Here is a 56593-nt window from a genome sequence, read left to right as displayed (position 1 = left end):
CGAACATGATCTGCAGATGATGCGGCGCGCCGACTGGCTCGTCGACGTGGGTCCGGCGGCCGGCGAGGCCGGCGGTCACGTGGTCTATAGCGGGCCGCCCGCCGGCCTCGCGAATTTTCAGGCGTCGCAAACAGGCGCGTATCTGTTTGCACCGCCCGAGCCCGCCGCACGCGTGCCGCGCGAACCCGCCGGCTGGCTGCGGCTCGTCGGCATCACGCGCAATAACCTGCATGAACTTGACGCGGCGTTTCCGCTCGGCTGCCTGACTGCCGTCACGGGCGTGTCGGGCTCGGGCAAGTCGAGCCTCGTGAGCCAGGCGTTGCCTGAACTGGTGGCAAGCCACCTTGGACGCGCGCTCGACAACCCGGACGACGACGAGCAGGACCCATTGCTTGCCGGTCCGAGCACGCCGACCGGCGGACGCATTACGGAAGGCATGGACGCGCTGCGCCGCCTCGTGCGCGTCGATCAGAAACCCATCGGCCGCACGCCGCGCTCCAACCTCGCCACCTATACAGGCCTGTTCGACCACGTGCGCAAGCTGTTCGCCGACACGCCGCTCGCCCGCAAGCGGCGCTACGGCGCAAGCCGCTTCTCGTTCAACGTGGCGCAAGGCCGTTGCCCAACGTGCGAGGGCGAAGGCTTCGTCAGCGTCGAACTGCTGTTTCTGCCGAGTGTCTATGCGCCTTGCTCGACGTGCCAGGGCACGCGTTACAACCCGCAGACGCTCGAAGTCACCTGGCGCGACAAGAACATCGCCGAGGTGCTTGGCATGACCGTGGGCGCCGCCTGCGATTTCTTCGCCGACGAGCCCAGCGTGATGCGCGCGCTGAACGTGCTGCGCGACATCGGCCTCGGCTATTTGCGGCTTGGTCAGCCGGCCACGGAATTGTCCGGTGGCGAAGCGCAACGCATCAAGCTCGCTACCGAACTGCAACGCGCGCAGCACGGCGACACGCTGTATATCCTCGACGAGCCGACCACGGGCCTGCATCCCGCCGACGTCGACCGGCTCATGTTGCAACTGCAGGGGCTCGTCGACGCCGGCAATACGGTGGTGCTGGTCGAACACGACATGCGGGTGGCGGCGCAGAGCGACTGGGTGATCGACGTCGGCCCGCACGCCGGCGAAGCTGGCGGGAAGATCGTGGCGAGCGGCACGCCCGAAGAAGTCGCGCGCGCGAAGGAAAGCCGCACCGCCGAGTATCTGCGGCAATACCTCTAGCCTGAAACGATCGAGCGTCCGGGCTGGCGAGTGTCGCTATCGCTTTGGCGACGAGCCGATTGCAGGAACTGATCTTCGCCACGAAAACCCGACGCGGGCTTCACGCCGATCTGACCCAAGCCGAAACTCAGCCCGGCCGACGCGAACCCTTGCAAGCGAGGGCTCCCTCGCGAGCCTCGCCGCTCGCCCGATTGATGACCAGCAGAATCCCCACGCCAGAGATCACTGTGCCGACGACCATCAGCCATGACAGCGGCTCCCGAAACATCGCCCATGCCCAGACCATCGTGACGGGCGGACTGAGGAATAGAACGCTTGTCACGCGAGCAGACGAAGACCGTTGCAGACACGCCCAGTACAGACCGCATCCGCCGAGCGTCGCGAGGATGGCGGTCCACGCGACGCTTGCCGCAAACCCGACCGAGGGAATCGGTGCGACTGGCCCCTGAGACGCTTGCAGCACCAGGAAGATGGGCGAGGAGACGAAGCTCTGCAGCCAGAGCATGCCGAGAGGACTCAGCTTGCCTTGGCTCGCCGAACATTGCTGCCAGACGGTAGCCGCCGCGAGCGATAGCATTCCGGCGACCGGCAGTGCATACGCCCACGCCGGTGCGGCCCCGAGCGAGACGGCATCGCGGCAGACAGTCAACGTGCCGGCGAGACCAAGCCCCAGCCCGGCCCATACGATCGACGGGCTGCGCTGATTGAACAGGCACGCCGACATCAGCACTACGCCGATGGGCAGCAAGTCCGCGATGAGCGCCGCGAGACCGGCCGGCACGCCGTGCTGAATGCCGCCCGCGACGCCCGCAAGGTAGCCCGCCATCGCCAACGTTCCTATGCAGGCTTGCCGGACCAGAACCGGCCGGCCCGCGTGCAGCATCTCTCGCGCGACGAACGGAAACAGGCCGATAGAGAGCACGACGAAGCGCCATAGCATGACCAGATAAACCGGCGCATAGTCCGCCGAGAACCGCATTCCCACGAAGCCCGAACTCCACGTGAGCACCATCGCCGCCTCGAGCACGGGTAGCGGCATGTGGTTCGACGCTGATGCGCGTCTGTCGGTGAAGGTTGTCGTCATGCATCTACCGTAGCGCGCTCCTGTCGATTCGAAAATCAAAATATACTGATCGGATCGTTCAATAACGCTAAACCATGGGAGGCCCGCGATGACCACTGTGCTAGACATCGAACTGCTGCGCACCTTCCACGCGGTTGCGCGGCTGGGCCGCTTCCGGGCGGCGGCCGAGCACGTCAACAAAAGTCCCGCGGCGGTGAGCCTGCAGATTCAGCGCCTCGAGGCCGTCGCGGGCGGCAGGCTGCTCGAACGGAACAACCAGGCGGTCACGCTGACCGTGCTCGGCAAGCGGCTGCTGTCGAGCACGGATGAGTTGCTGTCCGCGCACGACCGGCTAGTCGACGAGATCAAGGGAAAGCGCCTGGCGGGCCGCGTCGTGCTTGGCGTACCCGACGAATATGCTGCTCACGTGATTCACGACATCTTGCCGGGCTTCGCGACCAGTTGGCCCGACGTCGTGCTTGAAGTGAAGACTGCGCCGAGCCTGAAGCTGCGCGATCAGGTTGCGCGCGGCAAGCTCGACCTGGCGATCGTCGTTCAGCCGGCGCATCGGAGCAGGGCGGCAAATGTATTGACGCTCACGACGCCGGTTTGGGTCGGCAGCCCTATGTTCTCGCTTGACGACTCGCGTCCCGTTCCATTGGCTCTTTATGCCGAGCCCTGTCCGTATCGGCAGGCAATGATGGACGCACTGGAAGCTGCGGGGCGCAAGTGGCGAGTCGTGCTCGACAGCGGATCGACCCAGGTCATCAAGGCTTGTGTCGAATCGGGCCTGGCGGTCACGCTTCTCGATCGGGCCAAGGTCACCGCAAACATGCGTGTGATGGATGGTCTTCCACCTATCGGTGACCACGAAGTGGTGTTGATGCGTGCTAACACGGGCCGCGCGACGGAAGCGATCGACGTGCTTGCAACGGCGCTGCGGCAACAGTTTCGGCTTTGAGTGCAGGGCGGACCGCATTGGGGACGGACCGCGCATGATAGGCCGCCTGGCCGACCTGCTGCGCCCAGCGCAATGCTCCGACTTTTCCTGTCCGTGAGTGTCTGAATCATCTTCTTGACGGATTGTATGACAGGAATATAATCCGTCAACAGTACGACGGGCGTCTTTCCAACGACGAGCGGGCAGCAAAAAGCCAACGCCGACCTCACGGAGACAGCATATGCAGATGGATGCCAGCATCGGAGCACGTCTGGACAGACTTCCCTTGTCCGGGGTTCATTGGCGTCTGCTCGGCCTGATAGCGGCCGGCATGTACTTCGATTCCTTCGATATCTACATCGCCGGTACCGTGCTTGCTGCAATGGTCCACAGCGGAGAATCCACGCTTGGGCTCAATGCGACCTTCGTGTCGGTCACCTTCATCGGCATGATGGCGGGCGCCTGGCTCTCCGGCCTGCTCGGCGACCGCTTCGGGCGCCGCTTCTGCTATCAGTTCAACCTGGGCATCTATGGCTTCGCGTCAATCGCGGCGGCGCTCGCACCGTCAATGTATTGGCTGATCTTTTTCCGGCTCGTAATGGGGCTCGGCATGGGCGCCGAAATCGTCGTGGGATACGGCACGCTCAGCGAATTCATTCCCGCCGACTGGCGCGGTCGCTTCGGCACCATTCTCAATCTGATCATCAACACGTCGCTGTTTTTGTCGACGTTCCTTGGCTGGCTGATCGTGCCGCGCTACGGCTGGCGCTGGATGTTCGCCATCGCGGGATGCGGCGCGCTGATTGTCTGGTTCCTGCGTAAATCGATGCCCGAATCACCCCGTTGGCTCGCCTCACGTGGGCGCGGGGAAGAGGCGCGCAAAATCGTCGAACAATTCGAGGCGGCGTGCGGTACTTCGTCGGGGCACGCGCGGACCTTCACGAGTTCGCAGGCGGATGAAGCCTGGTCTCGCGATTCCGTCTCCTCGGGCCGACTCGCGGATCTCTTCTCGCGCCGCTTGCTGACGCGTACGATCACCGCGATTACAGTGCTCGTCGCACTTTTCACCGTCAATTATGCATTTGTCAGCTGGATACCGACATTCCTCGTCAAGCAAGGGCATAGCGTGTCGAACTCGCTCGGCATGACTGCGCTGATGTTCGCGGGCGGCCCCGTCGGTTCGCTGATCGCCTTCGCGCTAGCCGAGCGCGTTGGCAGGAAATGGGGCATTGTCGTATTTTCGCTGATCTGCGCGGCCTTCGCGCTCGCCTATCCGTTCGCGCAATCGACAGTAGCCATTACCGCGCTGGGTTTTGCAATCACGGCCGGCATCTATGTGTTGTCGTCGTTCAGCGTGGCCACCTATGTGCCGGAGCTCTTTCCGACCCAGTTGCGGTTGCGCGGCTCGGGTCTTGCCAACACGATGGGCCGCGGCGTCAGCATCGTCGTACCGTATGTCGTGGCAAGCGCATTCACGCGCTTTGGCATTGCGGGCGTGTTGACGCTGATAGTGGGCACGCTGTTGCTCCAGGCGCTGATCGTGGGCGTGCTCGGCGCCGAGACGAAGCACCGCTCGCTCGAAGCGATTGCCGCAGATGCTCACACCGGCGAAGTCGGCGCGCAGCGACCTCAGTCGACGGTGGCAACGGAGTAGGCCCTGTCGCCAATTCGTACGAATCAACACAAAAAAGGAGACTTCGGCATGTCATCGCCTACTGAGAGTTATCGGATCTACGCAGTCAAGTACGCGCACTTCGAGCGCCGTTCGGGCGAGAACTTCATTGGCGGCGATTCGCATGACGTGCCCATGCCGCTCGACTACTTCGTCTGGGCGGTGGTTGGCGAATCGCGGACCTTCATCGTCGACACCGGTTTCGATCAGGCGATGGCGGACAAGCGCGGCCGCACGATCACGAACACGGTCGAGCGTGGCCTGAACCGGATCGGCATACGAGCCGATGACGTGGAAGACGTCATCATCACGCATATGCATTACGACCACGCGGGCAATCACTCGCTGTTCCCGCGCGCGCGTTACCACATTCAGGACCGGGAAATGGCGTATTGCACGGGCCGTTGCATGTGTCATCACGCGCTTAGCCATCCGTTCGAGGCCGAGGACGTCAAGTCGATGGTGGGCCGCCTGTTCGATGGCCGCGTGCAGTTTCATGACGGCGCGTCGGAGATCGTGCCGGGACTCAGCGTGCACTGGGTCGGCGGACACACCAACGGCCTGCAGATCGTGCGCGTGCATACGCAGCGAGGCTGGGTGGTACTCGCGTCGGACGCCTCCCATTTCTACGCGAACATGCAGGATCACAGGCCCTTTCCTGTCGTCTACAACGTCGGCGACATGATCGAAGGCTACGAAGCGGCGCATCGGCTCGCGAGTTCGCCGAATCACGTCATTCCCGGCCACGACCCGGCGGTGCTGAGCCGCTATCCGTCCCATGATCGCGAGACGGACGGCTGGATCGTGCGTCTGGATGCACACGCGCGCTAGGTGAGGCAACGATGAGTTTGAAAGGCAAGGGCGCTCTCGTTACCGGTTCGTCGGGCGGATTGGGACTCGCCATCGCGCACGCGCTCGCGGCTGCGGGCGCCGACGTCGTATTGCACGGCCTCGAAGCGCCGCAGCAGATGATCAGTGTGACCGAAGAATTACAGCATTCATTCGGAGGCAACGTTCTCTACGTGCAGGCCGATCTTTCCACGCCGGCAGGTGTCGACGCATTGGTCGGCGCGGCAAGTGAGTGCGTCAAGTCGCTGGACGTGCTGATCAACAACGCGGTGGTCCGGCATTTCGAGCCCATTGAAAGCCTCCCGCTCGAACACTGGAATAACGCACTGGCGGTGAATCTGACGGCCGCACTGCGTGCAATACAGCTCGTGCTGCCCGGTATGCGCGAGCGCGGCTGGGGGCGCATTTTCAACATGACCTCGGTGTACGGCGCACGCGCAGTGGCCAATCGCGTCGACTACGTGACGACGAAGACCGCGTTGCTCGGGCTCACGCGATCAGTCGCCATCGAAACGCTGGGCGAGGGAATCACGTGCAACGCGATCTGTCCTGGATCGGTACTCACTCCAAACATTGACGGTCGCATCAACGCATTGATGACCGAGCGCGGGCTCGATCGCGGCGACGCTGTCCGTGAATTCCTGAGGGGCAAGCAGCCGACGGGCGAACTCGTGGAGGCTGCACACGTCGGCGATATGGTGGTATTTCTTTGCGGGCCGTCGGCCAGCCAGATTACCGGTGCAATGATGCCGATAGAAGGAGGCTGGCTTGCAAGCTGATTCCATCGATCCGGGCGCCGTGCGCAACGGCGAGCTGACGCGCAGTCTCGCGCGTTTCGTGGCGCAAACGCAATGGCGGGATCTGCCGGATACCGTGCGCAATGAGGCGAAACGCTCGCTCGTCAATTACTTTGCAGTGGCGCTGGCGGGCGCGCATGATCCGACGCTCGAGAAGGCCGTGTCCGTCTACAGCCGCTTTCGCGCGAACGACGGGGCGACGGTCGTCGGACGCAGCGAGCGTGCCGACATGCTGAGCGCCGCCGCCCTCAATGCGATGAGCGCAAACGTCTACGACTTCGACGACACGCACATTCCAAGCATCATCCATCCGACTGCGCCCGTCGCCGCGGCACTCTTCGCACTTGCCGAGCAGCACGCGCAGACGGGCGAAGCGCTGTTGCTTGCATTCGCGCTCGGCGTCGAAGTGGAGTGCCGCATTGGCAATGCGGTGTCGCCGGAACACTATCAGTGCGGCTGGCACATCACTTCGACTTGCGGCGTGTTTGGCGCGGCGGCCGCGGTTGCGAAAGCTCTTGCGCTTTCCGAGCGTGAGATCGTGTGGGCGCTCGGCAATGCGTCTGCGCAAGCCGGCGGCCTCGTCGAGACACTCGGAACCATGTCCAAGAGCATCAGCGTCGGCAACGCGGCCCGCAACGGACTGCTGTCGGCGTTGCTCGCCCTGCACGGCTTTTCCGGCCCCGATGCGCCGCTGGAAGGCAAGCATGGCTTCGTGCAGGTCGCCACGCCGAATCCGCACTGGCACGCGCTCACGCACGATTTGGGGCGTGAGTGGGCGCTGCTGAAGAACACGTATAAGCCGTATCCGTGCGGCGTCGTATTGAATCCGGTAATCGACGCGTGCCTCCATTTACGCGGCGACGCGCGCTGGTCGCTCGACGACGTCGAAATGATCGAGATAACGGGACATCCGCTGCTGCGCGAGCGCACCGACCGGCCGGGCGTTCGCACGGGCCGCGAGTCCCAGGTCAGTGCGCAGCATGCGGTGGCCGTTGTGCTTTCGCGCGGCAAAGCAGGGCTCGAGGAATTCAGTGATGCCGCCGTCGCCGATCCGTCGCTGCGCGCGTTGGCGAACCGGCTGCGTTTTGTCGATCAGCCGGCGTGGCCTGTCGAGTCGGCGCAAGTAACGATTGTTCTGCGATCCGGCGACCGTCTGTCGCATCGCGTGCAGGCGGCGCGCGGCAGTCTCGACGCACCGCTCGCAAACGGCGAACTTGCGGACAAGCTGCATCGGCTCTCGGCTTATGGCCGCTCTGGCATCGACCCGCAGCCGCTCGTCGAACGCCTGTGGAAGTTCGAGAGCGAGCCCGACGCCGCCGCCGTCGTGCGTCTCACATCGGCTAGCAGCCAGAATTGAAGCGCAGCTTTTACTCTTACGAGGATTGTCATGTCGAGTAGTCATGCAGCAAGTCAGCAAGGTAGTCAGCCTGTTGGTTTCGTCGGTGTCGGCACGATGGGCCGGCCGATGGCGCGGCGGTTGGTCGCAGCGGGGCACAACGTGGTTGTCTACGACCGCGATGACGCGGCGCTCGCGCAGCTCGAGGCGGTTGGTGCGCGGGCGACCGGGTCCGTTCGCGAGGTGGCCGATAGCGCACGCATCGTTTTCACGAGTTTGCCGACGCCCGCCATTTTCCGGCAGGTGGCGGTCGGAGCGGGCGGCCTGATAGAGGGCGAAGCAATCAGGATCATGGTCGATCTGTCGACCGTCGGTTCGCGTATGGAAAAGGAAGTTGCCGACGCTCTGCTAGCGAGGGGAATCGAAACGGTCGATGCGCCGGTGAGCGGCGGGGCCGCGGGCGCGACGAAGGGCACGCTCGCAATCATGGCGGCCGGCAATCCTGCCGCGCTGGAAGAAGTGCGCGGCCTCTTCGAAGTGCTCGGCAAAGTGTTCGTGGTCGGCGACAAGGCGGGCCAGGGGCAATTGCTGAAGCTGCTGAACAACATGTTGTCGTCCACCGCGTTTGCAATCACGTCGGAGGCGTTCGTCGCGGGTGTACGCGGCGGGCTCGACCCGGAAGTCATGATGTCCGTGATCAATGCGGGCAGCGGCAAGAACGGCGCCACGCTCGACAAGTTCCCGAAGCACGTTCTGCCGCGCACGTTCGATTTCGGCTTTCCGGTTGCAAGCGTCTGCAAGGACATCGGCCTTGCCGTCGACGAATGCCAGGCGCTAGGCGTGCCGATGTGGATCGGCAGCGTCGCGCGCCAGGTGTGGAACTACGCGGCCATGCAGGACGGTACTGCGCGCGACATGACGGAACTCGTCAAGTACGTCGAGCGCTGGTCGTCGGTCGACGGCCTGCCGGCCTGAGCCGCGTCCGCGATTGAATCTCGCTTGATGCCGCTGCATTGGAAACCTGAACCTCAAGACTACGGAGATCCGAATGATTGTTGAAATGCGTATCTATCATTGCGCGCCGACGCGCCTGCCGGCCTTGCTCGATCGCTTCACGTCGACAACGCTTGGCTTTTTCGAAAAACACGGGATCGAGCAGATCGGCTTCTGGACGACGCTGATTGGCCCGGACAACCACGCGCTCACCTACATGCTGAAGTGGGAAAGCCTCGCCGAGCGCGAGCAGAAGTGGAACGCGTTTCAGGCCGACGCCGAATGGATCGCCAAGCGCAACGCGACAGAAGCCGAAAAGCCGATTGTCGCGCGCATTGAAAATCACTTCCTGACGCCCACCGCGTTCTCGGCGCTGCGCTAGGAGCCGAACGGTCATGACAGAACGAAAGCGTATTGGCTTCATTGGGCTTGGCATGATGGGCGCGCCGATGGTGCAGTGTCTGGTCAACGCAGGCTTTGAGCTGTTCATCGACGACGCGGACGCAGAGCGCGCGCAAACGCTTGCAGCGCAGACCGGAGCCCAGCGTCTGCACAAGGACACGGCCGCGTCGCTGGACGCATTGATCACGATGCTGCCGAATTCGGCCATCGTCGAAAGTGTGCTGCTGGGCGGCGGCGGGCACGGGTGGGCGAGCGCGCTCGCGAAGGAAGCGGTGGTGATCGACATGAGTTCGTCGGAACCTGAACGCTCGCGCAAGCTCGGCGCGGTGCTCGAAGAGCGCGGCCTTGCGTATCTGGATGCGCCGGTTTCAGGCGGCGTGAAGAAAGCGAAGGACGGCACGCTGGCCATTCTGGTTGGCGGCCGCGCGGAAGTGCTTGCGCGCTGTGAGGCCATTCTCGAAGCAATGGGCAAGAGCATTCTGCACATTGGCGGCGCGGGCGCCGGCCATGCGGCGAAGGCGCTGAACAACTACGTGTCGGCTGCCGCGCTTGCCGCAACGGTCGAGGCGCTGCACGTCGCTCAACGCTTCGGCATAGAGCCCGCCGTGATGACGGACGTGCTCAATGCGTCGACGGGCCGCAGCAATACGTCGGAAAACAAGGTCAGGCAGTTCATGCTGAGCGGCACGTTCGCGTCCGGCTTCGCGCTGCAGTTGATGAACAAGGACCTGAAGATCGCACGGGCACTCGCGCAGTCGGTCGGCTATCCGATGACGCTCGGCGCGCAATGCGCGGCAATGTGGGATGAAGCCGCGCAACGTTCAACACCCGCGACCGACCATACAGAAATGTACCGCCTCCTCGAAGGCGATGCTCTCTGATCTTTTCGTACTGGAGCCTGGAATGTCACATGCAGGTCAGTTTTATATCGACGGGCAGTGGGTCGAGCCCGCGTCTGCCCGATGGTTCGACATTGTCGATCCGTCCACCGAAGTGCCGTTCGAACGGCTCGCGCTTGGCAATGCGCAAGATGTCGACCGCGCTGTGGCAGCCGCGCGTCGCGCCTTTCCTGGCTGGTCGGCAACGGGCGTCGCAGAACGCGTTGCATTGCTGCGGCGCGTGCTGAGCATCTATGAGCGCCGCTACGACGAATTCGCGGAGACAATGCGCCGCGAGATGGGGGCGCCCATTACGTTCGCGCGCAACGGGCAAGCCGCGCGCGGGCCGGCACACCTGAACGCGTTAATCGAGGTGCTCGAGCGTTTCCGGTTCGAGGAGCAGCGGGGCAACACACGCATCGTGCTCGAAGCTATCGGCGTATGCGGACTGATCACGCCGTGGAACTGGCCCGTTAACCAGATTGTCGTGAAGATCGCGCCCGCGCTCGCCGCCGGTTGCACGATGGTGCTCAAGCCTAGCGAATATTCGCCGCTGAGCGCGCTGCTCTTCGCCGAGGTGCTCGACGAAGCGCAAGTGCCCGCGGGCGTATTCAATCTCGTGAACGGCGACGGTCCGGGCGTGGGCGAAGCGATTGCCAGCCATCCCGATGTGGACATGGTGTCATTCACCGGATCGACGCGCGCGGGCGTGCTGGTCGCGCAGGCGGCTGCGCCGGGCGTCAAGCGCGTCGCGCAGGAACTGGGCGGCAAATCCGCGAACATTCTCCTCGACGACGTCGATCTCGACGAAGCCGTGAAGCGCGGCGTCGCCGCGTGCTTCACGAATTCGGGCCAGTCGTGTTCCATTCCGACGCGTATGCTCGTGCCGCGTCATCTGATGAACGACGCAATGCAGATTGCAAAGCGCGCGGCGCAGTCTTATCGCGTCGGGCCGACCGACGATCCGTCCACGCAACTCGGGCCGCTCGTGAACCGCAATCAGTTTGAACGCGTACAGACGCTGATCCAGCAAGGCATCGATGAAGGCGCGCGCCTTGTAACGGGCGGCACCGGATTGCCGGCGGGTATCGAAAAGGGCTACTACGCCAGGCCGACTGTCTTTGCGGACGTCACGCCCGACATGACGATTGCCCGCGAGGAAATCTTCGGCCCGGTGCTCTCGATGATTCCATACGACAGCGAAGACGAAGCGATCGCTATTGCGAACGGCACCGAGTATGGCCTTGCCGCTTACGTTCAATCGGCAGATCTGTCTCGCGCGCGCAAGGTAGGTCGTGCGCTGCGCGCGGGCGGCGTACATCTGAACTATCCGCCCGCTGACTTCAACGCGCCGTTCGGCGGCTACAAGCGGTCGGGAAACGGGCGCGAGTGGGGCGAAGCAGGCTTGCGGGAGTATCTCGAAGTGAAGGCGCTGGTCGGTTACGGCGCTGAGTGACGGTTGCCGGGCCGGGAGCCTATGAGCGGCGAACGGTGAGCAGACGGCAGGTAGGCCAAAAAAATTTTACGTGTTTGAATTGTCGGACAATCATCGTGTCATGCAAACTGTGTGCGCGAGAATTGGTGGACGGGTAAGGCAACTGAGAGGAGTAAGGATGGACAGCACAAACCAACGTTTCGAAAAGGGCTTCGAGAACCGCAAGGAAGTGCTCGGGGCAGCGCATGTCGAGAAGTCGTGGGCCAATGCAGACGACTTCAATCGACCGATGCAGAAGTACGTCACCGAGTGTTGCTGGGGCGACATCTGGGGCGACACGACACTGCCGTTCAAGACGCGCAGTCTGCTCAACCTGGGGATGCTCACGGCGATGAGCCAGCATCACGAATTGTCGGTGCACGTAAAGGGCGCGCTGCGCAACGGCGCGACGAAAGAAGAAATTCGCGCGGTGCTGATGCAGGCGGCCATCTACTGCGGCGTGCCGCTCGCTCTCGCCGCTTTTCGCGTGGCGAGCGAGGCCATCAATGCATACGAAGCGGAGACTTCGGCAGCCTGATGTTACGCGGGCGCGCGTCACCGCGCGCGCCTGGCAACGCAATAACATTCAAAGGAGACAGCGATGAAGACTCTCACCGCGACTGATCTGGTTCAGTCCGAACAGGAGCAGTCGATAGAAACGAAAAGACGCAATGCGATCAAAGGCGCATTCTTTTCCGAGTACATCGATATGTTCGACATTTACCTGCCGGTCGTCGTGTTGTCGCCGGTGCTCGCGTTCTTCCAGCCACCGCATCTGTCAGGCGGCATGGAAACGATTCTTGCGTCGCTGGTGTTCATCACGACACTGCTCGGGCGGCCAATCGGCGCGCTGCTGTTCGGGATGGTCGCGGACCGCATTGGCCGCCGCAAGGCATCGATCTGGTCGGTGTCGGGCTTCGGCATCGTCACGCTGCTGATCGCGCTGCTTCCGGGCTACGAGAGCATTGGCATCGCGTCGTACTGGGCGCTGGTGCTGCTGCGCTTTGTGGACGGCATTTTTCTCGGCGGTGGCTATACCGGCGCGATGCCGCTTGCCATCGAATACTCCAGGAAGTCGCAGCGCGGCTTCGTCGGCGGCTTCATCATTGCGGGTTTTCCCGCTGCGTATGTGTCGATCAACCTCGTCGCGATGCTGATGTTCGCGCTGTTTCCGCTTAACGGCATGAACTCGCCGTATGCGCAGTGGGGCTGGCGCATTCCATTCGTGCTGGGCGCGGTGCTCGCGGGTGTTCTCGCGATGTACTACGTGCGCAAGGTCGCCGAATCGGAAATCTGGAAAAGTGAAACGGCAGGCAAGGCGGACCAGCCCGAGAAGCTGCCGCTCACCGACTTGCTGCACGGCAAGAGCGGACGCAACCTGCTGCAGGTGCTGCTGATGATGACGGGCTTCTGGCTCACGCAAAACATCATCACGATCTTCCTGCCTACCGGTCTTCTCGTGAAGACGCTTCATCTGACGGGCTTTCAGATGACGTCGACCCTAATGATCACGTACTTCGTGCTGTTCTTCAGCTACATCGGCTCGGGGATGATCGCGCAGGTGATCGGGCGGCGGCGTTTCTTTGCAATTGTCGGCCCGCTCATCGCGACGCTCGGCGCGGCGCTGCTGTATGTGCTGGCGAACGTCGAGGGACTGTCTCTGACGACGATCATCGTGCTCGTTTGCCTGCTCGCGGTACTCGTGACCTCGCCCTGGGGCGTGATCGTCACCTACATCAACGAACGCTTCGTCACCGATGTGCGCGCGACAGGCTTTGGCGTCGGCTTCAGCCTGTCGGTGATCATCCCGTCGTTCTACGCGTTCTATATGGACTGGCTAAGCGCGTTCATGCCGTTGCGGCTGACCTCGGTGGTGCTGCTGTGCATCGGCGGACTGATCGGCGCGGTCGGTGCCCTGATGGGACCGGAGACGAAAGACGTGGACTTCTGAAACATAGCGACCTGTAAGGAACAGCGGAAATGAACAAGGAAAGGATCGGGTTCATCGGCCTTGGCAACATGGGCGGGCGCATGACGTGCCGTCTCGTCGACGCGGGCTTCGCGGTGCTCGGCTACGACACCGTGCCTGAGCGGGTGAGCCACGCGGGCGCGCAGCCTGCCGGGACGCTGGCCGACGTCATGAAATTTGCCGACGTCGTATTGATGTCGCTGCCCGACAGCAAGGTTGTGGAAGCCGTGGTCGAAGGCGAGGGCGGCGTGCTGGCGAATTGTCGCGCTGGACAGATCGTGGTTGATCTCAGCACGGCCGCTGCAAGCTCGACAATACGGCTCGCGCAGCGCTTCGCACAGAGCGGCGTTCAGTATGTCGACGCCGGAATTTCCGGCGGTGCGGCTGCGGCCGAGAAAGGCACGCTGACGCTGATGGTGGGTGGCGAGTCGGAGGCGGTCCAGGCGCTGGATTGGGTGTTCGCGCCCATCGCGTCGAAGGTTGCACACATGGGCGGCAGCGGCGCGGGCCACACCACCAAGCTGCTGAACAACTTTCTTAACGCGGTCAGCCTTGCGGCCAGCGCGGAAGTCATGGTCGCGGGCAAGAAGGCCGGGCTCGATCTGCATTTGCTGCTCGACGTGCTCAACAGCAGCAGCGGCGTGAACTTCGCGACGCTGAATCGCTTTCCCAGGATCGTGGACGGCGACTATCTGGAAGGCGGCCTGACCGGCAAGCTGATGACCAAGGACGTGGTGCTTTACGTCGATCGCGCGCGCGAGTTGGGTGTCGTATCGCTGAACGCGTCGGGGCCGCTCGCGAGTTTCGGCCTCGGCACGGCGCTCGGCTATGGCGATGTCATCAGCAACCGGGTGGTCGATGCGATTGGAGACGTATCGGGCGGCGTGCGGCTCTTCGACGGCGCGCGCAAAAGTTCATAACAGGGGAAGCATTCATGAAGGTATTTCACGGCAGGGCAGAAGGAAAGATGTCGGAGCAGCGCGGCGAGACCTTTTCGGGCACGGTCTGGGCCGACCCGGTCATGCCGGCGACTGACGGCGTGACAATCAACACCGTCTTTTTCGCACCGCGTGGCCGCACGTATTGGCATGCGCACGAGCACGGACAGGTGTTGCAGGTGACGGCGGGCAAGGGTTGGGTCTGCAAGGAAGGCGAGGCGCCGCAGGAAATCCGCCAGGGCGACATCGTCTTTATCGGGCCCAACGAGCGGCACTGGCACGGGGCAAGCGACGGCAGCTACATGGTCCATATCGCCACGTCCATCGGCAAGTCGATGTGGCAGGAGGAAGTGGCGGAAGCCGATTATCCGCAGGGACTCGGCGCGCGTTGACGCGCCAGGCTGTGCGCCACGCGGCCTGCGCCGCGTTTGCGCGGCTGCATGAAGCGGCGACATCATGGGGGAGTGAGTGAATGGATGAACGAGCGCAGCCGGCGCATGCGTCGCGCGAGCCGCAGCAGATCAGGAACGACTTCGTGCGCGTGCACGGCGTCTGGAACGCGGCGTGGGACAGTATGCTTCGTCTGGACGCGGGTTTTGTCGACGCGTATTTACAGTTCTCGGCGGTACCTCAACGCAGGAATCATCTCGACGATAAAGTGCGTGCATTCATTGCGCTCGCCGCCGATGCATGCGCCACGCAGCTTTATGCGCCGGGCGTCGCACATCACCTTGAGCGCGCGCTTGCATGCGGCGCGACAGCCGAGGAACTGATGGAAGTGCTCGAGCTGATCAGCACGATAGGCATTCATACCAGCAACGTCGGCGTGCCTGTGCTGCTGGAAGTACTGGAAGAGGAGGGGCTGCGCTCAGGCCCCGTGCCGCTCGACGAAAGGCGCAGCGCGCTGAAAGAAGCGTTCGAGAAGAACCGCGGTTACTGGCATGCCACGTGGGAAGGCCTGCTCGAACTCGACCCTGATCTTTTCGAGGCGTATGTCGAATTTTCTTCGGTGCCGTGGCGTACCGGTGTGCTGAGTCCGAAAATCAAGGAGTTCATGTATTGCGCGTTCGACGCGTCGTCGACGCATCTGTATGTGCCGGGGCTCAAGCTGCATATGCGAAACGCTCTGCGCTACGGCGCGACGGCGGAAGAACTGATGGAACTGCTCGAGATTGTCAGTACCACGGGAATTCACGGCGCAGAGCTCGGCGCCCCGCTGCTGGAAGCGGCGCTCGCAAAACGGCGCACTGCCACGTAGATCCGACTCGCCGAAGCGGCCGGACAGTACTTCAGGCGTGCGGCTTGCGCAGTGAGTCGAGGCAACCGCCGTGTTCCGCATATATCAGCCGGCGCCAGTCCACACCAATCGCCTGATTAGACCAACGGTGAAGTATGATGGCGGTTGGATTTTTGTCGGACGGGAAGACAATAATGTCGACTGATATTGGGTTGATCCGGCCTGAGACGCTGCGTCATCGGGTTGAAAACGTACTGCGCGAGGCCATCATGAGTGGACGCTTCGCGCCGGGCGCGCGTCTGATTGAACGCGAGCTGTGCGAGACGCTGGGCGTCAGCCGCACTTCCGTGCGCGAGGCTCTGCGCAAGCTGGAGGCGGAAAAGCTGGTGCGCAATGTGCCGCATAAGGGACCCGTGGTCGCGGTCATGTCGCGGGCCGAAGCCGCCGAACTTTACGCGTTGCGCGCTTTGCTCGAAGGGTTTGCGGCGCACGAGTTCGCGCGGCTTGCCAGCGACGAAGCCATCGCCGAGTTTGGCAGTGCCGCCAAGACATTGCGTGCGCACGCGACGGCACATGACCAGGAAGGCGTTCTGAAGGCCAAGGCGGCTCTTTACGACGTGTTGCTCGACCATTGCGGCAATCACCTTGTCAAGGAGATCCTGAACAGCCTCTATTCGCGGGTGAACCTGTTGCGCGCGACGTCCCTGATGCATCCTGACCGGCTGCCCAGCAGCCTGCGCGAAATCGACAAGCTGTACAAAGCGTTGAAGGCGCGCGACGCGGAGGCGGCCCAGCAGCTTGCGCGCCAGCACGTGCTGAACGCGGAGAAAGCGGCGTTGCGCATGCTTGAAGAGCAGGACGAGGACGACGCGCCTGCTTCGTCTGCAACTCTCGAGGGTAGTTGAGCGTTTGCAGCAAGGGGATGTCGGGCGAGCGGCCCCAGATAGTGCGTGACGCGAGGCCGCGACATCGCTAGCATAAGACCGAGTGTGCGGTGACATCCGGCGTGGACGTGCTGCACTGCCGCATGCCGTCGCCACGAGTCGCGCGGTGCGCGCGCTCACTGAGTACATCGCCCATGCTCGATCCACAGTCCCCCTCTGCGCCTCGCCCCGGCGGAAAAAGGCCGGATCGGGACGACAGTTTCGACGCCAGCCTGCCGGAGGTGCACCGGAGCGTCCAGGTGCCGGACAAAGGCAGATGGCTGTGGCGCTTTTTCGCGTTCGCGGGTCCGGGCTACATGATCTCCGTCGGTTATATGGACCCGGGCAACTGGGCGACCGACCTTGCCGGCGGTTCGCGGTTCGGCTACACGCTGCTCGCGGTCATCCTGCTGTCCAATCTGATGGCGATTCTGCTTCAGGCGCTTTCCGTGCGCCTTGGCATTGCCACCGGTCAGGACCTGGCGCAGGCTTGTCGCGCGCATTATTCGAAACCCGTGAACTACGCGCTGTGGATCGCCTGCGAACTGGCTATCATCGCGTGCGACCTCGCGGAGGTGATCGGCACCGCCATCGCACTGCAATTGCTGTTCGACATTCCGCTGATTGCCGGCGCGCTGATCACCGCACTCGACGCATTCCTGCTGCTGCTTCTGATGAACAAGGGCTTCCGGTTCCTCGAAGCGTTCGTGATCAGTCTGCTGGTTGTGATTGCCGCCTGCTTCGCGATGCAGATTGCCATGGCCGCTCCGTCAGTCGCCGCGGTGCTGCGAGGTTTCGTGCCGGCGCCGGAAATCGTCACGCGCCGCGAGGTTCTGTACCTGGCGATCGGCATTATCGGTGCGACCGTCATGCCGCATAACCTGTATCTGCATTCGTCGATCGTGCAGACGCGGGCCTATGCGCGCAATGATGCAGGGCGCCGCGACGCGATACGCTGGGCTACCATCGACAGCACCATCGCGCTGATGCTCGCGCTCATGATCAACGCGGCGATTCTCATTGTTGCCGCTGCAACCTTCCATGAGGCCGGCTATACCAACGTCACCGAAATCGGCGACGCCTTCCGCCTGCTCTCGCCATTGCTAGGAGTGGGGATCGCGTCCACGCTCTTTGCGCTCGCGCTGCTCGCGTCCGGCCTCAATTCGACGGTCACGGCGACGCTCGCCGGACAGATCGTCATGGAGGGCTTCGTGAGGCTGCGCCTGCCGGCGTGGGGCAGACGCCTGATCACGCGCGGCATTGCGATCGTGCCGGTGGTGGTGGTTACCGCAATCTACGGCGACACAGGCACGGCGCAACTCTTGCTGCTGAGTCAGGTGATCCTGTCGATGCAGCTTCCGTTTGCGGTGATTCCCCTCGTGCGCTTCGCATCAGACAAAAGGACGATGGGCGCCTTCGTCATTCCGCTGTGGACCAGGGTGCTCGCGTGGACGGTGGCCAGCGTCATCGTCGGCCTGAACCTGAAGCTTCTGCTGGACACCCTGGCCGGCTAGCGGTTCTTCTTCCGGGCGATGGCCGCGGCGCGTTCTGCACGTGTTTAGCACGCGTTTTTACACGCGTTCTGTCATGCGGCATGCCTTTTACCTGCACCCGCAGGTGCCGTGGCTTTGCGTTTCACGAATGCGCTGCGGCAGCAAAACTTGAAATCGATGGCGCCCCCCGCTATACCTCAGGATACTGGCTGAATGAAAGCTTCGAGTCGGCATTCGTAAAGTTTGCTGAAAACAGGCGAACTCGCGCGGGCAGGCTGAGGACGCGTCGGCAAAGTGCACGGTAGTCCCTTATTCCAAGACCAAGAAGGAAGCGCCATGTACCATCAGGTTTATGATCCGCTAGGCAACGCGTTTTTCTCCACCCTTGCCGCCGCCGTCCCGATCCTCACGCTGCTTTATTTCATCGCGCTGCACCGGCATCGCGATGCGCAAGGCAACGTTCACCTCGGTATTTCCGCACCGTACGCGGCGTTTTTTGGGGTCATCGCCGCGTTCATCATTGCCTGCCTTGTATTCCGGATGCCGTTTGCGTCCGCCGTTTCCGCATTCGCGCTCGGCTCGCTGTCGGGGTTTCTCGGCATTATCTGGATCGTGCTGGCGGCAATGTTTCTCTACACGATGAGCGTCGTGAGCGGCAAGTTCGAGATCGTCAAGGAGTCCATCGTTCACATCTCGTTCGACCGGCGCCTGCAGTGCGTGCTGATCGCGTTTTCGTTCGGGGCGGTGATCGAGGGAACCTCGGGGTTCGGAACGCCGGTTGCCATTGCCGGCGCGGTGATGGTCGGTCTTGGTTTCAGGCCGTTCCAGGCCGCCGTGCTCAATCTGCTGGCGAACACGGCGCCGGTCGCGTGGGGTGCGATCGGCACGCCTATCGTGACGCTCGCCACTGTTAGCGGACTCGATCAGGTGACGTTATCCGCGATGGCCGGCCGGCAACTGCCGTTCGTCTCGGTGCTGGTGCCTTTCTGGCTTGTCGCGACCTTCGTCAAGATGGAAGGCGGCACGTGGAAACAGGTCTTCGAGGTGTGGCCGGCCATGTTGTGCGCGGGTTTATCGTTCGCGCTGATGCAGTTCTTCGCGTCCGGAAGCAGTGCGCTGCATCTGATGACCGATGTCGTGTCAGGCGTGTTTTCGGTCATCTGCACGGCGCTTTTCCTGCGTTTCGTCTGGCATCCGAAGACCCGCTTCCTGTTGCGTTCCGAGCGGGAAGCGCTGGAACGGGCGGGCCATGCCGAGCCGAGCAGCACGTCGGATGCGCACGGCTGGAAGTACCGCTACTCGCGCGCCGAAACGATTCATGCGTGGATGCCCTGGGTCATTCTGATCGCGTGCTGCGCATTGTGGGGCGTGCCCGAATTCAAAAAGCTGCTCAACGGTCTCTTTTCAACGGTGCCGTTTTCGACCACCTTGCTCGGTTCGCCGTTTACCGGCACGTTGTCGCTGCCTGTCTGGGACATGCCCGCGCTCAATAACCTCGTTCAGCGCATGCCGCCGGTTGCACCGGTCAACGCGAAAGCCGAGGCGGCCAAATTCACGATCAACTGGCTGTCCACCGCCGGAACGGGCGTGTTCGTCGCGGCGCTGCTTTCGGGCTTCGTGCTCAGACTGAGCGCGACTCAATGGAAAGACGCATTTGTGCAGACGATGCGACGCATGAAGATTCCGGTGCTGGTCATCGCGCAGGTGTTGGGTCTCGGTTTTCTCACGCGCTACTCGGGCACAGACGCCGTATTGGGTCTCGCATTCACGCACGCTGGCTTTCTCTATCCGTTCTTCGCCGCGTATCTCGGCTGGCTCGGCGTCTTTCTGACCGGCTCGGACACGGCGTCGAACGCGCTGTTCGGCAGTCTGCAAAGAATCACCGCGCAGCAACTCGATCTGAATCCGGTGCTGATCGTGGCGACCAATTCCACCGGCGGCGTAATGGGCAAGATGATCGATGCGCAGTCCATCATGGTGGCGTGTGCCGCCTGCTATGACGACCCGAAAGAGCGGTCGTTTGCGCTGGGTCCGATCTTCCGGACCGTGTTCTTTCATTCGATTGCGGGCGCCGCGGTGATAGGGGTGATTGCGATGCTGCAAGCGTATCTGGTCCCGTGGATGATCCCCGTCGCGCCATGACGGGAACCGCTACGGGAGCGAGCTGGCGATAAGCACTCGCGAGGTCGAAGGTGCCCGCCGCAGATCACGGGACGGACGACGCGCAGGTCTTGCGGTTGCACGTGCGGTCGCGCGTCGTGTCACGCGAACCGGGTCAGAAGCCGGCGCGAACCAGACGCGCAGGGCGGCAGAAAATACCTAGCAGATTGGATCGGCGGGCGAGCCGACAGGCTATGCGGCTCGCTCCGCCGATGCGACGGCGCAATGCCCGCATGAGCGTGCCTTGCCGAGCCGCAAGCGGCCGGCGCTTACCGTTGCTTCGGCGCCGCATTCGCACTGGCAGATCCACATGCCGTCGCCCGCGTAGTGCTTCGTGGTGAGCTGCCCGAAAACCACGCCGCTCTTCAGCGCGGGCGAACCTGGCCGCGAACGCCAGATGCGCCGCTGTTCACGGCACCCGCAATCGCGTATTGCGCCGGCCTCCACCGCCTTCAGTGCGGCCGCAATCTGGCGGCCGCAACCGCACTGCCACAGCCAGCCATCCGCGCCCCGATATTGCAGCGCGACGAGATCGCCGAACACGCGGCCGGTAACGTCGCGACTCGGCGGAAAAGGCCACTGAGGCTGGGGAGGGCGTGGGGCGCGTTTTTTCACGAGTGGGAGATGGGGGCGCCATACGGCTTTGTCAAGCGTTGTGGCGGCTGTCGAAACGGCGGCGCGCGGCTGGCGGGACGCCGCGACGTGAGTTGCGGCAGGGCAGAAGGCTGCCCGCCACGCGGCCACCCGCGACGACCCGTCAAAACACGAGCCACCGTAGTTTGTTCAGCGCCGCGGCGCTTTGTGCGCTTCCTCACACTTTGTTTCAATTTGTTGCATCTGCTGAAAAGCCTTGCGGGGCAAGGGTTCTCGGCTTCCGTGCGAATGCAGGGCCCGACCGCCGCGCGGCGGGAGGGTGAAGATTCCAAAGTCGGGACCGTTAAAGGATTCATCAACGGAGGAACCCAGCATGAAGATCGAATCCACTAGCTACCCGCTCGCCGAGCCCCGCAACGGCGCGCAGCGCGCGACCGGCGACAGTGACGCAAAAGGCGCCGTGGAGTCCGTCGAGCAGGCGAGCGGCGCGCACGCGCAGAACTCCACTGTGAACCTTTCCACGGTCTCGGCGCTACGCACGCCGGGCGACTCGGACATCGACACCGCGAAGGTGGAGTCGATCAAGGCCGCACTGCGTGACGGCACCTATACGATCGACTCAGGCAAGATCGCCGACGGCATCCTGAGCACCGCGCGTGAGCTTTTGCAAGCGACCACTCGCGCTCCGGCTGACGGCAGCAATACGCTCGACAAGACCGGCAGCCGATAAGCGTCGCAGCGGTCGGCAGCAGGGCGAATCGACCAGCCGCTGTGATGCTATGGGGGCAGGCGCGGCAGGTGTGGCCGATGGGGCCGATGCAGCAGGCCTGCTAGGCCCGCTCAATGACTCGTCGCCATGCTGCTGGCTTCATCGAGCAACGCCGGGTCCGGTTCCAACGCCGTGTCGGTCGCGCCTCGACCGATTTCCGCAAGCAGCGCCTCGTCGCGTGCAATGACTGTCGGCAGATGCGTGCGTAGGAATTCCACCCACGTCCGCGTCTTTGCATCGACGAATTTGCGCGACGGGTACAGCGCATAAACCGTCATTTTCTGCAGCGTGAACGCGGGCAGCACGCGCACCAGTGTGCCATCGCGCAAGCCGGCAATCGCCGCGTACAGCGGCACCATGCCGATGCCCATGCCTTCCCGGATCGCCGCAATCAACGACTCCGCTATGTTGACCTGCACGGGTCCGTCGACCGCCATGGTCTCGCTGCCGTTGGGGCCGTCGAGCACCCACTCGCGAGGCGGAAAGGCAGGCGTATGCAGGATCAGACACTCATGATGCGCGAGGTCGGCCGGCGTTTGCGGCGTGCCATGCGCGCGCACGTAGGCCGGCGACGCGCAGAGAATGCTGAAAGTGGTTCCCAACGGAAGAGACACGAGGTCTGAATCGGGCAAAGTCGCGGCGCCGACAATCGAGACGTCCGCGCTGCCTTCGAACAGATCGGGCATACGCTGCGACAGCGTCAGTTCGACGGTCACTTCCGGATATTGCGCGCGATAGCGAGAGATAGCCGGCAGCACGTAATGCTGGCCGATGCTGGCAAAGCTATGCATGCGCAGCGCGCCGCTTGGCCGTTCGTGTGCGCAACTGGCTTCTTCTTCCGCCGTGTCGACGTCTGCGAGTATTTGCCGGCATCGCTTCAGATAGCGCTCGCCAGCGGTGGTGAGGGCAAGGCGCCGGGTCGAGCGGTTCAAGAGGCGCGTGCGCAAATGAGCTTCGAGTTCCGACAGTGCGCGGGACATCGCGCCGGTTGTCGAATTGAGCGACTGCGCTGCGGCGGTGAAGCTGCCGGCTTCTACTACGCGCAGAAACACTCGCATATTCTGTAACGTATCCATCAATCCTTCTTTCTTGTTTTTACTGCTCAGACCGTATTGTCCGCCTGCCGCGAATACGCATTGTTGTCCGTTCTGGAAGGGACGTTCCCGGTTTGTCGTCTTAATAGCGGCTTCGCCTGCACCTACAATCGGCGCCCTGCCTGCTGTTCACGCAGGTTTTGCCGGGCGACCGTGACCAATTCGAGCAGATCGATTCCGAATGAAAGGCGAGCATGCGCTCAGACAGACGGCGAATTCCCGCCAACACTGCATTGCGATGCTGCACAAGCTCGGGCCGGCGGTGCGCGACTGGGCCGGCAGCGACGGTCTGACATGGCTACATCTGCTGAAAACCGTCATGGCGGGCCTGTTGGCGCTCGGCATGGCGATGTTACTGGATCTGCCGCAACCGCGCATCGCGATGACCACGGTCTTTGTGCTGATGCAGCCGTTCAGCGGCATGGTGCTCGCGAAAAGTTTCTACCGGATTCTCGGCACTGCGGCGGGCACCATCGCAGCGCTGGCACTCGGCGGGCTGTTCGTTCAACAGCCGGAGCTGTACATGCTCGGCATGACGGCCTGGGTGAGCGCCTGCGTCGCGGCGGCTGTCCGGTATCGGCATTTCAGATGGTACGGCTTCGTTCTCGCCGGATATACCGCTGCGCTCATCGGCATCCCTAATGTCACGGCTCCGCTCGGTCTTCTGCTCGCGGCGCTCACGCGCGCGGCGGAAATTGCCGTGGGCATCGTTTCTTCGAGCGCGGTCAGTGCGCTCATCATGCCGCAGCGCTCCAGCCTTGCGTTGCAGCGAGCGCTGCGCAAACGCTATGACGATTTCACGGTGTTCGCTGCCGACGTGCTCAATCGCCGCGTCGTGCGGGGGCGGTTCGAGCGCCGCTTCGCGGGGCTGATCGACGAGATAGTCGGCTTCGAGGCTACGCGCATTTTCGCTGCCTTCGAAGATCCGGCGATGCGTTCGCGCAGCGCGCACCTAAGCCGCCTCAATGGCGAATTCATGGATAGCTGCACGCGGCTGCACGCGTTGCATCAACTGCTAAAGCGCCTGCGCGCGAATCATCTCATCGCGATCATTGCAGCAATCGAGCCGTACTTCCACGAACTTGCCTCACTCATTACGTCACAGCCTGGCACTGAAATCGATGCGGCAAACGTGGCGGCGCGTTTGCAGGAGTTTCGGGCCGGCTTGCCGAGGCGCATGAGGCAAAAGCGCCGGCAACTGGAAACCGCCCCAGCCGAATCGCTGGCGGACTTCGACACAGCGGCGGAATTGCTCTACCGTTTCGTCGACGAATGGAGCCGATATTCGCTGACGGATGCTTCGCTAACGCTTCGCGCCGCGCCGGTTCGCGCGCGCGGGACGCGGCCCTACATGAGCCGCACGAATCGCCTCGTCGTCGCGTTCACATTCGTCCGTTGTGCTGCGGTGATGGCGGTCGCCGGCTGGTTCTGGATCGTGACTAACTGGCCGAGCGGCGGTTTCGCGGTGATCGGTGCGGCACTGGCTTGCGCGTTGACATCGGCAGCGCCAGGCGGCTCCAGAATGGCTCTCCACATGGCGGTCGGCGCGGTGATGGCCACCATGACCGGTTATCTGTACACCTGCTATGTGTATCCCAACATCGACGGTTTTCCATTGCTTTGCGTGACGCTCGCACCGGTGCTCGCACTCGGCGCATTCATTGCGACGCGCAAGGGCGCAGCGGGCTATGGGATCGGCTTCACGGTGTTCTTCTGCTTGCTGGCCGGGCCCGATAACGTGGTGACCTATGCGCCGGACCTGCTCATCAACAACGGCATTGCGCTCACTGCATCCATGCTGCTAGCCGCGCTTTCGTTAGCGGTCGTATTTCCCGCCGACATGCCCTGGCTCGTCCGTCGCATCATGCGCGATCTACGCGGCCAGGTCAGCGTTGCCTGCAGGGGCGAACTGTCCGGTCTCAATCAGCGGTTCCAGTCGGGTGCACATGACCTGACCTCTCAATTGCGAATGTTATTGACGCGACGCTCGCGCTGTCGCCGGGACGCTTTGCGGTGGATGCTCGCAACGCTAGAAGTGGGGCACGCCGTGATCGATCTGCGCAACGAAAGCGCGCACGCCGATTATGCGAACCAATTGCATCCCGTTTGGCGCAGCGGGATCGAGCGCGTGCTTGCCGATCTGGCGGAGCTCTTCGAGCGTCCAGACAAAGAGACGCTCGAGCGGGCTCTGCGGTCGGTGCGCTCGGCCACCTTGATGGCCGGAACCATCCTGCAAACGGTCCATGCGGAGCGCGACAAACGCCACGATCTGCAGCGCATTCTCAGTTGCCTGCACTTCATCCGGACCGCGTTGCTCGACAACGACGCGCCGTTCAAAGCTTGCTGAGCGTCGCGCACAAAGATCGGTTTAGAGTCCGATCTTTCCGTGGTCAGGAAAGATCAATTCTGTATATCGGTGTTTATCCGGGTGCGTTGCGGTCATATAGTTTCATCACTGCCTGGCCGACAGGAAATTCCAGATCGCCGGCACGTAACCGTAAGCTATGGAGAACGAAATGAAAGTGTTGAAACTTGCCCTGATTGCCTGCTCCTTGTCTGCTGCACTCGCTCACGCGCAAACGGCTCCGGCCGCCGCGGAGCAACACGCGGCAGCGGCGAATGCGCAACAGGCGAGCCAGCCCCAGCCGCAGGGTCGAGCGCAGCGCGCGAGCGCGAACCCGGCAGTCAAGGCAGAAGAGTGCGTGGGCCCGGTGAGCTATTGCAACCTCTTCTTCGGAAGCTGAACGGCGCCACACAGCACACCGCACGCGCGCAGATGCAAAGGGTGTCTGCCGCGAGCCACCGGCGCATGCGCTGCGGCACAGCTGCTTATTGAGCGCCGCGGCAAACGCGTCGGATTGGCTAGCGCAACGCAGAACGCAGACGTGCGCACCATCAGAATGGATTGGGGACAACGGGGAGACCTGGCTTTATGTATCAAGACCGGATTCGCTGCGCCGCGCTGCGGGCGAAAGTGACATCAGCCGACGACGCGGCGCATCTCATCAAGGACGGCATGTGTGTCGGCGCCAGCGGCTTCACGCGCGCAGGCGACGCCAAGGCTGTTCCTGTTGCGCTTGCCGAACGGGCGCGGCGTGAGGCCGGGCCTTTGCGCATTACGCTGATGACCGGAGCGTCGCTCGGTCACGACGTCGACCGCCTGCTCACGCAGGCGCACGTACTCGCGCGCCGTTTGCCGTTTCAGGTGGACAAGACCTTGCGCGACGCGATCAACGGCGGCGAAGTCATGTACGTCGACCAGCATCTGTCCGAAACCGTCGAGATGCTGCGCGCGAATCAACTCGGCAAACTGGACGTGGCGATTATTGAAGCGGTCGCCATTACGGAGTCTGGCGGTATTGTGCCGACTACCTCGGTCGGCAATTCGGCCAGCTTCGCCATGCTTGCCGACAAAGTGATTGTCGAAATCAATCTGGCGCAGACACCCGCGCTCGAAGGGCTGCACGACATCTGGATCCCGGCGCGCAGGCCGAACCGCGGGCCGCTGCCGATCATGCATCCGCAAGATCGGGTCGGCAGTCCGGCGATCGAGATTCCACACGAAAAAATTGCGGCCATTGTCGTGACCGACGTGGCGGACAGTCCTTCCACCGTGCAGCCGACGGACCCGGAGACGCAACTCATCGCCGGCCATCTGATCGAGTTCTTCCGGCATGAGATGACGCGCGGACGTATGCCTCGGCAGATGCCGCCGTTGCAGGCCGGCATCGGCACGATTGCGAATGCGGTGTTGAGCGGTTTCGTCGATTCGCCGTTCGGCGCGTTGCAGATGTACTCAGAAGTGCTTCAGGATTCAACCTTCGACCTGATGGATGCCGGCAAGATGACGTTTGCCTCGGGCGCGTCGATTACGTTGTCGGCGGCGCGCCAGGCGCAGGTGTTCGGCGACCTGGAGCGCTACCGCAATCGCCTCGTATTGCGGCCGCAGGAGGTCAGCAATCATCCGGAAGTGATCCGCCGTCTCGGTCTGATCGCGTTGAACACGGCGCTCGAATTCGATATCTACGGCAACGTCAATTCGACCCATGTGGGCGGCACGCACATGATGAACGGCATTGGAGGCTCTGGCGATTTTGCGCGCAATGCTTCGTGCGCGATATTCGCAACCAAATCGATGGCGAAAGGCGGTCGCATTTCGAGCGTTGTCCCGATGGTGCCTCATTGCGATCACAACGAGCACGACGTCGACGTGGTCGTGACAGAGCAGGGACTCGCCGATCTGCGCGGCCTCGCGCCGCGCGAACGCGCGAGGCTCATTATCGGGAACTGCGCTCATCCGTCATACCGCGATGCGCTGCGCGACTACTATCGGGAAGCGTTGAAGGCAGGCGGGCAGACGCCGCACCGGCTGGAACTGGCGTTTGCCTGGCACACGCGGCTGCGCGACACGGGCGCCATGTTGCCGACGGTGCCGTCGCAGGTATAGACGATCGCGGAGCGTGTCGCCAGAGGTGGTGTCGGCCGACGGCGCGGGGCGCGATAGGGGCTGCAATTTGGGGCTGCAATTTGGGGCTGCAATTTGGGGCCGCGATAGTGGCCAACACACGTCCATCCGCTGCAGATGCTCCGCAAGCGTCAGGCCGCACTAGCGGGTCGTCAGGTGCGTGCGCAACCATCTCGCCACGCCCAGGCTACCCAACAGTACGCCGGCGCCGACAGAAGGGACCGCGCGAACGACGCTTGCCTCGGGCCATTCTGAAATCAGCGGTTTTCCGTCCCGGGCTCTCAGCCTCGCTACCCACTGTCGGGTGCTAAGCGGCAGCGCAGGCGCGACTTCCTCGAACACCTTGTGCAACTGATCGCTCGCATGCGGAAAGGAGCCTAGCGCTATCGCCTCGCTTCGGGAGGGTGAGCCAATCACCAGTCTGGTCACGATGGCCGCTGCGTGCGTCAATCCCTCCAGAGAATCCAGTATCTCGATGCCGGCCTCGGTGAGAACCGCCAGTACGTCATCCACATAGGCATTGATCACATCCTGTTGCAGTTTCAGGCCCCATGCCAGTGCTTGCGGATTGTCGTCAGTCAGCAGTTGCGGATAGACAAGGCCGTCGGCCGCCCGTCTGTAACCGGTCGTCGTGCCGTGGTCCGCCGCGCAAATGGCCTCGAAAATCGGCCCTCGGATGAAGGGCCGTATAGGCGCGGCAACGGACTCGCTCAGGTAATCGTCGAGGCTGCCGCAGTTTTCCGGTCGATGATATAGCCCGAAGTAAAGACCCGACAGACGCCGGTCGAAATTTGCTTCGATGCTGCATGCGACCTTCGCCAGCGACCGTTGCAGATTGCCGCGCCATCCAATGTCGACTACACCGATGTTTCCCTCAGCGAAGAATCCTTTCTGCTTCAGGTACTCGAGTAGTAGTTGTCGCGCCGAAGCGGCCGTTGTGTTGATGAGATCGCTCACTTCACCGTCTGTTTGGATCTGCTGAATCAGCTGCTGCATTTCCGGGGAGTTCATCGGGCTGTGCGGGGAGCCAATACCCAGACGCTTCTGCAAGCGTACGATGGCCGGATGGTCGACGCCGAGGTCGAATTTGCCGAATACATCAGACAGCGAAATGCCGGCTTCCAGGCCGAAATGGCCAAGGTCGCTCCCGGCTATGTCCAGGAGCGCGGGCAAGTGAAGCGACTGCCGTGATACGTGAAGATAGTCCAGATCGATCTGCAAGCCATACGAATTGGCGATCTTCTTCGCAATGGACAGAAGAATCTGACCGTCGCGCGCGAGAAAGAATAACTTGTCGATCTTTCTGCGTCGGGCCTCTTTGAGGATCCACACGACGAATGCAAGCAGGAGCGGACCCATGAAACCCGCCGATATTTCGGCGAGCGACTGGTCATGAGCGCTGATGGCCCTGGTGCGCAGCCGCGCCGTGCGTGCGCTGCCCGACAGCGCCGATCTAAGCAGCGGCGGCTCGATCGCACCTTTGCCAAGCTCGCGCTCCAGTCGGCTGGGCGAACCGTTGAAGAACGGTGCTGCGCGACCGCCCGCGCGCCAGACTTGAAATACATCGGGAAATACGCCGTCGCCAACGTGTAGGTGGCGTACGGTGCAACCTTTCGCGATTGAAAAGAGAGAGCCAGTCCTCTTCGCGCAACCCCATTCGCATGAACTGAACAATTTAGCGCGGTTTACCCGCACGCCGCACCGATTCAGCATCGTTTCCAGGTCCGCCTGAGAAAAGTAGGTATCCGAGATAATTGCCGTTCTGCCCAAAACCGAGAAGCGATTGAAAGTCTCTACCATACCGGCTATGGGGCGCAACAAGCGCTTCTCGAGACCGACTTCCATTGCCTGCGCCGCTGTGAGAAATTCTTCAGGCAAGTCGGTCGACGCTGCAATTTCCGCGTAAATATCATTGAGCGTTACTTCACGCTCGACTCGCGTCTTGCGTGCCCTGGTTTCGGCCGATTGCCGGATGCTGAACCATTCACCGGGCGCGACGCGCGGGCCGAATTCGCGTTGTAGCCGATATCCGGTCAGCAGGAACATGTCGGACGGCCTCTGAACGGGCCTCGTGATCAAGGTATCGAATACATCGAAGGAGACGAGGCCATTTCCGCTCCATATTTCTTTCGCGCGTATCTCCCGCAGGCGGGGCGTGGTTGCAGAAACCTGCCGCATGCCGATTGACACGAATCGCTGGTTGATGATCCGTTCGAGCACTAGGTTGGTAGCATTCATCAGTGTCTTCCGCGTATCGAAAGGGGAGGGTTCTCGACGAGGCCGCTGTCACGTGGCCTTTTTTGCGCTTCCCGACTCTATGGGAATGGTGCAACGCGCTCGTGCGGCAAGGTCGGCAATCCTTCCCGTTGCTTATTTGAACGATCTGGCGCCGCGCTCTTGCCACGCCGTGAGCCCGACTCGCAGCCGTCGAATTTTCCGCATCGGGCAAACGTTCTTGTCACGGCGGCCAACGAGACCTCCATCTCTTTGCTAACGGGCGGTACGACGAGCGAGCGGATTGCAGATATAACGAACCGCGTAGTCTGCGATAGGTGAGTAGGGAACCAGACACAGGCTGGAGAGCACCAACGTTCCCACCTTCTTCTTGAGACTCCAGAACGGGTTTGCCACGATCGCATGCAGATACCGGTGCGAATCCCTCAACATCCAATGCCATCGGGTCATGAGCGGCGCGTGATAGACACTCGAATAGAAATAGGCCCTTTCATACGCGAAGTCATGAAAGTCGGCCGGCAACTGCATTCCCAGGCGACGCAGTGCGAGTTCCCGCAGCGTCAGCCAACGGGACGGAAATGCTTTGGGCGCCTTGCCGGTCTGATCGGAGTTGGCGAACGATGGGTTTGCCACTGCTTCGTCGGACACCCGGTATCCGCCGAGCGAGACGGGGATACTCGATACCGGTCCGACTAGAGCCGCCCCATAAATGGCATAGAAATCCGCGCCGTAGCGGTCCTTCATCGTTTCGGGCACAGGGAAGATCTTCCTGAGCGCACTGACGCTATACGCGTTTCCCGAAGCCGGCGGTGACGGGTAGAGCCAGCCGTTCAGCAGCAGCTTGCGACAGTCGCCGTCAATTCGGGAGTGTGGGACATACACACCCATACACTTGCTCATGTGATCGATGACGTCGAGGCGGAATTGCACCTTCGCCAGGTTCTCGCTCTCGAAGCGCTGCATCACCCTGGTCACGGCGCCCTGGTAGAGCAGGTCGTCGGCGTCGAGAAACAGCACGTAGTCGGTTTTGGCGAGATGAAGTCCCAGGTTGTAGGCGGACACCTGCCCGCCGTTGTCCTTGAAAACGGACTTGATGCGACTGCCATATCTTTCGATGATTGCGCGCGACCCGTCTGTCGAGCCGTCGTCGATCACTATCACCTGAGTACGCATGTAGTCCTGGGCGAGCGCCGAATCGATCGCCTGCGCGAGGAACTGTTCGTAATTGTGGTTGCAGATTACAACCGTCATGTCCTTCATGGTCGTTCACGCGTACGAATAGAAAGCGCTATGGACTGCGAAGTCTTTCATATGAAGCGGCGGCGAATCAGCGTGCTGGCAATGTTCTTCGGGGCGAGCAGGGTGGCAATGCTCCATCCGGCGATCAGGCAGCGGAACGCGGGACGCTCGAAGCTCGCGCGAAAGGGAATGGAGAAGGCGTCACGCAGCGCCCGGACGCGGCTGTCGCCGGGCAGCGGATGCTGCGCCGGTGTGAGCCGCAACGAGGCAACCCGCAATTGCAGCAGGTGCGGCGCACAGAACAGGGTGCTAAGCGGCGGCGCTGGCCGTCCGGTCATTGCGCAAGCCTTGCACGCGGCGCTGTGACGCTTCAGTGCACGCGCAATCTCGCGGCCGAAGTTGCTGGTGCTCGCACTCATCGCGCTGTCATTGGCGCCATGCATGCGATAAAGCACCAAAGGCGCGGTGATCGTTTCGACATCGCCCATGTAGGGGGCCATGGCAATGCAGGTTGAGTCCGTGAACGAATCGTAAGTCCCATCAAGCGGAAAGATCTTTTCCAGAAAGCTGCGCGCGTAGGCGTTTCCCGAGCCCGGTGGCGTGGGATATTCGGAGGTTTCATAAGCCCAGTGACGGATCGCCTCACAGGACAATCCGGGAGGGATCTTCGGAATGACGTTTCTGATCTTCGGAACGACGTTTTGTATCGGACGTCCCTGCGCGTCGACGCGCTCCATCAACACCTGAACCTTGCTGAGACCGGTTCGCCATACCGAGGCAATGGAGCGCAGCGCGCCGGGTACGAGAACGTCGTCGGCATCGAGAAAAATGACGATGTCGCCTGCGCTTCGCGCGAAGCCCACGTTGTTTGCTTCGCGCTGGCCACCGTTCTCCTTGAATACGGCCGTGATCCTGTCGCCAAACGAGTGGATGACTTCCGCCGAGTCGTCGGTCGAACCATCGTCGACCACGATCACTTCCACGTTGCGCCAATCCTGGGTCAGTGCACTCTCAATCGCCTGACGAATAAAACGCCCGTAGTTGTAATTGGCAATGACGATGGAGAAGAACAGCTCTTCGTTTGAGACAGGTCCGCTGTGTCGCATGTTCATCGACTACCTCCGGCTTTCTCATCAACCAGGTGCTCTCGAACCAGCCGGCATGCGCCGCGCCGCAAAGCAACGACTGGTATTGCCGTGGTGGTCCACGGCTTGTGGGTGCGCTATTGGCTGGTAGTTCACCTGATCGAATGTAGGGGAGGCGTTTAAGCGATCAGTACTTGCGGCCTAAAATCGGGCGATTAAGGCGCAAAATGTTGAACACCGTACTTCAGCATGCAGTTCTTGCGATATATGCGTGATGACGCCGCGAATGGTACTAGGAATAGACCATCTCGTAGTCATACAAAATCGCCTTATAAATCCCCGCGGTTGATTAGACTGACGCTCACGCCCCGCCGGGGCGGCAAAGCCTTGTCCCATTCATAAGATGTGATTGGCGTGGCGCTGGCGCCCGATATTCGCTTTATGCGAATTGCGAAAGGGGATAGTTTTTAAATGGCAGTACGCTCGTGTAATGTCGTTTTCATCGTACGAGAAACGTGGCAGGCACGCGCTGCTTATCTGTCAGTGCCATTTGAAATCTCCTAATATGTATTCGCCCAAGGCAAACCACGAGATATGTTCAGGTGATTAAGGTCGCAGACTGTTCGAGATCGGCGGCAATACGGCAATATTCGAATGTCTGAGGAAAATTCGCAGTTTGCAAATAGCAGTTCTGTCCAGCGACGAAGTGGCGGGCCATCATCGGGAGCTAGTTCATGAAGGTCGCTTTTTACAAAGGAACGCGCCCGGGGCTCTCCGGGATCTTCAACCGGTTAATGCGGTGGAGGACCAATAGTCCTTACTCGCATTGCGAACTCGTCCTCGCTCCGATTGACGACGCGTATCTGTGTGCATCGTCGTCGTTAGAAGATGGGGGCGTGCGCTTCGTCGTCACGAAGCTGGACCCGGCGCGATGGGATATCGTTGGGTCCGGCATCGGTACGGTGGCGGAGCGAGCCGCGGTGGAGTGGTTCAACGATCACCTGGGGGAGCCGTACAATTTCGCGGCCATGTTCAGCCTGCTGTGGAGCCGGCGCCATCGCGAAGGCCATTGGCACTGCTCGGAGTCGATCGGCGCGGCGCTGGGCATTCGCGAGCCGTGGCGCTTCGATCCCGCTACGCTGTACGCGGCGCTTTCTTCGGACCCGATGCTATCGCCGCCCGACGACAGGTCGCCGCTTGTGCCGGCAGGCCAGCGAAGCGGTTGATGATGTCCAGTTCAACGGAATTGCCGTTTTGCATGCCGGTGTTGCTCATGTGCCCGCGCATCGCGGATCGCGAAGTTGTCCCTCGAAAGGGGGCCTTTTTGCTGTCAGGGGAAGGGCAGGGCAGCGGATTCTGCCGGGTCAGCGGCGGTTAAAGCGTCTCACGACGCAATAGAAGATCCACGGATGCAACTTGAGCATGGTCATGACGATGGAAAGCTTCAGATGCCGATCGGCAAACAGGCCGAGCAGGTGCTTCACGCGCAGCTTCGCCGATACGCTTTGCAAAATGGGGCTCGCGAGGTGGTAGGTCGGCGCGGTGGTCGCGGTCTGAAACGCGATTGCGCGGAAGGCCCAGCTGTATTTGAGGCGGAAGAAGAGGCGCTTGTAGTCGCTAATCGGCAAAGAGGCAGTAGCCTTTTCGACGCGGTCCATGATGGCAAACAGGTCGACCACCTGCGGGTTGAAGCGTCTGGATATTCCCGATTCACGAATAATGTATGAGTAGAGCTTGTCCGGAATGAGACGGACCACTTTTGAGTTCGCGAATGTTTGCACCGATACGCAGACGTCCTCGAAAATGAGACCGCACGGATGCTCTGCCGCGACGAATATCGAGCGGCGCACAATCTTGTTCCAGCAAAAAGCCGGCAGCTTCAGTTCGAGGACCTTCTGAACGGCTTCGACACCGGTGATGATGCCGTCGCCGGAGTCGATTGCCGCGACTGTGGTGCCCTCCGGAGTGATGCGCTCGGCGGCGAAATTAACCACATCGGCGTTGTGCCGGTCGGCTTCGCGCAACACGGTGCGAACGAGATCGCGGTGCACGCAGTCGTCGCTGTCCACACAAAGCACGTAGTCGCCGCGCGCTTCCAATGCGGCGATTTTTCGCGTTTCAGCAAGGCCCTTGTTATCAGCGTTCCTGACCAGCTTCCACGGAATGCGATCCTGTTGCGCGAGAATCCGGGCGGCGATTTCACCGGAGCGATCGGGGCTGCAGTCGTCCACGGCGATAATTTCGAAATCAGTGCAGGATTGCGACAGCAGCGAATGAAGACAGTCCTCGATATAGTCCTCGACCTTATAGATAGGCAGCAGAACGCTGATTCTGGGTGCGGACATAGAGCATGCTCCAGGAAGACAACACCGTTGCCTCGCGAAAAGTTAACTGATCGCGAAGGGATGGCCGGGAACGGGAACAAGCAGACAATTGCAGAACGTTTCACTGCTGCCGCGCCGCACTGACCGAACGAAGAGGACCGGCGCGCGGACAGCAAACGCAGATCTTCAAGGAGATTTGTATATGCGCCGCAGCACCAATGTCAGGCAAACGGGCAGGAACTGAGGAGGTATTGGCGCATTCCACCACTCTCGTGATAGACAGCGCGCATTTGTAGAAGCGGATCTTCTTCGAACAACGGTGTTGTCGTGACGATGCGAATGCCCGTTCTTCTGGCTGGGAACGCCGGTTCTTTTGACGGTTAGCCAGTGATCAGATGTGGACTCCGCCTGCCACTTCGATGCGCTGTGCGTTGACCCATCCGAACTCGTCCGACAGAAGTGCCGCGATGACCGGTCCCACATCGGACGGCAGACCGACGCGCCCAAGCGCTGTGTGGTCCGCGACGGCTTTATTGACCTGGGGGTTGTCACGCACGACGCCGCCGCTGAAATCGGTGGCTATCGCGCCCGGCGCGACGACGTTCACTGTGATGCGGCGCGGCCCCAGTTCGAGCGCCATGTAACGCGTCAGCGCTTCGACCGCCGCTTTCATCGGGCCGTAAATGGCGCGCCCGGCAAACGCGAAGCGCGCGAGGCCGGAGGAGATGTTGACGATGCGTCCGCCGTCGTTGATCAGCGGCAAAAGCTTTTGCGTGAGCAGGAATGGTGCCTTGAAATGCACTGCGAACTGCGCGTCGAGTTCGGCTTCTGTGCCCGCCTCGAAGGTCGACGCTGAAGACGTGCCGGCATTGTTCACCAGATAATCGAAGCGCTGCGCACCCCAGCTATCGAGCGCTTCGCGCACTCGCGCGACGAAGGCGTCGAACGTAGCCGCGTTTTCCACGCTCAACTGCAGCGCGACCGCTTTCGCGCCCGTCTCGGCGACGAGTGAAAGCACCTTGTCTGCTTCGGCCTGGTTGGCGTTGTACGTGAAAATCGGGTTCACGCCGCGAGCGGCAAGTCGCAATACCGTATCGCGGCCAATGCCTCGGCTCCCGCCAGTGACGATCGCGATTTTCGCACTGGAAAAGTTGGTGTTGGTCGTTGTCATTGACACTCCTGTTGGTTGCGTTGGTTTAATTTTCCGCTCGCATGTTTGCTGCGTGAATGCCCGAACCTGTCTGGTTATTGCCTGATCCTGCTCGCCCATCCTATGATGGACGCACCTCATCCAGCGCTCGCCGAACCGCCATGCCGAACCGACTCGCCACCGCCTTACTGCGCTACACAGACAGGTATCCAGGAACGAGCCCGTGCGCGACACCGCTCGAGGGCGTTTTCATTCTTCGCTCCGATCAGCCAAAACCGCCCACGTTGCGCACGGCGAGTCCCGCCTTGTGCATCGTCGCTCAAGGCGCCAAGTGGGCGAGCTTTGGCGGGGAACGGCTGGAATATCGGAAGGGGCAGGCGCTGGTGGTGGGCGTGCAAACGCCGTCGCGCGGTCGAGTGTTCGAGGCGAGCCCCAACAAACCTTGCCTGGTTCTGCTTTTGCAGCTGGATCTCGCGATGATCCGCGCGGTGGCCAATGAGATGACGTCGGCGCCTGTACCGTCGGGCGATCCAGGCCGCGGTGTGTTTGTTGCCAGCTTCGACGGACCGCTGGCGGATTGCGCACTGCGCGTCGTGCGTCTGCTCGATACGCCCGATGCCGCCGCCATCCTGCAGCCGATGATCATGCGCGAGATCGCTTACTGGCTGCTAGCCGGACCGAACGGGGCGCAAGTGGCAAAGCTCGCGTCGATCCAGCACCCTTCGCACAAGCTCGCGCGCGCGGTCGACAATCTGAGGGAAAACTTTGCGAAGCCGATGCGAGTGGAGGACCTTGCGAAGATCGCGCAGCTTAGCGAGTCGGCGTTTCATCGGCAATTCAAGGCCCTGACCGGCTTGCCACCCCTGCAGTACCAGAAGCAATTGCGCTTGCTGGAAGCACGCCGACTGCTGCTGTCGCAGTCGATGAGCGTGCAGGCTGCAGCATTCGAAGTGGGCTACGAAAGCCCTTCGCAGTTCAGCCGCGAATACGCGCGTATGTTCGGCGCTCCGCCGAGAAGGGAATTGGTCCATGCGAAGACGATGGCTGAGGCAGCCTGGGCCGCCCCGGCTGCATAGGCTTCACCGTTCACGCGTCATGCGCGTCCACAGCCTCAATCACTTTGCGGGTCTTGGCCGACCTCGGGATGGCTCGCGCGATCGCCGCTCTGAACGCCGCTCTCCGACGAGTGAACCGGAGCGGAACCTCGCTCGCCGTTTTCCGGCGCGCCGCCTGTTACCGGCGCTTCCGGCTGGTTGCCGAACGAGCCGCCTCCCGAAGCGCCAGTGCCTTTGGACGGGTTGCCTCGATCAGTGGATTTTTCTTTGTCAGTGCTGGCCATTTCGTGCTCCTCCGGTATCCGATAGATAGTGCGGAGTCGAGCAAGCATTGCGCCCGCGCGTTCGCCGCGCCGCTGCGCACGTCCGTCGACGCAAACTCGCTGACGACAGAGCGGGATGGAATGCCCCTTGCGGCCGTGCTTGGCAACCGCGAAGGCGGTCAGGGCCTTGCGATGATGCAAGGCATCGTCAGTCCATCAGACACACAGGAAGCGCGACCATGAAAACTGCACCTCCAGCCAATCGCACAGAGCAGGACGCCAAGGCCGAAGCGAATTCGGGCAAGCCGGCAACGACACGCACCGACAAGCCGGGCAGCGGCCAACACGCGGCGAACCATACGAAGGCACGAAGCGACCACGGCGCCGGCGGCGGGGCGAAGCAGCGGCACGGACCGCGGTAGGAACGGGCCGCTCGGCTTGCGGGGACGGCGGCCTGCATGCAGAAAGAGCCCTGGCGAATCCGCCCCGACTACTACGCGATGTGACGTCAGAACCCGGCAGCGAGCCCGTCGCGGCGGCTGTCGCTGGCCGCGACATAGCCGCGGTCCGGATCGTTGCGGTCGAGCCTCCAGATGAACTGCCCCGAGCCGAAGTCCATGTAAGGGTCGTAGACCGACTTGATGGTATGACCGCGGCGTTCGAGCTCTTGCGCCGTGCCGTGATCGAGCGCCGCTTCAATGTCGATCGTGAAGTCGCGGTTGACCTTCCAGCGCGGCGCGTCGCATGCCGCCTGCGGTTGCTGACCATAGTCCAGCATGCGTACAACGGTTTGCAGATGCCCTTGCGGCTGCATGTCGCCGCCCATTACGCCGAAACTCATCACGGCCTCCTGCCGACCCTCCACCTGCCGCGTGAGGAACGCCGGGATGATAGTGTGAAAAGGCCGCTTGCCGCCTTCCACGACGTTGGGCGATTTGGGATCCATCGAAAAGCCGCAGCCGCGGTTCTGCAAGGAAATGCCGAGGCCCGGCACGACGCAGCCGGAGCCGAAGCCCATGTAGTTCGACTGGATGAAGCTGACCATCATGCCGCGCTCGTCGGCCGCCGACATGTAGATCGTGCCGCCTGCTTTCGGCATGCCGAAGCCGAACTGCGTCGCGCGTGCCGGGTCGATCAGCTTCGCGCGTTGCTTCAGGTACGCGTCGTCGAGCATCTGTTCGGGCGTCACTTCCATTGAGCGCGGGTCGGCGACATAACGGTAAACATCCGCGAACGCGAGCTTCATCGCCTCGATCTGCAGATGCTGTGTTTCAATCCCGTCCACCTTCAGCGCCGCGAGGTCGAACTGTTCGAGAATGCCGAGCGCAATCAACGCGGCAATGCCTTGTCCGTTAGGCGGGATTTCGTGCACCGTGTAGCCGCGATAGTTCTTGCCGATCGGCTCGACCCATTCGGGCTGGAAATTGCGCAGATCGTCGAGCGTCATTGCAGCGCCGCACTCGCGCGAGAATGCCGCGATCCGCTCGGCGATTTCGCCTTCGTAATAGGCGCGCGGGCCTTGCTCCGCGATCATGCGCAAGGTCTTCGCGTGGCCGGGCATGCGCAGGAGCTCGCTCACCTGCGGGGCGCGGCCGTGCGGCATGAAGGTTTCGGCGAACCCCGGCTGGTTCTGCAGTTCGGGCACGGCGGCGGCCCACTTGCGTGCCACGACGCTTGCCACCGCATGGCCCCGCTCGGCAATTTCAATGGCCGGTTCCATCAGGTCCGCGAACGGCAGCGAGCCGAACTTCTTATGCAGCGCTTCCCATCCTGCGACGGCGCCCGGCACGGTCACGGTGTCCCAGCCGCGCGTCGGGCGCGCCGCGAGGCCATTCTCTTCGCCGTATTTGCGCCGGAAGTAGTCGACATTCCAGGCCGCCGGCGCAACGCCCGAGGCGTTGAGTCCGTGCAATTTCGTGCCGTCCCACACGAGCGCAAACGCGTCGCTGCCGAGCCCGTTCGACACGGGCTCGACGAGCGTAATGGCCGCCGCCGCGGCAATCGCGGCGTCGACCGCATTGCCGCCTTTCCACAGCATGCGTAAGCCCGCCTGCGCGGCGAGCGGGTGTGAAGTCGACACGACGTTGCGTGCGAACACGGGCATCCGCACCGTGGGGTAAGGGTTCTGCCAGTCGAAGTTAGTCATGTGATTACTCAGATGATGACCGTGCACGAAGCACGTCACGAAAAATCAGGATTCGCGCGGATCCAGCGCGTCGCGCAGACCGTCGCCGAGCAGGTTGAAGCCAAGAACGGCCAGGAAGATCGCAATGCCGGGAAAGATGGACATCCACGGCGCCTGGCTCACGAAGTCTTTTGCGGTGTTCAGCATCGAGCCCCACGAAGGCGCGGGCGGCAACTGTCCGAGCCCGAGGAACGACAGGCTCGCCTCGGCAATGATCGCGCTCGCGACCGTCAGGCTGCCTTGCACGATGATAGGCGGCAGCACGTTCGGCAGAATGTAGCGCACGATGATGCGCGCGTGGTCGAGGCCGATCGCGCGTGCGCCTTCCACGTATTCTTCCGCTTTCACACTGATCGCCTGCCCGCGTGTGAGGCGGATGAAGCGGGGCATGGCCGAAATGCCGATGGCGGCCATCGCATTCACGAGGCTGGGCCCGAGAAATGCGCTCAGCGCTATCGCGAGAATCAGAAAGGGAATGGAAAGCAGTGCATCGGCAATACGCGAGATCACGCCGTCCACCAGCTTGCCGAAGTAGCCGGCGAGCAGCCCGAGCGGCACACCGAGCACGACCGCGATGCCCACCGAGACCACGCCCGCGAGCAGCGACGCACGTGCACCGAACAGCAGCCGGCTCAGCACGTCGCGACCGAGCTCGTCGGTGCCGAACCAGTGAGTGGCGGAGGGCGCCTGACGCACGGTCATGAAGCTCGCCTGAACCGGATCGTAAGGAGTGAGCCACGGTGCGAACAGCGCCGCCGCCACGACGAGCGCCACCAGCAACGCGCCGAAGACCGCCGCGCGGTTGCGCATGAAGCGAGCCAGAGCACGGTGGGTGCGCCGCGGCGGCACGCCGGCATTGGCAGCGGAGCGGACCTGCAATGGAGTAGCCATCAGCTGCGCCTCAGTCTGGGGTTCAGGAGCATATAGAGCACGTCCGCGCACAGATTGACCACGATGAACGCGAGCGCCGTCACCAGCACGACACCTTGCACGACAGGGTAGTCGCGATTGAACACCGCATCCACGACGAGCTTGCCGAAGCCGGGGATGGTGAACACCTGTTCCGTCAGCACGGCGCCGGCCAGCAGTTCGCCGAACAACAGCGCAAGCACGGTGACGATCGGAATGAGCGCATTGCGAAACGCGTGCTTGACGACGACCGCGCCGCGCAACAGACCTTTGGCCCGTGCCGTGCGAATGTAGTCGGTGCGCAGCACGCCCAGCATCGCACTGCGCGTATGGCGCATCAGCTGTGCGCCGAGCGCCGCGCCGAGCACGAACGCGGGCATCAGCATGGTCTTGATGCTGAGCCACAGGTCTTCGCCAGGCGGCACATAGCCCGACGACGGCAACAGATGCCAACGCACCGACACGATGAAGATCAGCATGATGCCGAGCCAGAAGTTCGGTATCGACATGCCGGAGAGCGCTGCGATGTTTGCCGCATGGTCGAGCGGACCGCCGCGGCTCGCGGCCGACACGACACCCGCAGGTATGCCGATGCCGATTGCAAGGACCATCGCCATGAGCGCGAGCTGAAGCGTGACCGGCAACTTCTGCGCGATCAGGGCACGCACCGGCACGTCGGTGCGCAACGACGAACCCAGGTTGCCGTGCAGGACGTCGCTCACCCAGATTGCGTATTGCTTCGGCACCGGCTGATCGAGGTGATACTTCACACGCAGTGTCGCGATGACCTGAGCGTCCTGGTCCTCACCCGCCATGGCGAGCACCGGGTCGCCCGGCAGCAGCTTCTGCAGGCCGAAGATCAGCATGGACACGAGAACGAGCGTGGGCACGGCGACCAGCAGGCGATTGGCGATGATCGGCAGCATGACGCTCAGCCTTTGACGGAGACGCCGCGCAAGCGCACCAGACCGTCGGCGGAGGGCGTGAAGCCCTGCACCTTCTTCGACAGCACGAAAGGCCACGGCTGCGCGTAGAGGTAGACGATCGGGGCCTCGTCGGCGAGGATCTTGCCGGCGGCATCGTAGTCCGCCTTGCGTTCGGCCACGGCGAGTTTCGTGCGCGCGGCGTCGAGCAGCGAATCCACCTGCTGATTGCAGTAATGCGCGTAGTTCAGGTTGCCCGTGCACGTGTTGAACTGATGCAGGTTGCCGTCCGGATCGACGCGGCCCGACCAGCCCGTGTACATGGCCTCGAAGTCGCCGCTGTGTCCGGCGTTCAGTTCCGTTGCGTAATCGCTCGGTCGCAGCTTGAGCGTGATGCCGGACTCCGAGAGCATTGCCTGAAGCATCTGCGTGATCTGGCTTGCCACCGTGTTGTTCGGATAAGCGAATTCGATCGTCAGATGCTCATGGCCGGACGCCTTCAGCAGCGCTTTCGCTTTTGCCACGTCGCGCTTCGTGGTGGGCAGCGAGGCGTTGTAGTAGGGGCTCGATTTCGGAATGCCCTGGTTCGCGGGCGTGAAAATGCCTGCGCCGATGACCTGGTCTATTGCGTCGCGGTCGATGGACAGTTCGAACGCCTCGCGCACCCGCTTGTCCTTCAGCGGGCCGTTGCCGCGGGCGCCGTTGTTGATGTTGAAGGTTACATAATAGAAGCCGAGCCCGGTCACCGGTTTGAACTGCAGACTTGCGTCGCCCTTGACCGACGCGACGTCGGAAGGGGCGAGCCGTTCGAGCATGTCGAGAGAGCCTGAGCGCAGATTCGCGAGGCGCACCGTGCTGTCGGGAATGGGCTGGAACACCACACGTTGAATCGGGTACTTGTCCGCGTCCCAGTAACCCGCGTATTTCTCGAGCACCACGCGATCGTTCTGAACGCGCTGCACGAACTTGTACGGGCCGGAGCAGACCGGGTGCGACGCGACGCCCGCCGCGTCGGACAACGTGCCTGGCGCGAGCATCATGCCTGCGCGGTCGGCCAGCGTGGCGAGCAGCGCGGCGTCCGGCTGCTTGAGGACGATCTTCACGGTGCTGTTGTCGACCACGTCGACATGATCGATCGACGACAGCTCGCTCTTGCGGTTGCTGGTGGGCAGCGTGCGATAGCGGTCCAGATTGGCCTTCACGGCGGCCGCGTTGAAGGGCTCGTCGTTCTGGAACTTGACGCCCTGGCGCAGCTTGAACGTCATGCTCCTGCCGTCGGCGCTGGTGGTCCAGGAGGTCGCGAGCATCGGCACGATCTTCAGGTCGGGCGTGACATCGACCAGCGAATTGCACAGCGACGCGAACACGATCCGGTCGACGAACTGCACGCTGCGGGCGGGATCGAGCGAACCGATATCGTCCTGCAAGCCAATGCGGATGGTGCTTTGCGCCAGCGCGGCGGAAGCGCTCAGTGTGAGCGCGGCGGCAATCAACATTCTTCGCATGCGGGGTGTCCTTGTTGCGGTTCAGGTTGCAATGGGATGGCGTTATCTGTGCGCGGCGGCGGTTTGTCCGGGTCAATCGGAGGCTGCGTGGGTGCCGCGTCGGATCTCCGTTGGTGTGTGCGCTGGAGCGTCCGTGGGTATGTCCGTTGGTGCGTCCGTTGGTGCGTCCGTGTGTAGGTCTGTTAGCCGGTCCGTTGGTATTTCGGTTTGCGTGTCCGTTTGCATGTCCCTCTGCATGTCCCTTTTGCTGTCCGTTACCGCGGCCTGCCGCGCCCGGTACAGCGTGAGGCGCTCAGCCAGCTTCGCGCTGACGCTCGCCACGAGCGGCGCACCGCTGCCGGCGTTTTGCAGTTCGCGCCAGAAATGGCAGGCCACCTGGCGGCCGCCGGGAAGCGTTTCCGACAGCGGGCGCTCCTGTGAACAGCGTGGCTTTGCATGGGGACAGCGCGTGTGGAACCGGCAACCGGGCGGCGGGGCGGTGGGGCTTGGCAGATCGCCCTGCAATGCGGGTTTCATGCGCCGTTCGCGCGGACTGCCGGCCGGAATTGCGCGCAACAGCGCCTGTGTGTACGGATGCAGCGGCGCGTCGAACAGCTCGTCGACCTGCGCGAGTTCGACAATCTCGCCCAGATACATGACGGCGACGCGATCGCTCATATGGCGGATCACGGCAAGGTCGTGCGCGACCATGATGAGAGTGAGCCCCAGCTCGGCCTTTAGCGACTCGAGCAGGTTGATCACCTGCGCCTGCACCGACACGTCGAGCGCGGAAACCGGCTCGTCGCCGACAATCAGTCTGGGCTCGCCCGCCAGCGCCCGCGCAATGCCCACGCGTTGACGCTGCCCGCCGGAAAACTCGTGCGGATAGCGGTCGGCATACGCCGGCTGCAGGCCCACCTTGCTCAACAGTTGCGCGACGCGTTCGCGCCGCTCGGCACCATTGCGCGCGAGACCGTGGAAAGCCACCGGCTCGCCGATGATCTGCCCGACCGTCATGCCGGGATTCAGCGACGCAAACGGGTCCTGGAAAATGATCTGCATTTCACGGCGCAGGCGGCGCAGTTTCGCGCCCTGCCAGTGAGTGATGTCTTCGCCCTGATAAAACACCCGGCCTTCGGTCGCCTCGATGAGGCGCAGCAGCAGACGGCCGAGCGTGGATTTGCCGCAGCCCGACTCGCCGACCACTGCGAAGGTCTCGCCTGTCTGTACTGCGAAGGACACCTCGTTGACGGCATGCACAATGGGCGAGCGCGCAAACAGATGACGCTCGCCGCCAAAGCGCCGGGTGAGCGCGCGTGCTTCGATGGCCGGCGTGGCGCTGTTCGCGGTCTGCGCGACGCCAGGGCCGCGCTGCACGGTGTGAGGCGTCGTCATAGCAGTTCCTCATGCTGCACCGATGCTGCGAACTGCTCGACAGGTGCGAGCCAGCAGGCGACACGATGCTCGCCCGCGAGCGTGCGTTCCGGCGGCGCATGTTCGACGCAGCGTTGCTGCGCGAACGGGCAGCGCGGCGCAAAGCGGCAGCCGCGCGGCATCTGTCCGGGAGAGGGCACCGAGCCGCGAATCGTGGAAAGCGCACCTTCACGTTTGCCGACGGACGGAATTGCGCCCATGAGGCCGATGGTGTACGGGTGCTGCGGGTCGTCGAACAGATCGGTAACCGTGCCGTATTCGACTATCTTGCCGGCGTACATGACTGCGACGCGATCCGCAACTTCGGCCACCACGCCGAGGTCATGGGTGATGAGCAGCATGGCAGTGCCGGTTTGCGCCTGAAGCGTGCGGATCAGCGACAACACTTGCGCCTGAATGGTGACGTCGAGCGCGGTGGTGGGTTCGTCCGCGATCAGCAGGCGCGGGCTGTTGGCGAGCGCCATTGCGATCATCGCGCGTTGGCGCATGCCGCCTGAGAGCTGATGCGCAAACGCGTCGAGCCGTGTTTCCGGCGCGGGGATGCGCACGAGCCGCAACATGGTGAGTGCTTCTTCCCGCGCCTGTGCGCGATTGAGGCCGCGGTGCCGCCGGATGCTTTCCGCGATCTGCTCTCCGATCGTGTAGGCGGGGTTGAGCGACGTCATGGGCTCCTGGAAGATCATGGACATGCGATTGCCGCGAATGTCAGCCAGCTTGCGCTCGGACATTGCGAACAGATCTTCCCCTTCGAAGTGCGCCGTGCCTGCCACGCGCCGCGCCGGCGGGCTCGCGAGCAGTCCCATTAACGCAAGCGACGTGACGCTCTTGCCGCAACCCGACTCCCCGACCATGCACAAGGTCTCGCCCGCGCGAACGGCGAACGAGATGTCGTCGACGACATTGGGCATGTCCGGCGCATTCGAGAACTTCAATGAGAAGCCGCGTACATCGAGAATCGGCCCGCCTTCGCCGGTCATGCGTTGGAACTCCGCATCGTGTTGCTGTCCTTTCAGTTCGTTGTCGAACGATCATACTGGCGGCTCTTTCGCAAAAAAATTAAACTTTCTTTTCGACACTTAAGTTTTTCTCATGAATTGTTCGTGAGCTGACACGGGGTAAACATGCCGACGCTACGCATGCTCAAGACGTTTCACGCCGTGGCCCGCACTGGCTCTTTCGCCGCCGCCGCCGACGAAGTCGCGCTCACGCAAGCTGCCGTCAGTCTGCAGATGCGCGGACTGGAAGAGGCGCTCGGTCGGCAACTGTTCGATCGCAGGGGAAGGCAGATTGCGCTCACGCAGCACGGCCAGGGCATCCGGCCGAAGGTCGAGCAGATTCTCGAACTGCTCGCCGAACTGGAAGCCAAGCCGATGGAAGCCATGGAAGGGCCGGTGACCATCGGCGCGGTTGTCTCGGTAATCGGCGCGCTGTCGTTGGCCGTCGCACGGCTGAAGGCGGCTCACCCGCGGCTCGACGTGCGGCTCGTCTCGGCACGTTCGGACGAACTCGCAACCATGGTGCAGGCGGGCGAAGTGGACGTTGCCGCGGTAGTCGCGCGGGCGGACCAGAAGCTGCCCGAGGCGCTCAAATGGACCACGCTCTACAGCGAGCCGATGATGCTCGTGACGAGCCGCGACGTGGTCGATAACGACCCGCAGCGTATCTTGCGCACGCACGGCTTTTTGCGCTTCGACCGCCGCGTACGCACCGGGCAGGTCGTCGAGCAGGCTTTGCAGAAGGCCGGCCTCGTGGTGACGGAATATCTCGAGCTCAATTCGATCGAGACCATCGTTGCGCTCGTGCGTGAGAGAGTGGGCGTTGCGGTGCTGCCGTTGCTTATTCGCGGCAACTGGCTGAGCGATCCGTTGCTGAACGTCATCCCCATTTCGAATCCGCCCACGTTGCGCACCGTCGGGATGGTGCAGCGCGCATCCGACGACCGCAAAGCGCTGACGAGCGAGATTGTCGACTCGCTTCAGGCCATGCCACGAACTGGCGCGGCATGAGGCGACGGGGCAAGGCTCAGGAAGACGATCGCCCGGAAGCGCTGCACAGACGAGCCTCTAACGCAAAGGCGACCATGTTTCCGGCAGACAGATCGTCGAGGTTGCCCTGTCTATCTGTTCGGGGCCGCCTTGCGGTGGCCAGAGGCCTTCGGCGTAATGCTGCCGTCTTAGGCGCATGCGCTCTTCCAGACTGGTAAATCCCCAGATGTGTGTGATGCGCGGCGGTCCGTCGAGCGCGTACAGGTTCGCTATGAGATGCGATGTGTACGATTGGGCCGGTCCCACCGCGCGTTCCCACGCCCTGATGGTCGGCGCAATACCGCCGGCTTTCAGCCAGTAACGGCGAATCTCGTAGAAGTCGCCGAACGTCGCTGGCTCGATGTCCGGCAAGAAAGGAAAGAGCTCATAACTTTCCATGGCTAACCGAATGGATGCGCCGGTAATTCCGAAGGGTTGTTCGGCGGTTAAGGCGCGATGGCGTTCGTGTTGCAATTCGTCTATCGACTCGAAGCCGCGCAGCACGACGATGCGCGACAGTTCGCCGATTTCCGTGCGCCATGCTCCGAGCAGCTTGCCTGCCGCCTCGACACCCGACACCCAGCCACGGGCGCAAGCCGAAACACTGTCTTGCTCCAGAAGCGGACATGACAGCGTGGCCAGTTCATACAGCATTTGTGCGCTCCTTTCGCTTAATTGGTGTTTAGCTGGTGCTTAACTGATGCTTAGCTGGCTACCAATGTAAATCCTGGCTGAAGGCCGATAAACGCACGGTGCGTTGGAACAGAATCCACTCACATTGAGCAATCGACTTTCTCACGACAATGACCGGGGCGGCGAACAGGTCGGTTCGTCGTTTGTTCTCCGCGCAGGAAAATATTATGGAAACCTTAAGGATCGCATCGGCATGATGCAGTGGGACGCGTGCTGACGGCCTAGGTGGTTCTGACGGTTCAATCCCCGGCAATAGTCGCTCGCCTGCTTTTTCGCCACAGTGCAAGTTCGGGTGCGGGCCACCCGTGAAGCGGTGTGCGAAAGAAGGCGGAGTCGCGCCGAACCCGGAAGCTGGGCACTCAACTGCGCGTCGTTCCGACTCGCGCGGCGTCACCTGTGCGCATCGACCCAGGCACGCGCCCAGCTCACGCCTGCAAGTTGAGCGTCTTCTTCGGTATCGAAATGGCCCAGCACACCGGATGCTTCAACCAGCTTCCCGCCCTGGGTGATAGTGCCGCTGGAGGCATAACGCTCCGGTTGGAGAATGCCCTCCTGCTCGAGGATGGCGTGCCCCCACACGTCATAGCCGTGATACTTCTGCGATTGCATCAGCGCATCACCCCAACGGATGCCGCATGGCCTGTCACACGCAGAACGTTGCCTTCCGGCGTGATTTGCCGTGGAATCGCGGTCATATCCGGTTCTTCGCCGCGCAGGCTCCTGGGCAGCTTGCCTTGTTTCGCGACGAGCCGCGGTGCCGGGGCCGAAGTGCGCCGCGAGTTCACCAGCTTCCCGCGCGGCACCGCGTGCCGCCGGAGCGCAAGCCGGTGCGCGGGACCCACCTTGTGTGGGGCCGTTGCGCGCGCCTCGGGCGGATTCCACACTTCCGAGTAGGTGCCGGCCACGCCGGCCACGCCGGCCCCGCCGGCTCCGAAAGCAGCCGGCGCGAGCGCTGCCGTCAATAACGCAAGTCCAAGCTTTCTCACGATTTCCTTTGCCTCGCTCTTGTGATTGCCACTGCGCAACGCGTGGCCTGCCTGAGACACCCGCCGTCGCCAACGCAATAGTGGCGCTCCCGAATGTTTCTGGCGGACCTCAGCGCACCTCAGCGCACCTCAGCGCACCTCAGCGCACCTCAGCGCACCTCAGCGCACCTCAGCGCACCTCAGCGGGCTTGAGCCCGAAAAAAGTGCCTGTTCGCCGTCACGAAAATCCGTGTAGGATACTGTACATCCATACAGGTTTTCTCGCAATGACATCCGCCATGCCGTCCCCCGAAGCAATACATCCGTCCTTGTGGCGGGCGTCGCAGCTCGCCCGGGGTCGCGGGCGGGTGGTCGATACCGGCTACCCGGCGTTGTCGGCGGAATTGCCCGGTGGCGGCTGGCCGCTGGGAGCGCTGGTCGACCTGCTGGTGCAGCAGCCGGGCGTGGGCGAACTGCGGCTGCTGCGGCCGGCGTTGAGTGAGGCGGGCAGCCGGCCTATCGCCTTCGTGCAGCCGCCGCATGTACCGGACGGACTTGGCCTCAGCTATATCGGCCTGTCGCTGGATCAGTTGCTGCGCGTGAAGGCGCAGAAAGCGGCGGATGCGCTCTGGTCCGCGGAGCAGATTCTCCGGGCCGGAAGCTGCGGCGCGCTGATCTTGTGGGCGCAGTACGCGCAGGCTGCGTCGCTGCGGCGTCTGCATCTGGCGGCGCAGTCGTCGGAGACGCTGTTCGTCATGGTGCGGCCGCTCGCGAGCGCACAGGACGCGTCGCCGGCGCTGTTGCGGCTGGCGCTCAAACCATCGGCCGACGGTCTGACCGTCGACATCGTGAAACGACGAGGGCCCTCGCGCACGGAGCCCCTGTCGATTCCCCTTCAACCCACCCCTGTTCTGCTGTCACGACATGCGCGTCTTTCTCGCCGTTCACCTGCCGAAGTTGCCGCTCGAAGTCTTCAGACCGAACTGGTCGCCTGAGCTTCCCCACGGCAGTGTCGTGCTGGAGAAGGACAAGGTCGTCATCGCGGACAGCGTCGCGCGCGCGGCAGGCGTGCGGCTCGGCATGAAGCGCGGTGGCGTGCTGACGCTTTCGCCCGAAACGCAGATGCATGAGCGCGACTTCGCCCGCGAGCAGTCGGCGCAACGCGAGGTCGGCGTGGCGCTGATGCGCTTTTCGCCCGACGTGGCATTGCTCGATGAAGCGACGGTGATCGTCGAAGTCGGCGCGAGCCTGCGCCTTTTTGGCGGCCTGCTGGCGCTGTGCCGCGAGGCGAAGGCCATGCTCGCCACGCTCGGCTTCACTGCACGGGTGAGCGCGGCGCCCACGGGCCAGGGCGCCTGGCTGCTGGCGCGCCATGGGAAGGGGCGCGGCGCGCGCCGCCTGCTGAAGCTGTCCACGCTCGAGCAGCGGCTTGCCGGTCTGCCCATGCTCGCGGTCCCCGAGGTGCGCGAGTTCGCCGACTGGTTCATCGGGCTCGGCTGCGAAACCATTGCCGACATCCGCCGCTTGCCGCGCGCCGGCTTACAGCGGCGCTGCGGCGAGCACCTGCTCGATTCGCTCGACCGCGCGTTCGGCAGCGCGCCGGAACTCTTCGACTGGCTCGAATTGCCGCCGGCGTTTGTTGCGCGCATCGAGATGCCCGACCGGCTCGAACATGCGGAGGGCGCCGTGTTCGGCGCGCATCGGCTCATCGTGCAACTGTGCGGGTGGCTGTGCGCGAAACAGCTCGCGGTCACTGGCATTCGTCTGTCGCTTGAGCACGAGCGGGGGCGCGACGCGATCGAGCCGACCGCCATCGAGATTGCGCTCGGCGAGCCCACCTGGCGCGAAGAACATCTTGTGAGACTCGTGAAGGAGCGCCTCAATCGCATCGAGCTCACCGCGCCGGTCATTGCGCTGCGTCTTGACGCAGCGAAAGTCGAGTCGGCGGTGCCGGCGTCGGACACGCTTTTCCCCGAGCCCGGCGGCTCGAAGGAAGACCACGCGCGGCTGCTGGAACTGCTGGTCGCGCGGCTTGGCGAAGAGAACGTGCTGCGGCCGGCGCCGAGCGCGGACCATCGCCCGGAAATCGCCAACTCATGGGTACCGGTCACGCAGCCGGTGAAGCCCGCCGTCGTTCCGGAAGGCTTGCCGCGCCCCACGTGGATGCTGGACCAGCCGGTGCGCCTGCTGATGCGCCAGCACCGTCCGTTCTATGGCTCGCCGCTGCGCATGGTGTCGCCGGGCGAGCGCATCGAGGCGGGCTGGTTCGACGGCGAACTGGTGACGCGCGACTATTTCGTCGCCCAGGCGGACGACCAGAGCTGCTACTGGATTTACCGCGAGCGCGTGAGCAGCCGCGACGCCGAGGAAGAACCGCGCTGGTTCCTGCATGGCCTGTTCGGATGACGCGCCATGGACACCACCTTCAGCATGCTGCCGGCGTACGCCGAGCTTTTCTGCCTCTCCAATTTCTCGTTCCTGCGCGGCGCGTCGCACGCGGAGGAACTGGCCGGGCGCGCCGCGCAACTCGGCTACTCGGCGCTCGCCATTACCGACGAATGCTCGCTGGCCGGCGTCGTGCGCGCGCACGTCGCGGCGAAAGAAGCGAAGCTGCCGTTTATCGTCGGCTCGTACTTTCGGCTGGTGAACGCAGACGGCTCGCCGGCATTCGGGCTCATCCTGCTCGCGAAGAACCGTAATGGGTATGGCAATCTGTCCGAACTCATCACGCTCGCACGCACGCGCGCGCCGAAGGGCGAATACCGGCTCACGCCGCAGGACCTGTCGCGGCCGGACAGGGACTACCGGCACCTGCTCGGCGTGCCGGACTGCCTCGCGATTCTGGTGCCGAACTTCCCCGCGAAGGAGGAGGTGCTCGACGCGCAGCTCGAATGGCTGGACGAAACGTTTCCCGGCCGCGCGTGGGTGGGGCTCGTGCTGCACCAGCGCGCCATGGACGATATACACCGCGGCGCGGTCGAATTCATTGCGCGCAATCGCGACGTGCCGGTGGTCGCACTGGGCGAAGTGCTCATGCACGTGCGCTCCAGAAAACCGCTGCAGGACACGCTAACCGCCATCCGCGTCGGCAAGCCGGTTCACGAATGCGGCTACGACCTCGCGCCGAATGCGGAGCAGCATCTGCGTTCGCGGCTGCGGCTCGCCAATCTGTATTCATCGGAGGCGCTTGCCGCCACCGTCGACATTGCCGCGCGCTGCACGTTCTCGCTCGACGAATTGCGCTACGAGTATCCGGACGAACTGGTGCCGCCCGGCTTTACGCCGGCCGCCTATCTGCGGCAGGAGACGTATATCGGCGCACAGCGGCGCTTTCCGTCGGGCATTCCGCTTCAGGTCCAGGAGCAGATCGAGCACGAACTCGAACTCATTGCCGAGCTGCAATACGAACCATACTTTCTGACGGTCTACGACCTGGTCCGCTTCGCGCGCAGTCAGCACATTCTGTGTCAGGGGCGTGGTTCGGCGGCCAATTCCGCAGTCTGCTATTGCCTCGGCGTGACGGAAGTGGATCCCGCACGCGGCAACATGCTGTTCGAGCGCTTCATCTCGAAGGAGCGCGGCGAGCCGCCGGATATCGACGTGGACTTCGAGCATCAGCGGCGCGAAGAAGTGATTCAGTACATCTACCGCAAATACGGGCGCGACCGCGCGGCAATCGCCGCTGCGGTCTCCACGTATCGCGCGCGGGGCGTATTGCGCGAAACGGGCAAGGCGCTCGGCGTGGACCTGCAGATAGTCGATGCGGTGGCGAAGTCGCACCACTGGTTCGATAACAGCGCGGACCTGCTCAAACGCTTCGAGGAGTGCGGGCTGAATCCGCAGACCCCGCTCATCCGCGCGTGGGCCACGCTGGCTGCACAGCTGTATGGCTTTCCACGACATCTGTCGCAGCACTCGGGCGGCTTTGTGATCAGCAGAGGCAAGCTCACGCGGCTCGTACCGGTCGAGAATGCCGCAATGCCGGAGCGCAGCGTCATCCAGTGGGACAAGGACGACCTCGAATCGCTGGGGCTGCTCAAGGTTGACGTGCTTGCGCTCGGTATGCTGTCGGCCATTCGCCGCACGCTCGAGCTCGTGTCGGAGCAGCGCGGCGAGCGCTTCGAAATGCAGGACATTCCCGCCGAAGACGAGGCGACCTACGACATGATTTGCGCGGCGGACACGGTAGGCGTTTTCCAGATCGAATCGCGCGCGCAGATGTCGATGCTGCCGCGCATGCGGCCGCGCGTTTTCTACGACCTGGTGATCGAAGTGGCCATCGTGCGGCCGGGGCCGATTCAGGGCGGGGCGGTTCATCCTTATCTGCGCCGTCGCCAGGGCTTCGAGCCGGTCACTTTTCCGAACGACGATTTGAAGATCGCACTGGGCCGCACGCTCGGCGTGCCGATTTTCCAGGAGCAGGTGATGCAGGTCGCGATTCTCGCCGCCGGCTTCACGGCGGGCGAGGCCGACCAGTTGCGGCGTGCAATGGCCGCGTGGAAGCGCAAGGGCGGCCTCGGCAAATACTATGACCGCATCGTGCTTGGAATGCAGGAGCGCGGCTATGACCTTGCGTTTGCCGAGGCCATCTTCGAGCAGATAAAAGGCTTCGGCGAGTATGGCTTTCCCGAGAGCCACGCGGCGAGTTTCGCGCTGCTCGTGTACACGAGCAGCTGGCTCAAGTGCCATGAGCCCGAGGCCTTTCTCGCGGCCATGCTCAACAGCCAGCCCATGGGCTTTTATTCGCCCTCGCAACTGGTACAGGACGCACAACGGCACGGCGTGAAGGTGCTGCCGGTCGACGTGAGCGTGAGCGGCTGGAATTCGTCGCTGGAGCGCAGGGCGGGCGGGGAGCGGCCCGCCGTCCGTCTGGGGCTGTCGCTGCTGCGGGGCATGAAAGAGGGCACGGCCGGGCGGATTGAAAACGCGCGCGCGGTGCGCCCGTTTGTCAGCGTGAAGGACCTCGCGCGCCGCGCGGCGCTCGACCGGCGCGATCTGCATATTCTCGCCGACGCCAATGCGCTGGCCTCGCTTGCCGGCAACCGGCGCGAGGCGCTGTGGCAGTCGGCGGCCGCAGTGCCCGAGAAGGACATGCTGGCCGCCGCCGCAGTCGAGGACGAAACGCCGGAACTCGGAGCGCCGAGCGAGGCGCATGACATCGTGGCCGATTACCGCTCGCTGGGGCTCACGCTTGGCCGGCATCCGCTCGAACTGCTGCGCCCGCAACTGCTGGCCAACCGGCTGATGCCGGCATCCACGCTGCGCACCTATCGCGACGGCCGCCTCGCGCGGGGCTGCGGCCTCGTCACCGTGCGCCAGCGGCCAGGCACGGCGAAGGGGGTAATCTTCGTCACGATCGAAGACGAAACGGGCAACGTGAACGTCATCATCTGGCCGAGCCTGCTCGAGAAGCAGCGCAAGGAAGCGCTCAGTGCGTCGCTGCTGGCAGTCTACGGCGTCTGGCAGTGTCAGGGTGAAGTGCGGCACCTGGTGGCGCAGCGGCTTGTCGATATGTCGCATCTTCTGGGCGGCTTGCAGGCTGTCAGCAGGAATTTCTGCTGAGGTTTGTCCGCTGCGCTCAGCCGCCAACGCCTACCTTTTGCGTGCCGCAAAGGTGTAGATTCAGGCAGGCGGCGACTGCATCAGCACCCATTCACGCGACGCAAGCGGAGGAACCGATGTGCTACTCGGCCCAGATTCAGGCGGACTATCGCAAGTTTGTGCGCATGTTCGGTGCGACCCTGAGCATTCGCGAATTCGCCCAGCTTTTCTTCGAGCGGGCTGAGGGCGCGAGAGCAAAGCTGCCCAAGGCTATGGAAGATGCGTTCGCCGACCCGCAGACAGACGCGGAGCGCGAAATCCGGGCCTCGATCGAGCGCTTCAATGCGCAGGAGACCGCGCGGCTCGAGCAGGAGCTCTTCACGCACCGTGCGCGGCTCGCGCAAGCAGAGCGGTCGTTGCAAGGCAAGGTCACGAAGAAAGCGGCCGAGAGCCGGCGCATTGCCACTGAAAAGATTCAATGGACGCTTGGGCGGCTCGACGACCTGCGCCGCACTGAAGCGCAAGCGCGAGACTCGCGCATCTTTCCTGGACACTACGCGCCCGTGATGGTGATGGAAAACGGTGCGCGTGTGGTCAAACCCATGCGCTACCAGTGCCGCATTGCGGGCAAGCCCGCCTCGCACGACGCCCGATATCCCGGCACCTACAACGCTCGCCGCGACAGTCTTGAAGGTTTCTGGAAACCGCTTTTCGGCTATTCGCACGGCGTACTGGTCGTCAATGCCTTCTACGAAAACGTGAGCCGGGCGAAGATGGAGGGGCGCGTGCTGGCCGAGGGCGAGGAGGACGAAAACGTCGTGCTTGAATTCCGCCCCGAGCCGCCTCACGACATGCTCGTCGCCTGCCTGTGGTCGCACTGGTCGGCGCCGGGCGAGCCGGACCTGCTGTCGTTTGCGGTCATCACGGACGAGCCGCCGCCGGAGGTTGCCGCAGCCGGCCACGACCGTTGCCTCGTTCCCATCAAGCATGAAAATCTGGATGCGTGGCTCAATCCTGATTCCAGCAATCTCGCCGCATTACATGCCATTCTCGAAGACCGCGACCGGCCTTATTACGAACACCGGCTGGCTGCATGACGAGCCGGGCCGGCTTTGCGGGGGACCTCACCATCGAGGCGGAAACCCGCGTGGCGGCAGGGCGCCGCGGGCGGGCCCTGGAGCCGCACCGTATGCCATGTAGCACAAGCCGAATCACGGACTGACGATGCTTCGTGACAGCATGGTCTGCAGGTCCACCAACGGTATGGCAGTCGCCGTGACGGCGACCGACTCCGATTTTGGCAGCAGCCCGGCGAGCGCCGCGGCTCCAGTTGCGCACAGAGCAAAAAGACAAAGCGCGCCGATGAAGGCGATGCCCGCTTTATACGTTGGCTTCGTGCCTGGCGAATGTGGGAAATGCCGCATCATGGCTGTCTCCTGGTGACGCAGCCAACGTTTGCAACTACCATGCCGAGCGCGCGCGATCGGTGCCGGTGCCTGCAAAGCCTTGTGGCGCGGGCATTGAACGGCGGCGCGCGAGTTCGAGAGTCAGGCTATGTGGGGCGTGTGCGAACAGATCAATGTGCTGTGGCTGCGCAATGCCAACACTCATCGGCGCGCTGCTGTTGCGCTAGACTGGCTGCAAGACATCGAACCACCGGAAGGAGACCCGGATGATACGCAAGACGCTCAATGCCTCGCAGCTTCAGCAGGAAGTAAGCCGGCGAATTCAGAAACTGCCGGAAATCGTCGAGGACGGCGTGAAGATTCGTGTGCCGCGGCCGCAGTTACAGGAAGTCGACAAAACCGGCTGCAACTGGAACATGACTCACTTCGGCAACGCGATCGGGTTCGAGCCCGACATCGAGCGCGTGCTCACGGCCGTGCGCGCCGAATACAATCTCGCGACCGAAGTGAAGCGCAGCGGCAATCCGTTCGAGGACTGATCGCCGCCGCCGCTTTGCGCATGCGAGCGCCTGGGCGCTTCTGTTCTTCAGCCGCGTCAGTTCTTCAGATCGTCCGGCACCTTGCCGCCATTCTCGGCGAGCTTCTGCATCACCTGCTTGTGCAGCCATATGTTCATCGTGGCTGAGTCTTCTGTGTTGCCGGTGTAATGCAATTCGGACGCGAGTTCCTTACGCGCCGTGAGGCTGCTGTCCAGACCGAGCAGTTTCATCAGGTCGACAATAGACGTGCGCCAGTTCAATTTTTCGCCGCTACTCTGCTGCATTTTCGTCAGCACCGCTTCGACGTCGACCGCCGGCATTGGCGTGACGGGCGGCTGGGCATTGCCGGCTGCGGCGGTGGACGGCGTGGCGGGCGCGCCCGCGGGCGCACTCGCGCTTCCCGGCGCGGCGGTGGCCGGGGCGGCCGCGCCTGCTGTCGCGCCGGAGCCCGTGTTGGCCGGATGATCGTGCGGGAAAATCTTGTTGAGAATGCTTGAAAAAATGCTCATATGTCGCTCCTCGTTGGCGTCGGCCAATGCGGCCGGCGTTTAGGGTGTGCAATGGCTGTGCCTGTGGCTTGTGGCCTCTGGCTCGTGGCTCGTGGCTCGTGGCTCGTGCGCGGTGCTTGGGGCACGGAGCACGGCAAGGGCCGTCACTACAGCGCATACGTTCGCGCGTCAGACGTTTTCCTCGCGAGCGCAAAAAAGAATCGTCATCCTAACTAATTAGTGCGGCTCTTTCCGCGGCACAGTGTTTGCTCGACGTTGTCCACTCAACGGAAAGAGAGGGAGGTTCAAATGGCCGAGTCTTATCAATCCACCAGTTCCGCCTCGGATGCCGCGCGTGAAGAGAGCCTCGCGGGCAGGCCCAACGGCAGCGAAGAACTGCGTGCACGCAGCGCGATGAAGTTGTCGGAACTGAAGGACAAGCTTGCCGGTGCGCAGGATGTGGTCAAGACGAAATACCGCGTCGTGTCGGAATCGACCGATGATTTCGTTCACGACAGCCCGTGGAAAGCGGTGACAATGGCACTGATCGGCGGGCTTATCATTGGTATGCTCGCCGCCCGCTAGGGGGCTGCGCCGGCTGAAGACGAGCGTTTCGCTTGGGCCTCGTTCGATCCACGCCGCCGCATTGCGATGCGGTGGCGTGGATACTCAGACGCCGGCTATTACGCGAATCGCGCCGGCATTATTTGCGTCAGTGCTCGCTTGGCCGGATAGCGGGATCTTCCTCGACGACGTCGCGCGTCGCTGACCAATACGGCTGCCTGTTATAGTAGCTATAGGTCGATTCGCCCCAGGCCGGATCGGCCATCGACGGCCAGTGGTCCTTGTCGAAGCCCGGGTCGTCCTTCAGCCGCTGCGCCGTAATGTCGACGAAGAAGCACTTCTGGTCCGTGTCCAGCGTCAGCGCACTCCACGGAATGGCGTGCAGATTCGCTCCCATCCCGAGGAAGCCGCCTTCCGAGAGCACGGCATACGCGATGCGTCCGTTGCGAACGTCGAGCATGATGTCGGAAATCTTGCCGACATGTTCACCGTCCGAAGACATCACTGCAGTTCCGTCGAGCGTCGCCGCGGCCATGACTTCCGGTCCCGGACCTTCGCCGACACCGCCGCCGACAATCTTCGCTCCGCCTCGAGTAGCGCCTTGCGGGTTGATTGAGCCCATCTTTCACCTCCTTGAACGAAAAAGGGTGCGTCTTCGGGTGCGCAAGCGCTGTGCCCGCGGCGCGCTCACGGGTGATCGCGCGCGTGGACGGGGTTTTGACGCGAAGCAGTTGGGCGCGGAGTAAGGAGTGCGTTGAAAGAGCGGGGCAAGCGCGGGGTGAGAAGTGCAGGTGGCAGCGGGCGAGGGGGCAAAGC

At 62.9% G+C, this 56593-nt stretch carries 53 protein-coding genes (1 of these 53 cut by a window edge); 32 read left to right on the top strand and 21 right to left on the bottom strand.

All coding sequences use genetic code 11. From position 1 onward, the window contains the following. Positions 1–1225: the end of an excinuclease ABC subunit UvrA gene (locus JNB89_RS14205; RefSeq protein WP_220362597.1), read on the top strand. It extends 1469 nt beyond the left edge of the window; only the last 1225 of its 2694 coding nucleotides appear in the window; its start codon lies beyond the left edge, outside the window; its stop codon occupies positions 1223–1225. Between the two features lie 127 nt (positions 1226–1352). On the opposite strand, the gene JNB89_RS14200 is transcribed toward JNB89_RS14205, so the two are convergent. Beyond that, on the bottom strand, positions 1353–2309 hold the full coding sequence (locus JNB89_RS14200; protein WP_223216751.1) for a DMT family transporter: 957 nt from the start codon (positions 2307–2309) through the stop codon (positions 1353–1355). 88 nt (positions 2310–2397) lie between these two features. Between JNB89_RS14200 and JNB89_RS14195 the strand changes: the two genes are divergently transcribed. The 17 genes from JNB89_RS14195 to JNB89_RS14115 all read left to right on the top strand — a co-directional run bounded on the left by JNB89_RS14195 (position 2398) and on the right by JNB89_RS14115 (position 20331). Further along, positions 2398–3249 (top strand): LysR substrate-binding domain-containing protein, encoded by an 852-nt coding sequence (locus JNB89_RS14195; RefSeq protein WP_220362596.1) that lies wholly within the window; start codon positions 2398–2400, stop codon positions 3247–3249. Positions 3250–3469: 220 nt separating this feature from the next. Continuing rightward, a complete protein-coding gene (locus JNB89_RS14190) occupies positions 3470–4882 on the top strand; it encodes an MFS transporter (RefSeq protein ID WP_220362595.1) in 1413 nt (470 codons plus the stop codon). Between the two features lie 48 nt (positions 4883–4930). Further along, positions 4931–5731: an N-acyl homoserine lactonase family protein gene (locus JNB89_RS14185; RefSeq protein WP_220362594.1), complete on the top strand. Its 801-nt coding sequence runs from the start codon at positions 4931–4933 to the stop codon at positions 5729–5731. 11 nt (positions 5732–5742) lie between these two features. After that, a complete protein-coding gene (locus JNB89_RS14180) occupies positions 5743–6528 on the top strand; it encodes an SDR family oxidoreductase (RefSeq protein ID WP_220362593.1) in 786 nt (261 codons plus the stop codon). Further along, the gene (locus tag JNB89_RS14175; protein ID WP_220362592.1) at positions 6518–7903 is read left to right on the top strand and encodes an MmgE/PrpD family protein; all 1386 of its coding nucleotides are present in this window, start codon (positions 6518–6520) and stop codon (positions 7901–7903) included. The genes JNB89_RS14180 and JNB89_RS14175 overlap by 11 nt, the downstream gene beginning before the upstream one ends. 30 nt (positions 7904–7933) lie before the next feature. Continuing rightward, entirely contained in the window at positions 7934–8857 is a 924-nt protein-coding gene (locus JNB89_RS14170; RefSeq protein WP_220362591.1) for an NAD(P)-dependent oxidoreductase, read from the top strand. Positions 8858–8930: 73 nt separating this feature from the next. Continuing rightward, positions 8931–9257 (top strand): NIPSNAP family protein, encoded by a 327-nt coding sequence (locus JNB89_RS14165; protein ID WP_013339639.1) that lies wholly within the window; start codon positions 8931–8933, stop codon positions 9255–9257. A 13-nt stretch (positions 9258–9270) separates the two neighbouring features. Then, a complete protein-coding gene (locus JNB89_RS14160) occupies positions 9271–10158 on the top strand; it encodes an NAD(P)-dependent oxidoreductase (protein WP_220362590.1) in 888 nt (295 codons plus the stop codon). A 22-nt stretch (positions 10159–10180) separates the two neighbouring features. Further along, complete coding sequence (locus tag JNB89_RS14155) at positions 10181–11611, top strand: aldehyde dehydrogenase family protein (protein WP_220362589.1); 1431 nt, start codon at positions 10181–10183, stop codon at positions 11609–11611. Between the two features lie 157 nt (positions 11612–11768). Beyond that, positions 11769–12167: a carboxymuconolactone decarboxylase family protein gene (locus JNB89_RS14150; RefSeq protein ID WP_013339636.1), complete on the top strand. Its 399-nt coding sequence runs from the start codon at positions 11769–11771 to the stop codon at positions 12165–12167. 63 nt (positions 12168–12230) lie between these two features. After that, complete coding sequence (locus tag JNB89_RS14145) at positions 12231–13580, top strand: MFS transporter (RefSeq protein ID WP_013339635.1); 1350 nt, start codon at positions 12231–12233, stop codon at positions 13578–13580. 29 nt (positions 13581–13609) lie between these two features. After that, a complete protein-coding gene (locus JNB89_RS14140; RefSeq protein ID WP_220362588.1) occupies positions 13610–14518 on the top strand; it encodes an NAD(P)-dependent oxidoreductase in 909 nt (302 codons plus the stop codon). Positions 14519–14532: 14 nt separating this feature from the next. Then, a complete protein-coding gene (locus JNB89_RS14135; RefSeq protein WP_220362587.1) occupies positions 14533–14928 on the top strand; it encodes a cupin domain-containing protein in 396 nt (131 codons plus the stop codon). Positions 14929–15008: 80 nt separating this feature from the next. Beyond that, positions 15009–15794, top strand: a complete 786-nt coding sequence (locus JNB89_RS14130) for a carboxymuconolactone decarboxylase family protein (protein WP_220362586.1) — start codon at positions 15009–15011, stop codon at positions 15792–15794. A 173-nt stretch (positions 15795–15967) separates the two neighbouring features. Continuing rightward, the gene (locus JNB89_RS14125; RefSeq protein ID WP_135893998.1) at positions 15968–16678 is read left to right on the top strand and encodes a GntR family transcriptional regulator; all 711 of its coding nucleotides are present in this window, start codon (positions 15968–15970) and stop codon (positions 16676–16678) included. A 173-nt stretch (positions 16679–16851) separates the two neighbouring features. Further along, complete coding sequence (locus JNB89_RS14120) at positions 16852–18210, top strand: Nramp family divalent metal transporter (protein ID WP_135893996.1); 1359 nt, start codon at positions 16852–16854, stop codon at positions 18208–18210. Positions 18211–18525: 315 nt separating this feature from the next. Beyond that, positions 18526–20331 carry an L-lactate permease gene (locus JNB89_RS14115; protein WP_135893994.1) on the top strand — a complete coding sequence of 602 codons (1806 nt, stop codon included), beginning with the start codon at positions 18526–18528 and terminating at the stop codon, positions 20329–20331. A 210-nt stretch (positions 20332–20541) separates the two neighbouring features. Here the strand turns inward: JNB89_RS14115 and JNB89_RS14110 are convergent, their stop codons facing one another. Then, positions 20542–20892 (bottom strand): hypothetical protein, encoded by a 351-nt coding sequence (locus tag JNB89_RS14110; RefSeq protein WP_220362585.1) that lies wholly within the window; start codon positions 20890–20892, stop codon positions 20542–20544. Positions 20893–21316: 424 nt separating this feature from the next. Here JNB89_RS14110 and flgM point away from each other — a divergent pair, with 424 nt between their 5' ends. Then, positions 21317–21673 carry a flagellar biosynthesis anti-sigma factor FlgM gene (flgM, locus tag JNB89_RS14105; protein WP_220362584.1) on the top strand — a complete coding sequence of 119 codons (357 nt, stop codon included), beginning with the start codon at positions 21317–21319 and terminating at the stop codon, positions 21671–21673. A gap of 110 nt (positions 21674–21783) precedes the next feature. Here flgM and JNB89_RS14100 read toward each other — a convergent pair whose 3' ends face one another. Beyond that, entirely contained in the window at positions 21784–22788 is a 1005-nt protein-coding gene (locus tag JNB89_RS14100; protein WP_220362583.1) for a LysR family transcriptional regulator, read from the bottom strand. A gap of 199 nt (positions 22789–22987) precedes the next feature. Here JNB89_RS14100 and JNB89_RS14095 point away from each other — a divergent pair, with 199 nt between their 5' ends. From JNB89_RS14095 to JNB89_RS14085, 3 genes are all read left to right on the top strand, one after another. Then, entirely contained in the window at positions 22988–25153 is a 2166-nt protein-coding gene (locus JNB89_RS14095; protein WP_220362582.1) for an FUSC family protein, read from the top strand. A 169-nt stretch (positions 25154–25322) separates the two neighbouring features. Beyond that, the gene (locus JNB89_RS14090) at positions 25323–25550 is read left to right on the top strand and encodes a hypothetical protein (protein WP_220362581.1); all 228 of its coding nucleotides are present in this window, start codon (positions 25323–25325) and stop codon (positions 25548–25550) included. 188 nt (positions 25551–25738) lie between these two features. After that, on the top strand, positions 25739–27253 hold the full coding sequence (locus tag JNB89_RS14085; protein ID WP_220362580.1) for an acetyl-CoA hydrolase/transferase family protein: 1515 nt from the start codon (positions 25739–25741) through the stop codon (positions 27251–27253). A gap of 159 nt (positions 27254–27412) precedes the next feature. On the opposite strand, the gene JNB89_RS14080 is transcribed toward JNB89_RS14085, so the two are convergent. From JNB89_RS14080 to JNB89_RS14070, 3 genes are all read right to left on the bottom strand, one after another. Next, positions 27413–29509: an HAD family hydrolase gene (locus JNB89_RS14080; protein WP_220362579.1), complete on the bottom strand. Its 2097-nt coding sequence runs from the start codon at positions 29507–29509 to the stop codon at positions 27413–27415. Positions 29510–29761: 252 nt separating this feature from the next. Next, positions 29762–30766, bottom strand: coding sequence for a glycosyltransferase family A protein (locus tag JNB89_RS14075; protein ID WP_220362578.1), 1005 nt, complete (start codon positions 30764–30766; stop codon positions 29762–29764). 47 nt (positions 30767–30813) lie between these two features. Beyond that, the gene (locus tag JNB89_RS14070) at positions 30814–31857 is read right to left on the bottom strand and encodes a glycosyltransferase (RefSeq protein ID WP_220362577.1); all 1044 of its coding nucleotides are present in this window, start codon (positions 31855–31857) and stop codon (positions 30814–30816) included. 707 nt (positions 31858–32564) lie between these two features. On the opposite strand from JNB89_RS14070, the gene JNB89_RS14065 reads away from it, so the two are divergent. Further along, the gene (locus JNB89_RS14065) at positions 32565–33056 is read left to right on the top strand and encodes a hypothetical protein (protein ID WP_220362576.1); all 492 of its coding nucleotides are present in this window, start codon (positions 32565–32567) and stop codon (positions 33054–33056) included. 138 nt (positions 33057–33194) lie between these two features. Here JNB89_RS14065 and JNB89_RS14060 read toward each other — a convergent pair whose 3' ends face one another. Next, positions 33195–34175, bottom strand: a complete 981-nt coding sequence (locus JNB89_RS14060; protein WP_135893970.1) for a glycosyltransferase family 2 protein — start codon at positions 34173–34175, stop codon at positions 33195–33197. 370 nt (positions 34176–34545) lie between these two features. Then, positions 34546–35325, bottom strand: coding sequence for an SDR family NAD(P)-dependent oxidoreductase (locus tag JNB89_RS14055; protein ID WP_135893967.1), 780 nt, complete (start codon positions 35323–35325; stop codon positions 34546–34548). A gap of 140 nt (positions 35326–35465) precedes the next feature. Between JNB89_RS14055 and JNB89_RS14050 the strand changes: the two genes are divergently transcribed. Beyond that, positions 35466–36380: an AraC family transcriptional regulator gene (locus JNB89_RS14050; RefSeq protein WP_220362575.1), complete on the top strand. Its 915-nt coding sequence runs from the start codon at positions 35466–35468 to the stop codon at positions 36378–36380. 35 nt (positions 36381–36415) lie between these two features. Here the strand turns inward: JNB89_RS14050 and JNB89_RS31040 are convergent, their stop codons facing one another. After that, complete coding sequence (locus JNB89_RS31040; RefSeq protein ID WP_223216750.1) at positions 36416–36823, bottom strand: hypothetical protein; 408 nt, start codon at positions 36821–36823, stop codon at positions 36416–36418. A 38-nt stretch (positions 36824–36861) separates the two neighbouring features. Here JNB89_RS31040 and JNB89_RS14040 point away from each other — a divergent pair, with 38 nt between their 5' ends. Then, the gene (locus tag JNB89_RS14040; protein ID WP_135893961.1) at positions 36862–37044 is read left to right on the top strand and encodes a hypothetical protein; all 183 of its coding nucleotides are present in this window, start codon (positions 36862–36864) and stop codon (positions 37042–37044) included. Positions 37045–37130: 86 nt separating this feature from the next. On the opposite strand, the gene JNB89_RS14035 is transcribed toward JNB89_RS14040, so the two are convergent. From JNB89_RS14035 to JNB89_RS14010, 6 genes are all read right to left on the bottom strand, one after another. Continuing rightward, entirely contained in the window at positions 37131–38768 is a 1638-nt protein-coding gene (locus JNB89_RS14035; protein WP_220362574.1) for a gamma-glutamyltransferase family protein, read from the bottom strand. Between the two features lie 45 nt (positions 38769–38813). Then, positions 38814–39698: an ABC transporter permease gene (locus tag JNB89_RS14030; protein ID WP_135893957.1), complete on the bottom strand. Its 885-nt coding sequence runs from the start codon at positions 39696–39698 to the stop codon at positions 38814–38816. Continuing rightward, positions 39698–40642 (bottom strand): ABC transporter permease, encoded by a 945-nt coding sequence (locus JNB89_RS14025; RefSeq protein ID WP_013339612.1) that lies wholly within the window; start codon positions 40640–40642, stop codon positions 39698–39700. The genes JNB89_RS14030 and JNB89_RS14025 overlap by 1 nt, the downstream gene beginning before the upstream one ends. 5 nt (positions 40643–40647) lie before the next feature. Continuing rightward, positions 40648–42144 (bottom strand): ABC transporter substrate-binding protein, encoded by a 1497-nt coding sequence (locus tag JNB89_RS14020; protein WP_220362573.1) that lies wholly within the window; start codon positions 42142–42144, stop codon positions 40648–40650. A gap of 72 nt (positions 42145–42216) precedes the next feature. Continuing rightward, positions 42217–43518: an oligopeptide/dipeptide ABC transporter ATP-binding protein gene (locus tag JNB89_RS14015; RefSeq protein WP_220362572.1), complete on the bottom strand. Its 1302-nt coding sequence runs from the start codon at positions 43516–43518 to the stop codon at positions 42217–42219. Then, complete coding sequence (locus tag JNB89_RS14010; RefSeq protein WP_220362571.1) at positions 43515–44534, bottom strand: ABC transporter ATP-binding protein; 1020 nt, start codon at positions 44532–44534, stop codon at positions 43515–43517. The genes JNB89_RS14015 and JNB89_RS14010 overlap by 4 nt, the downstream gene beginning before the upstream one ends. A 144-nt stretch (positions 44535–44678) precedes the next feature. On the opposite strand from JNB89_RS14010, the gene JNB89_RS14005 reads away from it, so the two are divergent. Continuing rightward, positions 44679–45563, top strand: a complete 885-nt coding sequence (locus JNB89_RS14005; protein WP_220362570.1) for a LysR substrate-binding domain-containing protein — start codon at positions 44679–44681, stop codon at positions 45561–45563. Positions 45564–45620: 57 nt separating this feature from the next. Here the strand turns inward: JNB89_RS14005 and JNB89_RS14000 are convergent, their stop codons facing one another. From JNB89_RS14000 to JNB89_RS13990, 3 genes are all read right to left on the bottom strand, one after another. After that, positions 45621–46235, bottom strand: coding sequence for an NIPSNAP family protein (locus JNB89_RS14000; protein WP_220362569.1), 615 nt, complete (start codon positions 46233–46235; stop codon positions 45621–45623). 429 nt (positions 46236–46664) lie between these two features. Beyond that, positions 46665–46883 carry a hypothetical protein gene (locus tag JNB89_RS13995; RefSeq protein WP_013339606.1) on the bottom strand — a complete coding sequence of 73 codons (219 nt, stop codon included), beginning with the start codon at positions 46881–46883 and terminating at the stop codon, positions 46665–46667. Further along, a complete protein-coding gene (locus JNB89_RS13990; RefSeq protein ID WP_220362568.1) occupies positions 46883–47260 on the bottom strand; it encodes a hypothetical protein in 378 nt (125 codons plus the stop codon). The genes JNB89_RS13995 and JNB89_RS13990 overlap by 1 nt, the downstream gene beginning before the upstream one ends. Before the next feature lie 266 nt (positions 47261–47526). Here JNB89_RS13990 and imuA point away from each other — a divergent pair, with 266 nt between their 5' ends. From imuA to JNB89_RS13970, 4 genes are all read left to right on the top strand, one after another. Continuing rightward, on the top strand, positions 47527–48234 hold the full coding sequence (gene imuA, locus JNB89_RS13985; RefSeq protein WP_220362567.1) for a translesion DNA synthesis-associated protein ImuA: 708 nt from the start codon (positions 47527–47529) through the stop codon (positions 48232–48234). Then, on the top strand, positions 48164–49645 hold the full coding sequence (locus tag JNB89_RS13980) for a Y-family DNA polymerase (RefSeq protein ID WP_220362566.1): 1482 nt from the start codon (positions 48164–48166) through the stop codon (positions 49643–49645). Before imuA ends, JNB89_RS13980 begins: the two co-directional genes overlap by 71 nt. 6 nt (positions 49646–49651) lie before the next feature. Then, positions 49652–52801, top strand: a complete 3150-nt coding sequence (locus JNB89_RS13975) for an error-prone DNA polymerase (RefSeq protein WP_220362565.1) — start codon at positions 49652–49654, stop codon at positions 52799–52801. Positions 52802–52917: 116 nt separating this feature from the next. Continuing rightward, positions 52918–53877: an SOS response-associated peptidase family protein gene (locus tag JNB89_RS13970; RefSeq protein ID WP_220362564.1), complete on the top strand. Its 960-nt coding sequence runs from the start codon at positions 52918–52920 to the stop codon at positions 53875–53877. Between the two features lie 114 nt (positions 53878–53991). Here JNB89_RS13970 and JNB89_RS13965 read toward each other — a convergent pair whose 3' ends face one another. Next, positions 53992–54207: a hypothetical protein gene (locus JNB89_RS13965; RefSeq protein WP_135893939.1), complete on the bottom strand. Its 216-nt coding sequence runs from the start codon at positions 54205–54207 to the stop codon at positions 53992–53994. A gap of 245 nt (positions 54208–54452) precedes the next feature. Between JNB89_RS13965 and JNB89_RS13960 the strand changes: the two genes are divergently transcribed. Continuing rightward, complete coding sequence (locus JNB89_RS13960; protein ID WP_220362563.1) at positions 54453–54725, top strand: hypothetical protein; 273 nt, start codon at positions 54453–54455, stop codon at positions 54723–54725. A gap of 56 nt (positions 54726–54781) precedes the next feature. On the opposite strand, the gene JNB89_RS13955 is transcribed toward JNB89_RS13960, so the two are convergent. Further along, complete coding sequence (locus tag JNB89_RS13955; RefSeq protein ID WP_220362562.1) at positions 54782–55234, bottom strand: DUF3597 domain-containing protein; 453 nt, start codon at positions 55232–55234, stop codon at positions 54782–54784. A 288-nt stretch (positions 55235–55522) separates the two neighbouring features. Here JNB89_RS13955 and JNB89_RS13950 point away from each other — a divergent pair, with 288 nt between their 5' ends. Next, positions 55523–55798: a DUF883 family protein gene (locus JNB89_RS13950; protein WP_013339597.1), complete on the top strand. Its 276-nt coding sequence runs from the start codon at positions 55523–55525 to the stop codon at positions 55796–55798. 127 nt (positions 55799–55925) lie between these two features. Here JNB89_RS13950 and JNB89_RS13945 read toward each other — a convergent pair whose 3' ends face one another. Beyond that, complete coding sequence (locus tag JNB89_RS13945) at positions 55926–56399, bottom strand: PRC-barrel domain-containing protein (RefSeq protein WP_135893931.1); 474 nt, start codon at positions 56397–56399, stop codon at positions 55926–55928. Positions 56400–56593 lie beyond the last annotated feature (194 nt).

Origin of the sequence: Paraburkholderia phenoliruptrix (assembly GCF_019511605.1) — a bacterium.
Lineage (GTDB): Bacteria > Pseudomonadota > Gammaproteobacteria > Burkholderiales > Burkholderiaceae > Paraburkholderia > Paraburkholderia phenoliruptrix_A.
This window is presented reverse-complemented; position numbering and strand designations above follow the sequence as displayed.

Excerpts from the sequence above, each read along its gene's own strand:
- JNB89_RS14070 (WP_220362577.1), bottom strand. The coding sequence starts at position 31,857 with ATGAACATGCGACACAGCGGACCTGTCTCAAACGAAGAGCTGTTCTTC.
- JNB89_RS14195 (WP_220362596.1), top strand. The coding sequence starts at position 2,398 with ATGACCACTGTGCTAGACATCGAACTGCTGCGCACCTTCCACGCGGTT.
- JNB89_RS13970 (WP_220362564.1), top strand. The coding sequence starts at position 52,918 with ATGTGCTACTCGGCCCAGATTCAGGCGGACTATCGCAAGTTTGTGCGC.
- JNB89_RS14120 (WP_135893996.1), top strand. The coding sequence starts at position 16,852 with ATGCTCGATCCACAGTCCCCCTCTGCGCCTCGCCCCGGCGGAAAAAGG.
- JNB89_RS13965 (WP_135893939.1), bottom strand. The coding sequence starts at position 54,207 with ATGATGCGGCATTTCCCACATTCGCCAGGCACGAAGCCAACGTATAAA.
- JNB89_RS14020 (WP_220362573.1), bottom strand. The coding sequence starts at position 42,144 with ATGCGAAGAATGTTGATTGCCGCCGCGCTCACACTGAGCGCTTCCGCC.
- JNB89_RS13955 (WP_220362562.1), bottom strand. The coding sequence starts at position 55,234 with ATGAGCATTTTTTCAAGCATTCTCAACAAGATTTTCCCGCACGATCAT.
- JNB89_RS14025 (WP_013339612.1), bottom strand. The coding sequence starts at position 40,642 with ATGCTGCCGATCATCGCCAATCGCCTGCTGGTCGCCGTGCCCACGCTC.
- JNB89_RS13945 (WP_135893931.1), bottom strand. The coding sequence starts at position 56,399 with ATGGGCTCAATCAACCCGCAAGGCGCTACTCGAGGCGGAGCGAAGATT.
- JNB89_RS14140 (WP_220362588.1), top strand. The coding sequence starts at position 13,610 with ATGAACAAGGAAAGGATCGGGTTCATCGGCCTTGGCAACATGGGCGGG.
- JNB89_RS14180 (WP_220362593.1), top strand. The coding sequence starts at position 5,743 with ATGAGTTTGAAAGGCAAGGGCGCTCTCGTTACCGGTTCGTCGGGCGGA.
- JNB89_RS14150 (WP_013339636.1), top strand. The coding sequence starts at position 11,769 with ATGGACAGCACAAACCAACGTTTCGAAAAGGGCTTCGAGAACCGCAAG.
- JNB89_RS14010 (WP_220362571.1), bottom strand. The coding sequence starts at position 44,534 with ATGACCGGCGAAGGCGGGCCGATTCTCGATGTACGCGGCTTCTCATTG.
- JNB89_RS14015 (WP_220362572.1), bottom strand. The coding sequence starts at position 43,518 with ATGACGACGCCTCACACCGTGCAGCGCGGCCCTGGCGTCGCGCAGACC.
- flgM (WP_220362584.1), top strand. The coding sequence starts at position 21,317 with ATGAAGATCGAATCCACTAGCTACCCGCTCGCCGAGCCCCGCAACGGC.
- JNB89_RS14030 (WP_135893957.1), bottom strand. The coding sequence starts at position 39,698 with ATGGCTACTCCATTGCAGGTCCGCTCCGCTGCCAATGCCGGCGTGCCG.
- JNB89_RS14115 (WP_135893994.1), top strand. The coding sequence starts at position 18,526 with ATGTACCATCAGGTTTATGATCCGCTAGGCAACGCGTTTTTCTCCACC.
- JNB89_RS14190 (WP_220362595.1), top strand. The coding sequence starts at position 3,470 with ATGCAGATGGATGCCAGCATCGGAGCACGTCTGGACAGACTTCCCTTG.
- JNB89_RS14005 (WP_220362570.1), top strand. The coding sequence starts at position 44,679 with ATGCCGACGCTACGCATGCTCAAGACGTTTCACGCCGTGGCCCGCACT.
- JNB89_RS14050 (WP_220362575.1), top strand. The coding sequence starts at position 35,466 with ATGCCGAACCGACTCGCCACCGCCTTACTGCGCTACACAGACAGGTAT.
- JNB89_RS14125 (WP_135893998.1), top strand. The coding sequence starts at position 15,968 with ATGTCGACTGATATTGGGTTGATCCGGCCTGAGACGCTGCGTCATCGG.
- JNB89_RS14130 (WP_220362586.1), top strand. The coding sequence starts at position 15,009 with ATGGATGAACGAGCGCAGCCGGCGCATGCGTCGCGCGAGCCGCAGCAG.
- JNB89_RS14080 (WP_220362579.1), bottom strand. The coding sequence starts at position 29,509 with ATGAATGCTACCAACCTAGTGCTCGAACGGATCATCAACCAGCGATTC.
- JNB89_RS14035 (WP_220362574.1), bottom strand. The coding sequence starts at position 38,768 with ATGACTAACTTCGACTGGCAGAACCCTTACCCCACGGTGCGGATGCCC.
- JNB89_RS14095 (WP_220362582.1), top strand. The coding sequence starts at position 22,988 with ATGAAAGGCGAGCATGCGCTCAGACAGACGGCGAATTCCCGCCAACAC.
- JNB89_RS14040 (WP_135893961.1), top strand. The coding sequence starts at position 36,862 with ATGAAAACTGCACCTCCAGCCAATCGCACAGAGCAGGACGCCAAGGCC.
- JNB89_RS13980 (WP_220362566.1), top strand. The coding sequence starts at position 48,164 with ATGCGCGTCTTTCTCGCCGTTCACCTGCCGAAGTTGCCGCTCGAAGTC.
- JNB89_RS14065 (WP_220362576.1), top strand. The coding sequence starts at position 32,565 with ATGAAGGTCGCTTTTTACAAAGGAACGCGCCCGGGGCTCTCCGGGATC.
- JNB89_RS13960 (WP_220362563.1), top strand. The coding sequence starts at position 54,453 with ATGATACGCAAGACGCTCAATGCCTCGCAGCTTCAGCAGGAAGTAAGC.
- JNB89_RS14165 (WP_013339639.1), top strand. The coding sequence starts at position 8,931 with ATGATTGTTGAAATGCGTATCTATCATTGCGCGCCGACGCGCCTGCCG.
- JNB89_RS13975 (WP_220362565.1), top strand. The coding sequence starts at position 49,652 with ATGGACACCACCTTCAGCATGCTGCCGGCGTACGCCGAGCTTTTCTGC.
- JNB89_RS14155 (WP_220362589.1), top strand. The coding sequence starts at position 10,181 with ATGTCACATGCAGGTCAGTTTTATATCGACGGGCAGTGGGTCGAGCCC.
- JNB89_RS14085 (WP_220362580.1), top strand. The coding sequence starts at position 25,739 with ATGTATCAAGACCGGATTCGCTGCGCCGCGCTGCGGGCGAAAGTGACA.
- JNB89_RS14200 (WP_223216751.1), bottom strand. The coding sequence starts at position 2,309 with ATGACGACAACCTTCACCGACAGACGCGCATCAGCGTCGAACCACATG.
- imuA (WP_220362567.1), top strand. The coding sequence starts at position 47,527 with ATGACATCCGCCATGCCGTCCCCCGAAGCAATACATCCGTCCTTGTGG.
- JNB89_RS14145 (WP_013339635.1), top strand. The coding sequence starts at position 12,231 with ATGAAGACTCTCACCGCGACTGATCTGGTTCAGTCCGAACAGGAGCAG.
- JNB89_RS14000 (WP_220362569.1), bottom strand. The coding sequence starts at position 46,235 with ATGCTGTATGAACTGGCCACGCTGTCATGTCCGCTTCTGGAGCAAGAC.
- JNB89_RS14075 (WP_220362578.1), bottom strand. The coding sequence starts at position 30,766 with ATGAAGGACATGACGGTTGTAATCTGCAACCACAATTACGAACAGTTC.
- JNB89_RS14055 (WP_135893967.1), bottom strand. The coding sequence starts at position 35,325 with ATGACAACGACCAACACCAACTTTTCCAGTGCGAAAATCGCGATCGTC.
- JNB89_RS14185 (WP_220362594.1), top strand. The coding sequence starts at position 4,931 with ATGTCATCGCCTACTGAGAGTTATCGGATCTACGCAGTCAAGTACGCG.
- JNB89_RS14135 (WP_220362587.1), top strand. The coding sequence starts at position 14,533 with ATGAAGGTATTTCACGGCAGGGCAGAAGGAAAGATGTCGGAGCAGCGC.
- JNB89_RS13995 (WP_013339606.1), bottom strand. The coding sequence starts at position 46,883 with ATGCAATCGCAGAAGTATCACGGCTATGACGTGTGGGGGCACGCCATC.
- JNB89_RS14100 (WP_220362583.1), bottom strand. The coding sequence starts at position 22,788 with ATGGATACGTTACAGAATATGCGAGTGTTTCTGCGCGTAGTAGAAGCC.
- JNB89_RS14060 (WP_135893970.1), bottom strand. The coding sequence starts at position 34,175 with ATGTCCGCACCCAGAATCAGCGTTCTGCTGCCTATCTATAAGGTCGAG.
- JNB89_RS14160 (WP_220362590.1), top strand. The coding sequence starts at position 9,271 with ATGACAGAACGAAAGCGTATTGGCTTCATTGGGCTTGGCATGATGGGC.
- JNB89_RS13950 (WP_013339597.1), top strand. The coding sequence starts at position 55,523 with ATGGCCGAGTCTTATCAATCCACCAGTTCCGCCTCGGATGCCGCGCGT.
- JNB89_RS14090 (WP_220362581.1), top strand. The coding sequence starts at position 25,323 with ATGAAAGTGTTGAAACTTGCCCTGATTGCCTGCTCCTTGTCTGCTGCA.
- JNB89_RS14170 (WP_220362591.1), top strand. The coding sequence starts at position 7,934 with ATGTCGAGTAGTCATGCAGCAAGTCAGCAAGGTAGTCAGCCTGTTGGT.